General features: G+C 66.3%; 51 protein-coding genes and 1 pseudogene (2 of these 52 running past the window's edge). 29 read left to right on the forward strand and 23 right to left on the reverse strand.

Annotated features, from left to right (window positions below):
* From FA90_RS22405 to FA90_RS22440, 8 genes are all read left to right on the forward strand, one after another.
* Window positions 1-1764 carry the 3' portion of an ATP-binding protein gene (locus FA90_RS22405; protein ID WP_036172689.1) on the forward strand. Its footprint begins 564 nt before the window's first position, so the window shows 1764 of its 2328 coding nt (coding positions 565-2328); its start codon lies beyond the left edge, outside the window; the stop codon is at window positions 1762-1764.
* A 54-nt stretch (window positions 1765-1818) separates the two neighbouring features.
* A complete protein-coding gene (locus FA90_RS22410; protein ID WP_036172691.1) occupies window positions 1819-2586 on the forward strand; it encodes a response regulator in 768 nt (255 codons plus the stop codon).
* Window positions 2587-2609: 23 nt separating this feature from the next.
* Window positions 2610-2981 (forward strand): hypothetical protein, encoded by a 372-nt coding sequence (locus FA90_RS22415; RefSeq protein ID WP_051972247.1) that lies wholly within the window; start codon window positions 2610-2612, stop codon window positions 2979-2981.
* A gap of 141 nt (window positions 2982-3122) precedes the next feature.
* Window positions 3123-3380, forward strand: coding sequence for a DUF3567 domain-containing protein (locus tag FA90_RS22420; protein ID WP_036172695.1), 258 nt, complete (start codon window positions 3123-3125; stop codon window positions 3378-3380).
* 113 nt (window positions 3381-3493) lie between these two features.
* Window positions 3494-4261, forward strand: coding sequence for a class II glutamine amidotransferase (locus FA90_RS22425; RefSeq protein ID WP_036172697.1), 768 nt, complete (start codon window positions 3494-3496; stop codon window positions 4259-4261).
* A 109-nt stretch (window positions 4262-4370) separates the two neighbouring features.
* Complete coding sequence (locus FA90_RS22430) at window positions 4371-5693, forward strand: EAL and HDOD domain-containing protein (RefSeq protein ID WP_036172699.1); 1323 nt, start codon at window positions 4371-4373, stop codon at window positions 5691-5693.
* A 165-nt stretch (window positions 5694-5858) separates the two neighbouring features.
* Window positions 5859-6599, forward strand: a complete 741-nt coding sequence (locus FA90_RS27035) for an ABC transporter ATP-binding protein (RefSeq protein WP_081933990.1) — start codon at window positions 5859-5861, stop codon at window positions 6597-6599.
* Window positions 6548-7678, forward strand: coding sequence for an ABC transporter permease (locus FA90_RS22440; RefSeq protein ID WP_051972010.1), 1131 nt, complete (start codon window positions 6548-6550; stop codon window positions 7676-7678). Before FA90_RS27035 ends, FA90_RS22440 begins: the two co-directional genes overlap by 52 nt.
* Before the next feature lie 6 nt (window positions 7679-7684).
* On the opposite strand, the gene FA90_RS22445 is transcribed toward FA90_RS22440, so the two are convergent.
* Window positions 7685-8110 (reverse strand): DUF2141 domain-containing protein, encoded by a 426-nt coding sequence (locus tag FA90_RS22445; RefSeq protein WP_036172701.1) that lies wholly within the window; start codon window positions 8108-8110, stop codon window positions 7685-7687.
* 57 nt (window positions 8111-8167) lie between these two features.
* Between FA90_RS22445 and FA90_RS27750 the strand changes: the two are divergent.
* Window positions 8168-8557: pseudogene (locus tag FA90_RS27750) on the forward strand (sterol desaturase family protein); the annotation flags it as partial.
* A 40-nt stretch (window positions 8558-8597) separates the two neighbouring features.
* On the opposite strand, the gene crtB reads toward FA90_RS27750, so the two are convergent.
* The 6 genes from crtB to metH all read right to left on the reverse strand — a co-directional run bounded on the left by crtB (window position 8598) and on the right by metH (window position 18581).
* On the reverse strand, window positions 8598-9581 hold the full coding sequence (gene crtB / locus FA90_RS22455) for a 15-cis-phytoene synthase CrtB (protein ID WP_051972011.1): 984 nt from the start codon (window positions 9579-9581) through the stop codon (window positions 8598-8600).
* Window positions 9578-11080: a phytoene desaturase gene (locus FA90_RS22460; protein WP_036172705.1), complete on the reverse strand. Its 1503-nt coding sequence runs from the start codon at window positions 11078-11080 to the stop codon at window positions 9578-9580. Before FA90_RS22460 ends, crtB begins: the two co-directional genes overlap by 4 nt.
* The gene (crtY, locus tag FA90_RS22465; protein WP_036172707.1) at window positions 11077-12267 is read right to left on the reverse strand and encodes a lycopene beta-cyclase CrtY; all 1191 of its coding nucleotides are present in this window, start codon (window positions 12265-12267) and stop codon (window positions 11077-11079) included. Before crtY ends, FA90_RS22460 begins: the two co-directional genes overlap by 4 nt.
* Entirely contained in the window at window positions 12264-13592 is a 1329-nt protein-coding gene (locus FA90_RS22470) for a glycosyltransferase (protein ID WP_036172708.1), read from the reverse strand. The genes crtY and FA90_RS22470 overlap by 4 nt, the downstream gene beginning before the upstream one ends.
* A 16-nt stretch (window positions 13593-13608) precedes the next feature.
* Window positions 13609-14652, reverse strand: a complete 1044-nt coding sequence (locus FA90_RS22475) for a polyprenyl synthetase family protein (protein ID WP_081933991.1) — start codon at window positions 14650-14652, stop codon at window positions 13609-13611.
* Between the two features lie 164 nt (window positions 14653-14816).
* Complete coding sequence (metH, locus tag FA90_RS22480; protein WP_051972012.1) at window positions 14817-18581, reverse strand: methionine synthase; 3765 nt, start codon at window positions 18579-18581, stop codon at window positions 14817-14819.
* A 323-nt stretch (window positions 18582-18904) separates the two neighbouring features.
* On the opposite strand from metH, the gene FA90_RS22485 reads away from it, so the two are divergent.
* Window positions 18905-19138, forward strand: a complete 234-nt coding sequence (locus tag FA90_RS22485; RefSeq protein ID WP_036172710.1) for a BrnA antitoxin family protein — start codon at window positions 18905-18907, stop codon at window positions 19136-19138.
* Between the two features lie 209 nt (window positions 19139-19347).
* Here FA90_RS22485 and fmt read toward each other — a convergent pair whose 3' ends face one another.
* Both fmt and def read right to left on the reverse strand, forming a co-directional pair.
* Window positions 19348-20295 carry a methionyl-tRNA formyltransferase gene (gene fmt / locus FA90_RS22490; RefSeq protein WP_036176756.1) on the reverse strand — a complete coding sequence of 316 codons (948 nt, stop codon included), beginning with the start codon at window positions 20293-20295 and terminating at the stop codon, window positions 19348-19350.
* A gap of 8 nt (window positions 20296-20303) precedes the next feature.
* On the reverse strand, window positions 20304-20837 hold the full coding sequence (def, locus tag FA90_RS22495) for a peptide deformylase (RefSeq protein ID WP_036172712.1): 534 nt from the start codon (window positions 20835-20837) through the stop codon (window positions 20304-20306).
* 257 nt (window positions 20838-21094) lie between these two features.
* Here def and FA90_RS22500 point away from each other — a divergent pair, with 257 nt between their 5' ends.
* The 4 genes from FA90_RS22500 (at window position 21095) to FA90_RS22515 (ending at window position 26957) form a co-directional block, all read left to right on the forward strand.
* On the forward strand, window positions 21095-22234 hold the full coding sequence (locus tag FA90_RS22500; RefSeq protein WP_036172714.1) for a LysM peptidoglycan-binding domain-containing protein: 1140 nt from the start codon (window positions 21095-21097) through the stop codon (window positions 22232-22234).
* Window positions 22235-22241: 7 nt separating this feature from the next.
* Window positions 22242-23432, forward strand: coding sequence for a DNA-processing protein DprA (gene dprA / locus FA90_RS22505; RefSeq protein ID WP_373994622.1), 1191 nt, complete (start codon window positions 22242-22244; stop codon window positions 23430-23432).
* 95 nt (window positions 23433-23527) lie between these two features.
* A complete protein-coding gene (locus tag FA90_RS22510) occupies window positions 23528-23992 on the forward strand; it encodes a DUF494 family protein (protein WP_036176762.1) in 465 nt (154 codons plus the stop codon).
* A gap of 295 nt (window positions 23993-24287) precedes the next feature.
* A complete protein-coding gene (locus tag FA90_RS22515) occupies window positions 24288-26957 on the forward strand; it encodes a DNA topoisomerase III (RefSeq protein WP_036172716.1) in 2670 nt (889 codons plus the stop codon).
* A 281-nt stretch (window positions 26958-27238) separates the two neighbouring features.
* Here the strand turns inward: FA90_RS22515 and FA90_RS22520 are convergent, their stop codons facing one another.
* From FA90_RS22520 to FA90_RS22530, 3 genes are read right to left on the reverse strand one after another with little or no spacing between them, the layout of a single operon-like run.
* Window positions 27239-27445 (reverse strand): addiction module protein, encoded by a 207-nt coding sequence (locus FA90_RS22520; protein ID WP_036172718.1) that lies wholly within the window; start codon window positions 27443-27445, stop codon window positions 27239-27241.
* Between the two features lie 45 nt (window positions 27446-27490).
* Complete coding sequence (locus FA90_RS22525; RefSeq protein ID WP_081933993.1) at window positions 27491-31072, reverse strand: M1 family aminopeptidase; 3582 nt, start codon at window positions 31070-31072, stop codon at window positions 27491-27493.
* A 3-nt stretch (window positions 31073-31075) separates the two neighbouring features.
* Window positions 31076-31969 (reverse strand): ABC transporter ATP-binding protein, encoded by an 894-nt coding sequence (locus tag FA90_RS22530; protein ID WP_036172721.1) that lies wholly within the window; start codon window positions 31967-31969, stop codon window positions 31076-31078.
* Between the two features lie 245 nt (window positions 31970-32214).
* On the opposite strand from FA90_RS22530, the gene FA90_RS22535 reads away from it, so the two are divergent.
* Together FA90_RS22535 and coq7 are read left to right on the forward strand one after the other, a co-directional pair.
* Window positions 32215-32667, forward strand: a complete 453-nt coding sequence (locus FA90_RS22535) for a hypothetical protein (RefSeq protein ID WP_051972013.1) — start codon at window positions 32215-32217, stop codon at window positions 32665-32667.
* A gap of 34 nt (window positions 32668-32701) precedes the next feature.
* Window positions 32702-33349 carry a 2-polyprenyl-3-methyl-6-methoxy-1,4-benzoquinone monooxygenase gene (coq7, locus tag FA90_RS22540; RefSeq protein WP_036172722.1) on the forward strand — a complete coding sequence of 216 codons (648 nt, stop codon included), beginning with the start codon at window positions 32702-32704 and terminating at the stop codon, window positions 33347-33349.
* Here coq7 and FA90_RS25275 read toward each other — a convergent pair.
* From FA90_RS25275 to FA90_RS22570, 6 genes are all read right to left on the reverse strand, one after another.
* On the reverse strand, window positions 33340-35169 hold the full coding sequence (locus tag FA90_RS25275) for a PAS domain S-box protein (RefSeq protein WP_051972014.1): 1830 nt from the start codon (window positions 35167-35169) through the stop codon (window positions 33340-33342). The two genes, coq7 and FA90_RS25275, sit on opposite strands and share 10 nt — an antisense overlap.
* Window positions 35148-35546, reverse strand: a complete 399-nt coding sequence (locus tag FA90_RS22550) for a hypothetical protein (protein ID WP_036172725.1) — start codon at window positions 35544-35546, stop codon at window positions 35148-35150. Before FA90_RS22550 ends, FA90_RS25275 begins: the two co-directional genes overlap by 22 nt.
* Before the next feature lie 127 nt (window positions 35547-35673).
* Complete coding sequence (locus FA90_RS22555; RefSeq protein WP_036172727.1) at window positions 35674-36096, reverse strand: OsmC family protein; 423 nt, start codon at window positions 36094-36096, stop codon at window positions 35674-35676.
* A gap of 33 nt (window positions 36097-36129) precedes the next feature.
* On the reverse strand, window positions 36130-37329 hold the full coding sequence (locus tag FA90_RS22560; RefSeq protein ID WP_036172730.1) for an ABC transporter permease: 1200 nt from the start codon (window positions 37327-37329) through the stop codon (window positions 36130-36132).
* On the reverse strand, window positions 37326-38060 hold the full coding sequence (locus tag FA90_RS22565; protein WP_036172732.1) for an ATP-binding cassette domain-containing protein: 735 nt from the start codon (window positions 38058-38060) through the stop codon (window positions 37326-37328). The genes FA90_RS22560 and FA90_RS22565 overlap by 4 nt, the downstream gene beginning before the upstream one ends.
* 22 nt (window positions 38061-38082) lie before the next feature.
* Entirely contained in the window at window positions 38083-39534 is a 1452-nt protein-coding gene (locus FA90_RS22570) for an alpha/beta fold hydrolase (protein WP_036172734.1), read from the reverse strand.
* A 302-nt stretch (window positions 39535-39836) separates the two neighbouring features.
* On the opposite strand from FA90_RS22570, the gene rplM reads away from it, so the two are divergent.
* Both rplM and rpsI read left to right on the forward strand, forming a co-directional pair.
* The gene (rplM, locus tag FA90_RS22575) at window positions 39837-40265 is read left to right on the forward strand and encodes a 50S ribosomal protein L13 (RefSeq protein WP_036172736.1); all 429 of its coding nucleotides are present in this window, start codon (window positions 39837-39839) and stop codon (window positions 40263-40265) included.
* A gap of 9 nt (window positions 40266-40274) precedes the next feature.
* Complete coding sequence (gene rpsI / locus FA90_RS22580; RefSeq protein ID WP_036172738.1) at window positions 40275-40667, forward strand: 30S ribosomal protein S9; 393 nt, start codon at window positions 40275-40277, stop codon at window positions 40665-40667.
* Between the two features lie 87 nt (window positions 40668-40754).
* Here rpsI and FA90_RS22585 read toward each other — a convergent pair whose 3' ends face one another.
* Window positions 40755-41774, reverse strand: coding sequence for an SDR family oxidoreductase (locus FA90_RS22585; RefSeq protein WP_036172740.1), 1020 nt, complete (start codon window positions 41772-41774; stop codon window positions 40755-40757).
* Between the two features lie 152 nt (window positions 41775-41926).
* Here FA90_RS22585 and argC point away from each other — a divergent pair, with 152 nt between their 5' ends.
* The 6 genes from argC (at window position 41927) to FA90_RS22615 (ending at window position 48718) form a co-directional block, all read left to right on the forward strand.
* Window positions 41927-42964 carry an N-acetyl-gamma-glutamyl-phosphate reductase gene (gene argC / locus FA90_RS22590; protein WP_036172742.1) on the forward strand — a complete coding sequence of 346 codons (1038 nt, stop codon included), beginning with the start codon at window positions 41927-41929 and terminating at the stop codon, window positions 42962-42964.
* 115 nt (window positions 42965-43079) lie between these two features.
* Window positions 43080-43493 (forward strand): polymer-forming cytoskeletal protein, encoded by a 414-nt coding sequence (locus FA90_RS22595; RefSeq protein WP_036172744.1) that lies wholly within the window; start codon window positions 43080-43082, stop codon window positions 43491-43493.
* A 55-nt stretch (window positions 43494-43548) separates the two neighbouring features.
* Window positions 43549-43929 carry an iron-sulfur cluster insertion protein ErpA gene (erpA, locus tag FA90_RS22600; protein ID WP_036172746.1) on the forward strand — a complete coding sequence of 127 codons (381 nt, stop codon included), beginning with the start codon at window positions 43549-43551 and terminating at the stop codon, window positions 43927-43929.
* Window positions 43930-44374: 445 nt separating this feature from the next.
* On the forward strand, window positions 44375-45748 hold the full coding sequence (locus FA90_RS22605) for a glycosyl hydrolase family 8 (RefSeq protein WP_197065341.1): 1374 nt from the start codon (window positions 44375-44377) through the stop codon (window positions 45746-45748).
* Between the two features lie 25 nt (window positions 45749-45773).
* On the forward strand, window positions 45774-48044 hold the full coding sequence (locus tag FA90_RS22610; protein WP_036172748.1) for a glycoside hydrolase family 3 C-terminal domain-containing protein: 2271 nt from the start codon (window positions 45774-45776) through the stop codon (window positions 48042-48044).
* Window positions 48020-48718, forward strand: a complete 699-nt coding sequence (locus FA90_RS22615; protein ID WP_036172750.1) for a M15 family metallopeptidase — start codon at window positions 48020-48022, stop codon at window positions 48716-48718. Before FA90_RS22610 ends, FA90_RS22615 begins: the two co-directional genes overlap by 25 nt.
* 107 nt (window positions 48719-48825) lie before the next feature.
* Here FA90_RS22615 and FA90_RS22620 read toward each other — a convergent pair whose 3' ends face one another.
* The 4 genes from FA90_RS22620 to FA90_RS22635 all read right to left on the reverse strand — a co-directional run bounded on the left by FA90_RS22620 (window position 48826) and on the right by FA90_RS22635 (window position 53102).
* On the reverse strand, window positions 48826-49587 hold the full coding sequence (locus FA90_RS22620; RefSeq protein ID WP_036172753.1) for an SDR family NAD(P)-dependent oxidoreductase: 762 nt from the start codon (window positions 49585-49587) through the stop codon (window positions 48826-48828).
* Between the two features lie 187 nt (window positions 49588-49774).
* Entirely contained in the window at window positions 49775-50293 is a 519-nt protein-coding gene (locus FA90_RS22625; protein WP_051972016.1) for a hypothetical protein, read from the reverse strand.
* Window positions 50294-50431: 138 nt separating this feature from the next.
* Window positions 50432-51538 carry an anhydro-N-acetylmuramic acid kinase gene (locus FA90_RS22630; RefSeq protein WP_036172755.1) on the reverse strand — a complete coding sequence of 369 codons (1107 nt, stop codon included), beginning with the start codon at window positions 51536-51538 and terminating at the stop codon, window positions 50432-50434.
* A gap of 208 nt (window positions 51539-51746) precedes the next feature.
* Complete coding sequence (locus tag FA90_RS22635; protein ID WP_036172757.1) at window positions 51747-53102, reverse strand: peptidoglycan DD-metalloendopeptidase family protein; 1356 nt, start codon at window positions 53100-53102, stop codon at window positions 51747-51749.
* 168 nt (window positions 53103-53270) lie between these two features.
* Here FA90_RS22635 and tyrS point away from each other — a divergent pair, with 168 nt between their 5' ends.
* The 5 genes from tyrS to dusB all read left to right on the forward strand — a co-directional run.
* A complete protein-coding gene (gene tyrS, locus FA90_RS22640) occupies window positions 53271-54545 on the forward strand; it encodes a tyrosine--tRNA ligase (protein ID WP_081933995.1) in 1275 nt (424 codons plus the stop codon).
* Complete coding sequence (gene dtd, locus FA90_RS22645) at window positions 54542-55000, forward strand: D-aminoacyl-tRNA deacylase (protein WP_036172759.1); 459 nt, start codon at window positions 54542-54544, stop codon at window positions 54998-55000. The genes tyrS and dtd overlap by 4 nt, the downstream gene beginning before the upstream one ends.
* Before the next feature lie 61 nt (window positions 55001-55061).
* Window positions 55062-55736, forward strand: coding sequence for a YbhB/YbcL family Raf kinase inhibitor-like protein (locus FA90_RS22650; RefSeq protein WP_036172761.1), 675 nt, complete (start codon window positions 55062-55064; stop codon window positions 55734-55736).
* 7 nt (window positions 55737-55743) lie between these two features.
* Window positions 55744-56391, forward strand: coding sequence for a histidine phosphatase family protein (locus FA90_RS22655; RefSeq protein WP_036172763.1), 648 nt, complete (start codon window positions 55744-55746; stop codon window positions 56389-56391).
* 177 nt (window positions 56392-56568) lie between these two features.
* Window positions 56569-56956 carry the beginning of a tRNA dihydrouridine synthase DusB gene (dusB, locus tag FA90_RS22660; protein WP_081933996.1) on the forward strand. Its footprint extends 638 nt past the window's final position, so the window shows 388 of its 1026 coding nt (coding positions 1-388); it begins with the start codon at window positions 56569-56571; the stop codon falls past the right edge of the window.

Genomic DNA, 56956 nt, shown 5'->3' on the forward strand with positions numbered 1-56956 from the left:
CGCCACGTCAACCTGGCGCCCGACCAGCCGACCGCGCAGATGCTGCGCCAGGCCGCCATGCCGGGCGGCTATGCGCGCGCCGAGGGCGGGGTCGAACGCGACTTCCGCGATGCCGTCCCGGACCAGCCGAACGCGCTCGACGCCGCCACCGGCCTGCGCCTGCGCGTGGTGGTGGCGGTGCCCGAGCCGCCGGGCGCGCAAGCGCGCTACCTGCAGCTGGTGCAGGCGGTGCCGATCAACTTGGCCACCAACGCGGAAGTGCTGCGCACCGCCTACAACGAATACCAGCAGCGCTTCGTCGCCCGTACCGGCCTGCGCAAGATGTACATCGAGACGCTGACGCTGACCCTGCTGCTGGCGATCTTTTCTGCCATCGGCGCCGCCTTCCTGATCGCCGGCAACCTGGCCCAGCCGCTGCTGGTGCTGGCCGAGGGCACGCGCGCGGTGGCCGAAGGCGACCTGTCGCCGCGCCCGATCGTCGAGACCGACGACGAACTCGGTACGCTCACCCAGTCGTTCAACGCCATGACCGGCCAGCTGTTCGAGGCGCGCTCCGCCGTCGAGCGCAACCGGTCCGCGCTGGAAAGCGCCAAGGCCCACCTCGAATCGGTGCTGGCCAACATGTCGGCCGGCGTGATCGTGATGGACGCCGACGGCGTGGTGGTCAACTCGAACGACGCCGTGCACCGCATCCTGCAGGTCGACGTGGCCTCGCTGGCCGGCCGCCCGCTCGACGAGATCGAAGGCCTGGAGCCGTTCGCCAACGCGGTCACGCGCGCGTTTTCGACGCAGAGCGCGGTCCAGAGCGCGGCCCAGACGCAGTCGGCCAACGCGCGCGGGCGCGTGCGCAGCCCGCTGCGCGCGCACTGGCAGCAGCAGATCGAGATCCCGCGCCGTCCGGGCACCAGCGACGACCACGACATCGCCGTGCTGGCGCGCGGCTCGCGCCTGCCGGTCGGGGCGGGCAGCGGCTTCATCGTGGTGTTCGACGACATCTCCGACGTGATCTCGGCGCAGCGCTCGGTGGCCTGGGGCGAGGTCGCGCGCCGCCTGGCGCACGAGATCAAGAATCCGCTCACGCCGATTCAACTGTCGGCCGAGCGCATGCAGATGAAGCTCGAGGACCGCCTCGACCCGCAGGGCGCCGCGCTGCTGCGCAAGGGCACCGACACCATCGTCAGCCAGGTCGACGCGATGAAGCGCATGGTCGACGACTTCCGCGACTACGCCAAGGCGCCGCCGGCGGTGCTGGTGCCGCTCGACCTGAATGCGCTGATCGAGGAAATCCTGAACCTGTACCTGGCCGAGGACGACTCGGACGTGATCCGCCCGGCGCTGGCGTCAAGCCTGCCGCGGGTGATGGGCGACGCCACCCAGCTGCGCCAGGTGATCCACAACCTGCTGCAGAACGCCCAGGACGCATTGGCCGACCGCGGCCAGGATCCCGAGGCCGACCCGCCGCGCATCGAGGTGGTGACCGAGACCATCCACTACGGCCGCGCGGACGGCGAAGCCGGCACTGCGGTGCGCCTGGCGATCGTCGACAACGGCCCCGGATTTGCGCCCAAGATCCTGTCGCGCGCGTTCGAACCGTACGTCACCTCCAAGGCGCGTGGCACCGGACTGGGCCTGCCGATGGTCAAGAAGATCATTGACGAACACGGCGGCCGGATCGACGTCGCCAACCGCGCGGACGGATCTGGCGCTTCGGTATCCATTTTGCTGTTAAAGTTAGCTCCGGAGGCGAACTTGGCCGAAGCGTAAATCGCGCATAGAATCGTGGCTGTAGAGAGAGTCAGATCAGGAAGGCATAAGAAGATGGCGAACATACTCGTAGTTGACGATGAAATGGGCATCCGTGAGCTGCTCTCGGAAATCCTCGGCGACGAGGGACATGCAGTGCAACTGGCGGAAAACGCCCAGCAGGCGCGCCAGGCGCGCCAACAGGGCGCGCCCGACCTGGTATTGCTGGACATCTGGATGCCCGATACCGATGGCGTGACCCTGCTCAAGGAGTGGCAGCGCGATGGCTTGCTGACCATGCCGGTCATCATGATGTCCGGCCACGCGACCATCGACACGGCGGTCGAGGCGACCCGCATCGGCGCACTGAATTTCCTCGAGAAGCCGATCGCGCTGCAAAAGCTGCTGAAGGCGGTGCAGCAAGGCCTGGCGCGCGGGCAGGAAGCCGCGCGCGCGCCCGTGATGGCGCCGCGCACCAGCATCGCCGCGTCCCCGGTGGCTGCGCCGGCACCGGAACCGAGCGTCCAGTCGCAGCAGCTGTATGCACCGCAGCAGCAGGGCGGCAACCTTGGCGGCAGCCTGGGCGGCGGCGCGATCGGCATGGCGCGCCCGATCAGCAACGGCGAGGCGCACGCGCACGGCTACACGCTGTCGTTCGACCTGCCGCTGCGCGAAGCGCGCGACGCCTTCGAGCGCATGTATTTCGAGCACCACCTGGGCCGCGAAGGCGGCTCGATGACGCGCGTGGCCGAGAAAACCGGCCTGGAGCGCACCCACCTGTACCGCAAGCTCAAGCAGCTGGGCGTCGAGCCGGGCAAGCTGGGCAAGAAAAGCGCGCAGTGACCACGCCGGCTGCCGGCACACCCGTGACCACGACCCTGGTCACGGGCGCGCTCGCCCAGGCGCGCGAGGCGGCGATCGCCGCCGCCCTGGCCGACCCTGCGGCCGATCCGCATCGACTCCCTTCCACCGCGATCATCCTCGAAGGCCTGGCGCCCGGCAGCTCGCCGCTCGACGCCTTCCACGACCGGCTCCAGCCGGCACGCATCGCGCCCGGTTGCCTGTGCTGCACCGGCAATCTGGTTTTGCGTGTAACATTGAATCGCCTGCTGCGCCAACGCCCTGAACGATTGTTCATCGGCGTTGCCCGCGGCGAGCATCTTGATCAGTTGCGATCGTGGCTGCAGTCCGAGCCATACGATCAGCTGCTTAGGCTGACCGACGATATCCAGGCTTGAGACCGAACCCGTCTACTTGAAATCGTTTCAATCAGCCCCATTTCATCAATGAAGTGGAATACAAGCGTTATCGAAGTCTCTGTCAGCTGCCCACCGCCGGGCAGCCAACTTCGCACCATCTGATCGAGTGAAGGAGTCATCATGAACATGATCTATAACAGCGAACAGTACAGCGTCGTCGAATTCGGCGTCGATCACAACCTCGAAGCCCTGCGTTTCGGCGGTTACGAGATCGTCGACAAATCCGGCCGGCGTGAAGCGTTCATCGGCGGCAAACTGGCGCAATCGTTCCGGCGCGACGTCAACAACCTCATCGCAAGCGAGCCGACCATGGAGGAGATCGACGATTTCCTGGGCTCCTACGATACCTTGATGAGCCAACCGGTCGTCCTGCACTGACCAGACACTGTCCGGGCCTGCCGCATCGGCCGGCCCGGCCGCCGCAGCATCCTTGCCGCATCACCCGCATCACCATCCCCTGTATTTGCAAGCGCGCATGGTAAGCTTGGCCCATGTGTCAACTCCTCGCGATGAACTGCAATGTCCCGACTGACATTGTGTTCAGTTTCACCGGCTTCGCCCATCGTGGCGGCCGCACCGATACCCACCACGACGGCTGGGGCATCGCCTTTTTCGAAGGCGCCGGCGTGCGTCACTTCGTCGATCACCAGGCCGCGGTCGCCTCGCCGATCGCCGAACTGATCAAGCGCTATCCGATCAAGTCCCTGAACGTCATCGCCCACATCCGCAAGGCCACGCAAGGCCAGGTGGCGCTGGAGAACTGCCATCCCTTCGTGCGCGAGATGTGGGGCCGCTACTGGGTGTTCGCCCACAACGGCGACTTGAAAGACTTCGCTCCGGTCCTCGACGGCCCGTTCCGCCCGGTCGGCACCACCGACAGCGAACGCGCCTTCTGCTTCCTGCTGCAGCAGCTGCGCGAGCGCTTCGGCGATGCCATGCCCGAGCGCAGCGCGCTGCGCAACGCGATCGCCGACCTGGTCGCCGTGATCGCGCGCCACGGCACCTTCAACATGATGCTGTCCGACGGCGCCGCCTTGTACGCGCATTGCTCGACCAAGCTGTGCTATGTGGTGCGCCGTCATCCCTTCGAGACCGCGCGCCTGGCCGACGAAGACCTGTCGGTCGACTTTGCGCAGGTCACGACGCCCCGGGATCGCGTCGCCATCATCGTCACCGCGCCGCTGACCACCAACGAGCAATGGACCGAGTTCGCAACCGGCGAACTGAAGGTGTTCGTCGACGGCATGCCACAAACGTGAAATTTTGTGAACATGCCGACATCATTTTCCTAAGAAAATAATTCCCCACAGTCACTGAAAGCGCGGAATGGGGTAAAGTAGGGGCGTTGAATCCGCAAGCGAGCCTACGATGACCGATACCGCCAGCCCCGACCCCACGAATTTACCGCTGCGCGTGCGTGACTTCTACCTGGGTCGTCAGCCCGTGCTCGACCGCAACCAGGCGCTGTACGGCTATGAACTGCTGTTCCGCGACGCGGGTAGCGGCGCCGAGGGCGGCGCGAGCGCGTCCGGCGCCAGCCAGGCCGGCATCGCCGACAAGCCCGGCGCCGGCCTGAGCGCCACCGCGGCCGTGATCGCGCACACGGCGCAGCTCGGTCTCGCGCGCGCGATCGGCGACGCCGCCTGCTTCCTCAACGTCGACGCCGACGTCCTCGGCAGCGACATCTTCGCCTTCCTGCCGCGCGAACGCACCGTGCTCGAGATCGTCCCGAGCGTGCGCCCCAACGACGCCGTGCTGGCGCGCCTGGCCGAACTGGCCGGCCATGGTTTCCGCTTCGCGCTGGACGGCGTGAGCGACGACGGCGCGCGCCTGCAGCGCCTGCTGCCGCTGGCGACCTTCGTCAAGCTGGACATGCGCGTCATCCCGACCGACACCTTGTCGAACCTGGTCACGCGCCTGCAGGGCATGGGCAAGAAGCTGGTGGCCGAAAAGGTCGAGACCCGTCCGGTCTACGAGAATGCCCTCGACCTCGGCTTCGATTACTTCCAGGGCTATTATTTCGCGCGTCCCTCGATGCTGGGCGGGCGCAAGCTGTCGCCCTCGCAGCTGGCCGTGCTGGACCTGCTGAACCTGGTGTGCTCGGACGTCGACAACGCCGACATCGAACGCGCCATCAAGCGCGACGTCACGCTGGCGCTGAACCTGCTGCGCCTGGTGAACACGCCGGCGGTCGGCGCGCGCCAGCGCATCGAGTCGATCGGCCAGGCGCTGCTGGTGCTGGGCCGCCGCCAGCTGCAGCGCTGGCTGCAGATCATGCTGTACGCCGAACCGGCCACGCGCGGCCACAACCAGACTCCGCTGCTGATGCTGGCGACCACGCGCGCGCGCCTGATGGAGCTGCTGGCCCAGCGCCTGCGCCCCGGCCAGCGCACCATCGCCGAGATCGGCTTCACGGTCGGCATCATGTCGCTGATGGACGTCCTGTTCGGCATCCCGATGGCCGACATCGTCGAGCAGATCCCGGTCAGCGACGAGATCCGCAGCGCGCTGGTCGGCCGCGACGGTTTCTTCGGCGAGTTGCTCAAGCTGGCCGAATGCCTCGAACAGATCGACGGCAACGAGTACGTGCTGCCGGCCCTGAAGCAGCTGGCGATTTCGGGCGACGACATGGTGGAGCTCGAAATGTCGGCTTTCCAATGGTCCGACAGCGTCGTCCGATACGCCATCTAAAGGGGGGCGATTGACCTGCTGCGCGTTGCATTTCCGTTCTGCGATGCTCGCCGTACCGTAAGTACGGCTGCGCTTCTCGAACGGAACTGCCGCCGCTCGCGACGGTCACTCACACCCCGAGACGTTCCGGGTTGCTCGATCCTTAGCCTGTTCGATGGAGAAGCGATGTCGTCGGTATTGCTGAGTGTGGAAAATCTCGTCAAATCCTACGGCGCGCGGCGGGCCGTGGACGGGGTGTCGTTCAGGGTGCTGGGCGGGCAGACGGTTGGGCTGCTGGGGCCGAACGGGGCCGGCAAGTCGACCATCGTGGCCATGCTGTGCGGGCTGCTGCGGCCGGACGGCGGGCGCGTCACGCTCGCGGGCGAGCCGATCGCGGTCGGGACCTCGCACGTCAAGCGCCGCATCGGTCTGGTGCCGCAGGAGCTGGCGCTGTACGAAGATCTGTCCGCGCGCGAGAACCTGCGCCTGTTCGGCGCGCTGTACGGCCTGAAGGGCGCGCCGCTGACTGGGCGCATCGACCACGTACTGGGCCTGGTGAACCTGACGGACAGGGCGCGCGACAAGCCCGCCACCTTCTCGGGCGGGATGAAGCGGCGCCTGAACATCGCGGCCGCGCTGCTGCACGATCCCGAACTGCTGATCCTGGACGAGCCCACCGTCGGCGTCGATCCGCAGAGCCGCAACGCCATCTTCGACACGCTCGAAGCGCTGCAGGCCCAGGGCAGGGCGCTGATCTACACCAGCCACTACATGGAAGAAGTCGAGCGCCTGGCCGACCACATCGTGATCGTCGACCATGGCAAGGTGCTGGCCGACGACAGCCCGGCGGCAAAGCCAGCGGCATCGACGTCGCCGTGGTGCAGCAGGACACCAGCACGGTCGGCGCGAGGATCGCCGCCGGTTTGAAAGCCGACCCCAACCTGCACGTGACGCAGATGGACCTGGCCCAGGCCGAAGCCGCCGTGCGCAAGGGCAGCCAGGCGGTGGCGATCGTGCTGCCGGCCGGTTTCGGCGAGGCGGCCGGCACCGCGCTGTTCGCGCGCACCGACAAGCCGGTGATCCGCATGATGTACGACCCGTCGCAGCCGGCGGTGCTGTCGATGGTGAAGGGCATGCTGACCCAGCAGGTGATGCAGGTCGTGAGCGCCGAGATGTTCGGCGGCGACATGGGCAAGAGGCTGACCGAGCGCAGCCTGCAGCAGCTCCGCCAGGCGGCGCAGGCCGATCCCCGGAACGCGGCGTTGCGCGACATCCTGACGGCGGTGCAGAAGTTCGAGACGCTGCCCGGGAAGACCGGCGCCGACGGCCAGAGCGGCGCGGCGGGCGGCCTGCAGCTGCCGTTCACGACCAGCGACCAGGGCTTGAGCAGCGCGCCGGTCGCCGAAGGCTACAATCCGTATGCGCACGCCTTCTCGGGCATGGCGGTGCAGTTCATCCTGTTCATGGCGGTGAACATGGGCATCGCGATCCTGGCCCAGCACCGCACTGGCGTCTGGGACCGCCTGCTGGCCGCGCCAGTCAGCTTGAGCCAGGTGGTGCTGGCGCGCGCCGCCTCGGCCGTCATCATCGCGTTCTGCCTGCTGTGCGTGATCTTCGTGGTGGCGACGCTGGCCTTCGGCGTGCACGTCAGCAGCATCCCGGGGTTCATCGGCGTGGCGTTCGGTTTCGGCGTGCTCACGGCCGGCTTCGGCCTGTTGATCGCGGCCTACGGCAAGACGCCGGAGGCAGCGCGCGGCATCGCCATGTTCGTCACGCTGATCATGGTGATGCTGGGCGGCGCCTGGGTGCCGACCTTCCTGTTCCCGGCCTGGGTCCAGCAATTGACGCTGGTGGTGCCGACGCGCTGGGCGCTCACCGGCCTGGACGCCGTCACCTGGCGCGGCCTCGGCGCGCTGGCGGCGGCGCCGTCGATGGCCGCGCTGCTGGTATTCGGCCTGGCCTGCATGGCGCTCGCGGTATGGCGCTTCGGACGCGAGCGCCGCTAAAAACGGTTACTTGATCTTCACGTTCGCCACGGTCGGGTCGGCCTTGACCTCGATCGCGGCGTCCTCGAATGAAGGCGCGCCGAAGTGGCCGCGCGCGTCGCGGCTGAAGCCGTAATCCTCGAGCGGGATGCCGAACAAGGTCTGGTCCAGCTTGCCGTTCTCGTTCTTGTCCTGGAACACCAGGACCGCCCAGGTCCCGGCCGGGACGCCGGCAATCCTGATCACGTTGTCGCCGGCCTGGGCGGGAGCGGTGGCGTGGTACACGCATTCCTTGAGGTAGTGCTCGCGGTCGCACACGGCGACGCTGACCTTGCCCTTGCCGGCGGCGACCCCGGTCACGTGCACTTCGACGGTGGCGGCGCTGGCCGATCCCGCAGCCACGGCGGCGACGGTGGCAAAGGCGGCGAGGGTGATACGGCTGGTCGTGAACATGGATCTCCTTTGGTTGTATGGTAGGCTGTGGCATCTTTCTCTGGCCCGCCTGAATCTATGCTGTTCAATGCGCTGATCGTGTTGCTGACCGTCGCTGCGATGGAACTGTTCTCCATCGTCGCGCACAAGTACGTCATGCACGGCTTCGGCTGGGGCTGGCACCAGTCGCACCACGAGCCGCGCACCGGCTGGTTCGAAAAGAACGACCTGTTCGCCATCGTGTTCGCCGGTGTCGCCATCGGCCTGATCTACGCCGGTTCGCGCGGCCATCATCCGCTCGAATGGATCGGCGCCGGCATGACCGCCTACGGCATGCTGTACTTCGTCGCCCACGACGGCCTGGTGCACCAGCGCTGGCCGTTCCGCTACGTGCCGAAAAGCGGCTACCTCAAGCGCCTCTACCAGGCGCACCGCATGCATCACGCGGTGGCCGGCAAGGACGGCGCGGTCTCGTTCGGTTTCCTGTACGCGCCGCCGGTCGCCACGCTCAAGCGCCAGCTGCAGGCGCTGCATGGCGGGGCGGCGTCGAAGGCGACGATGCGCCCGGACGCTGCCACAAGCCAGCCGGACGCGCCGGCGCCTTCCGCCAGCGACGCGCCAGCGCGCTGATCCCGCCGCGCGCCAGCAGGCGCAGCTTGGCGGCCTTCGAGGTGCCGACCCGCTCGTCCCAGGCGCGCGCGCCGCGCTTTTTCACTTCGATCCCGATCTGCCGGTACACGTTGCGCGCGGTGGCGATCGCCCACGCCGAGCGCAGCGGCAGCGCCGCGATGCCGGCGCCGGCCGAGGCGTAGTAGGGCTCGGCGTGATCGACCAGGCGCGCCGCCAGCCTGGCCAGCGCCGGGCGGTGGCGCGGCTGTGCGATCTCGTCGGCCGGGATGCCGGCTTCGCGCAGCCACTGCGCCGGCAGGTAGCAGCGCCCGGCCCCGGCATCCTCGACGATGTCGCGCGCGATGTTGGTCAGCTGGAACGCCAGGCCGAGGTCGCAGGCATGGTCGAGCGTCGCCTCGTCGTGCACGCCCATGATCGAGGCCATCATCAGGCCGACCACGCCGGCCACGTGGTAGCAGTAGCGCAGCAGGTCGTCGATGGTCTCGTAGTGCGCCTCGTCGACGTCCATGCCGAAGCCGGCCAGGTGGTCGAAGGCGAAGCGCGGATCGATCCTGTGGCGCAGCGCGACTTCCTGGAAGGCGGCAAAGGCCGGATCCGGCATCGCCTCGCCGGCATACGCGCGCCGGGTGAGCTCGTACAGCATCGCCAGCTGGGCGGCGGCGTCGTCGACCTGACGCGTATTGAAGCCGAGTTCCTGGCCGTCGACCACGTCGTCGCAGTGGCGGCACCAGGCGTACAGCATCAGCACGCTGCGGCGCACGCCGGGGTCGAACAGGCGCGCGGCGGCGGCGAAGCTTTTCGAGCCGACTTCGATGGTCTGGGTGGCGTGCGCCAGCAGCGCGGGGTCGGCGCGCGTGTTCATGCGCTCAGCGCCATGTGCAGGTCCTCGATCATCAGGCCGGCGGTGGCCTTGGCCGAGCCGATCACGCCCGGCACGCCGGCGCCCGGGTGCGTGCCGGCGCCGACCAGGTACAGGTTGGGCAGCACGGCGTCGCGGTTGTGCGGGCGGAACCAGGCGCTTTGCGTCAGGATCGGCTCGAGCGAGAAGGCCGAACCGAGGTGGGCGTTGAGCTGGTCGCGGAAGTCGTGCGGCGTGAAGATGCGGCTGGTGACCAGCTGGCTGCGCAGGCCCGGCATGTAGCGCTGCTCGAGGTAATCGAAGATGCGGTCGCGGTAGCGCGGGCCTTCGACGTCCCAGTCGATCGGCGCATTGCCCAGGTGCGGCACCGGGGCCAGCACGTAATGGCTGCCGCAGCCCGGCGGCGCCAGCGACGGATCGGTCACGCAGGGCGCGTGCAGGTACAGCGAGAAGTCATCGGCCAGCGCCTTGCCGCCGAAGATCTCGTCGATCAGCTCGCGGTAGCGCGGCCCGAAGCAGACGGTGTGGTGGCGCAGCTGCTCGTGGTGCTTGTCCAGGCCGAAGTACAGCACGAACAGCGAATTACTGAAGCGTTTCTTGCCGAGCGACTTGGCTTCGGCCACGCCGCGCGGATGCTCGCCGAGCAGCGAGGCATAGGTGTGCATCACGTCGGCGTTCGAGGCCACGGCATCGGCAGCGAACACGCGGCCATCTTCGACGCGCACGCCCGACACGCGCCCGTTCGCGGCCTCGATCCTGGCCACCGGCGCGTTCAGCTCGATGCGCCCGCCGATGTCTTCGAACAGCTTGACCATGCCGCGCACCAGCGCGCCGGTGCCGCCTTTCGGGAACCACACGCCCCATTTGCGCTCGAGCGCGTGGATCAGCGTGTAGATGGAAGATGTGGCGAACGGATTGCCGCCCACCAGCAGCGAGTGAAACGAGAAGGCCTGGCGCAGGTGCTCGTCCTGGATGAAGCGCGAGACCAGCTTGTAGACGCTCTGCCAGGCCTGCAGGCGCGCCAGCTGCGGCCCGGCCGCCACCATGTCGCGGAACGACAGGAAGGGCACCGCGCCCAGCTTCAGGTAGCCTTCCTCGAACACGGCTTTCGAGTAGGCCAGGAAGCGTTTGTAGCCTTCGACGTCGGCCGGGTTGCGGGCGTGGATCTGGCGGTCCAGCGCATCCTGGTCGTTGGCGTAGTCGAAGTGGCTGCCGTCTTCCCAGCACAGGCGGTAGAACGGCGTCACCGGCAGCATCTCGACGTAGTCGCTCATTCGCTTGCCGGCGGCGCTGAACAGCTCCTCGAGCGCGGACGGGTCGGTGATCACGGTCGGGCCGGCGTCGAAGACGAAGCCCTGGTCTTCGTAGACGTAGGCGCGGCCGCCCGGCTTGTCGCGCTTTTCCAGCAGCGTGGTCTGGATGCCGCTGGCCTGCAGCCGGATGGCGAGCGCCAGGCCGCCGAACCCGGCGCCGACGACGATGGCGGTTTTCGATGCGTTCATGTGATGGTCCCGGTGGTTCTGATTTGTTGTGGATGGGTCCTGCGTGCGGCGTCGAGCGCCTCCAGCACGGGCACCGGCGGTTTGCCGGACAGGATGCGCGCCTTGTCGCCGAGGTGCAGGCGGGCCGCGTAGAAGTGCGATATCAGCGGCGCCGGCAAGCGGTAGAAACGCTGCATCACTTGCCAGCGCCGTTCGGGCCGGCCGGCCAGGAACAGCATGCGGTTCAGCAGCCGGAAGAAGCCCTGGTCCCGCCATGCCTTGAGCGCCTCGGCGCGGATGGCCGCGAACAGCGCGGGCGCATCGAACGAGGGCACGGGCAAGGCGGCGATGCGTTCGGCCAGGCGCACCGCATGCGGCAGCGAGTAGCCGGTGGTGAAGTGGAACAGGCCGGCGCGCAGGCCGGCGCAGGGCTGGCCGTGCTGGCCGTCCCAGAAGCGCTGCGCGTCGCCCGCCAGCACGATCGGCAGCGAGCCGTGCTCCTCGCGCAGCACCTCGGCGATCTGCCAGCCCTGCGCCTGCGCATACGCGGCGATGTGCGCGCGCAGGCGGTTCGGTTCCCAGCCGCTGTCGTCGACGTAGTGGGTGTCCTCGATCAGCAGGCGGTCCGGGCCGAACGGCAGCACGTAGACGAAGCGGTAGCCGTCGCGCTGGGCGACGCTGGCGTCCATGATGATCGGCGCCTCCAGGCCATGCGGCGCGGCGAGGCGCACGTCCTGGCCGAGGAAGGTCTGGTAGCCGAGCGCCAGGTGCGGGTTCGCCGCCGGGCCGCGGCCGTCGATGACGGCGCGTGCGCGCAGCACCGCGCCGTCCGCCAGCTCGGCCGCGGTGGGAGTCACGCGCGTCACGCGCGCGCGCAGGCGCAGCACGCCCTCAAGCGCGGGCGCGAGCACGCGCGCGAAGTCCTCGGACAGGATGCTGGCGTAGCCGCTTTCGAGCGTGCGCGTGTAGGCCGGGAAGCGCACCTGGTAGCGCGGCCAGCGTTGCGAAACCAGCGGCGCGATCCAGGCACGCTGACGCGCGTCGAGGTCGCCGTCATGGAAGGACCAGGTGTGGTTGCCGCCCAGCGTGTCTTCCTGTTCGAGCACCAGGATGCGCAGCTCCGGCCGCTCCTGGCGCAGGCGCCAGGCGATCAGGCCGTTCGCCAGGCCGCCGCCGGCCAGGATCAGGTCGTAGTCCGGATGGTTCATGCCGTCTGCGCGTGGGAGGGGGCATGCGGGTCGGCATGGGAAGCCGCCGTGCGCAGCCCGAGCGCATCCTCGACGATGTCGGCCGCGCGCGCGGTCCCGCCCGCGCGCGCGACGGCCTCGGCCAGCGGCGCCAGGCGCTGCTTGAAACGGCCGTCATCGAGCAGCGTGCGCAGGTGGCGCGCCAGCGTGCCCGCGCCCGAAAAACGCGCCGATGCCTGCAGCCCGATGCCGGCATGCCGCACGCGCGCCGCGCCGCCCGGATGGTCGAACGCGATCGGCAGCGCCAGCATCGGCGTGTTGGCGGCGATGGCGTCCATGATCGTGTTCCAGCCGGCGTGCGAGATCACGGCGTCGGCGCGCTCGAGCGCGGCCAGCTGCGGCGCGAACTCGACCACCCAGTCGGCGCCGGCCCGCTGCAAGGACTTCGCCTGGGCTTCGTCCAGGCCGCCGCAGTGGGCGACCAGCAGCTGCACGTCGACCTGGCGCGCCGCGCGCACGATGCGCTTGAACAGGTCGAGCCGCCCGCCCTGCATGGTGCCGAGCGAAGCGAACACGAACGGCCGGTCGGGATCGATAGCGGGCAAGGGCGTGACCTTGGCCACGGTCGCCCCGTTGGCGCGCGACAAAGGCCGCAGCGGCCCGACGTGATGGAAATGCGTTGGCAGTTCCTTGCGCGGAAACTCGAACTCGGCCACGGTCTGGCTCACCTGCGCCAGCGGCGACAGGCACTCGTGCAGCATGCCGCGCGCCGGCAAGCCCAGGCGCCTGGCCTGCGCCTCGATCGCGCGCCGGTGCGGTCCCATCATCCAGTCGTAGACGCGCGTGCTGCCTTCGACCATCTTGAGCGAGCGTTCGTCGGTGCCGTAGCCGAAGGGCATGACCGGCAGCGGGATGCCGGGCTCGCGGTTGACCGGCAGCGCGCACGCCACCGAGACGAAAGGCAGGCCCATCGCCTCGGCCACCAGGCCGCCGGCCGCTTCCATCTGGTCGGCCAGCAGCGCGTCGATGCCGAGCTGCTCGATGGCAGCCGGCAAGGTCTCGCACAGCATCGTGGTCGAATCGGCCATGTCCTGGATCACCCGGCGCAGGCCGAGCGGGCTGCCGGGATTGGCCGCCAGCTTCAGGGATGCCGCCAGCGAGCCGGGCGGATGGGTGGCGGCGCCGACCGCGTGAAAGCCCAGGCGCGCATCGCGCACGTAGCTTGCCGCGTCGGGCCGATGCAGGAAGGTGACGCGGTGGCCGCGCTCGGCCAGCGCGCCGGCCAGTGCGGACAGCGTCGTGTAGTGGCTGAGGAAGGCGGGGGCGACGACGCCGAAATGCGCCATGTGGGGTCCGGTGCCCTTAATTGGGCAGCAGGCCGGGGTCGCGCGCGTAGGCGCGTTCGGCCACGGTCACCTGTACCTGAGCCGGCGCCGGCCGGCCGATGCTGCCGAACAGCTTCTTGACCAGGAGACGCGTGCCCTGGCGCTTGCCCAGCGCCCGCTCGAGCTGGCGGTCGGCCTCGGCCAGGTGCGCGGTCAGGCGGCGCCGCGCTTCCTCGACGCCGAGCGTGGCGATCATCGTCGACTTGCCGATGTCCTTGCCGACGTCCTTGCCGGTGACCGAGCTGTCGTGGCCGAAGCCGTCCTGGAAGTCGTCGCGGATCTGGAAGGCCTGGCCGGCGGCGAAGGCGAAAGCGCGCAGCGCGCCGGCGACTTCGTCGTTGGCCTGGGCGATGATGGCCGCCATGTCGACCGACACGCCCAGCAGCACGCCGGTCTTGAGTTCGTTGGTGGCGGCGATTTCCTCGGGCGAGCGGGCGCCGCCGCGCAGGTCGAGGAACTGGCCCTTGACCAGGCCTTGGGTGCCGATGGTCTCGGACAGGCGCGTGACCAGGCGTGCGCGCACGCTCGGGGCAATGTCCTGGCTCGAGGACAGGATACCGAAGGCGCGCGAGAGCAGGGCGATGGCGGCCAGGATCGCGACGTCCTCGCCGAACTGCACGTGGATGGTCGGCTTGCCGCGGCGCAGCATGGCGTTGTCCATGCAGGGCATGTCGTCCAGGATCAGGGAGGCGGCATGCACCATCTCGACCGCGCAGGCGACGTCGACCAGCGCCGGCGACACGCAGCCGAGGTCGCGCGCCACCAGCATCAGCAGCAGCGGACGCAGGCGCTTGCCGGCGCTGAGGGTGCCAGCGCGCATGGCGGCGGTGAGCAGGTCGGCTTCGGCATTGCTGCCGTCCAGCCAGTGGGCGATGCGCTCTTCGAGCAACGCGCGCAACGCGTCGGGGTCCTCGTTGGCAGCTTCCATGCGGCGCTGGACGGCAAAACCGTCGAGGCCTTCGAAGCCGGCGAATCCATCGATGCCGGCCGGCTTGTCCATACGCCGTGTCTGTGTCGCCATACGTACCCCTTTATTTCCAGCCGGATCAATCAAATTGACGAATTTCAGGCAATCATACCGGAAACAATCTTACCGATTCGTTAACGGACCAACCGTGCGCAGGATTGGCTCCGGGGCGGTGCGGGTCGATTGTGGGTCATTTTCCACAACGACCTGAGACTATCTTACAAGTTCGGCGCCAGGTAACGCTCCAGCTCAACTTTATCGATGCCGCGGCGGACGGCCATGTCGTCCACCTGGTCCTGGCCGATCTTGCCCACCACAAAATACTTCGATTGCGGATGCGCGAAATAGAAGCCCGATACCGCCGCGCCCGGGTACATCGCGAACGATTCGGTCAGCTGCATCCCGATTTCCTCGGCCTGGAGCGTCTTGAACAGCTCGGCCTTGACCGTGTGCTCCGGGCAAGCCGGGTAGCCCGGGGCAGGGCGGATGCCGGCGTACTCTTCCTTGATCAACTGCGCGTTGCCGAGGTCCTCGCCCTGGGCGTAGCCCCAGAGGTCGGTCCGCACGCGCTCGTGCATGTATTCCGCGAAGGCTTCGGCCAGGCGGTCGGCCAGGGCCTTGACCATGATCGCCGAGTAATCGTCGCCCGCATCCTCGAAGCGCTTCTCGATCTTTTCGGCGCCCAGGCCGGCGGTGACGGCGAACATGCCGATGTAGTCGGGCACGCCGGAATCCTTGGGCGCGATGAAGTCCGACAGACACTGGTTCGGGCGCTGCACGCCGTCGACGACCGGGCGCACGTTTTGCTGGCGCAGGCCGTACCAGGTGAAGGCGACTTCGCTTCTCGATTCGTCCGTGTACACCTCGATGTCGTCGTCGTTGACGCTGTTGGCCGGCATCAGGGCGATGGCGCCGTTGGCCTGCAGCCAGCGGCCGTCGACGATCTTCTTGAGCATCGCCTGGCCTTCCTCGAACACCTTGGCCGCGGCTTCGCCGACCACCTCGTCGGTGAGGATGGCCGGGTAGGGGCCGGCCAGGTCCCAGGTCTGGAAGAACGGAGCCCAGTCGATGTAGCGCGCCAGCAGCGCCAGGTCGACGTTCTTGAAGACGCGGCGGCCGATGAACTTCGGTTTGACCGGCGCGAATTCCAGCCTGGCCTTGTTCGCGCGCGCCTGCGCGAGCGTGACCATCGGCTGCGCCTTTTTATTCGCATGCTGCTCGCGGATGCGCTCGTAGTCCTGGGCCAGCTCGGCAACGAACACGTCGCGCTGCTCGGCGGTGACCAGCGACTGGCCAACCGACACCGAACGCGACGCGTCAGGCACGTACACCACCGGGCCTTCGTAATGCGGCGCGATCTTGACGGCGGTGTGGGCGCGGCTGGTGGTGGCGCCGCCGATCAGCAGCGGCGTGCCGCGCTCGCGGAACCACGGGTCGCGCTGCATCTCGCGCGCGACGTAGGCCATTTCTTCGAGCGACGGCGTGATCAGGCCGGACAGGCCGATGATGTCGGCGTTCTCTTCCTTGGCCTTGGCCAGGATCTCGGCCGCCGGGACCATCACGCCCATGTTGACGATCTCGAAGTTATTACATTGCAGGACCACCGAGACGATGTTCTTGCCGATGTCGTGCACGTCGCCTTTCACGGTCGCGATCACCATCTTGCCCTTCGGCTTGGCGACAATGCCGGTGCGCGCCTCTTCCTCGGCCTTTTCGGCTTCGATGAAGGGGATAAGGTGGGCCACCGCCTGCTTCATCACGCGCGCCGACTTGACCACCTGCGGCAGGAACATCTTGCCCTGGCCGAACAGGTCGCCGACCACGTTCATGCCATCCATCAGCGGGCCTTCGATCACCTGGATCGGACGGCCGCCCTCGCGCTCGATCTGCTGGCGCGCTTCTTCCGTATCCTCGACGATCCACTGGGTGATGCCGTGCACCAGCGCGTGCGACAGGCGCTTGCCGACCGGGGCGTCGCGCCACTCGAGGTTCTGCTCCTGCTTGGCGCCGCCGGCCTTCAGCGTGCCGGCGAATTCGATCATGCGCTCGGTCGCGTCCGCGCGGCGGTTCAGCACCACGTCCTCGACGCGCTCGCGCAGCTCGGGCGCGAGGTCGTCGTACACGCCGACCATGCCGGCGTTGACGATCCCCATGGTCATGCCGGCCTTGATCGCGTGGTACAGGAACACGGTGTGGATCGCTTCGCGCGCCGGGTCGTTGCCGCGGAACGAGAACGACACGTTCGAGACGCCGCCCGACACCTTCGCATGCGGCAGGTTCTCGCGGATCCAGCGCGTGGCGTTGATGAAGTCGACCGCGTAGTTGTCGTGCTCTTCGATGCCGGTGGCGATCGCGAAGATGTTCGGATCGAAGATGATGTCTTCCGGCGGGAAGCCGACCTTCTGCACCAGAGTGTCGTAGGCGCGCCTGCAGATCTCGATCTTGCGCTCGAAGGTGTCGGCCTGGCCCTTCTCGTCGAACGCCATGACGATCACGGCGGCGCCGTAGCGGCGGCACAGCTTGGCCTGGCGCAGGAATTCCTCTTCGCCTTCCTTCATCGAGATCGAGTTGACAATGGCCTTGCCCTGCACGCACTTCAGGCCGGCCTCGATCACGCTCCATTTGGAGGAGTCGATCATGATCGGCACGCGCGAGATGTCCGGCTCGGACGCGATCAGGTTCAGGAAGCGCGTCATGGCCGCCTGCGAATCGAGCATCGCCTCGTCCATGTTGATGTCGATGACCTGGGCGCCGTTCTCGACCTGCTGGCGCGCCACCGACAGCGCCTCGTCGAACTGCTCGTTGAGGATCATGCGCGCAAAGGCTTTCGAGCCGGTGACGTTGGTGCGTTCGCCGACGTTGACGAACAGCGAGGTCTCGTCGACGGTGAACGGCTCCAGGCCCGACAGGCGCAGCGCGGTCGGGATCTCGGGCACGACGCGCGGGGTGGCCTGGGCCATGCGCTCGGCGATCGCCTGGATGTGCTCGGGCGTGGTGCCGCAGCAGCCGCCGGCCACGTTGATGAAGCCGGCTTCGGCGAATTCCTTCAACAGCGCCGAGGTGTCGGCCGGCAGCTCGTCGAAGCCGGTGTCGCTCATCGGGTTGGGCAGGCCGGCGTTCGGGTAGATGCAGACATAGGTATCGGCGATCTGCGACAGCTCTTGCGCGTACGGGCGCATCAGGGCGGCGCCGAGCGCGCAGTTCAGGCCGATGGTGATCGGTTTCGCATGGCGCACCGAATTCCAGAAGGCCGGCACGGTCTGGCCCGACAGGATACGGCCGGAAGCGTCGGTGACGGTGCCCGAGATCATCAGCGGCAGGCGCGGCGTTTCCGGATGCTCGTCGAAGTACTGGTCGATCGCGAACAGCGCGGCCTTGCAGTTGAGCGTGTCGAAGATGGTCTCGACCAGCAGCAGGTCGACGCCGCCGTCGATCAGGCCGCGCAGCTGCTCATGATAAGAAGCGACCAGCTGGTCGAAGGTGACGTTGCGCGCCGCCGGGTCGTTCACGTCCGGCGAGATCGAGGCGGTCTTGGGCGTCGGGCCGAGCGCGCCGGCGGCGAAGCGCGGCTTGTCCGGGGTCGAATATTTCGCGCAGGCGGCGCGCGCCAGTCTGGCGGCTTCGACGTTCATCTCGTACACCAGGTGCGCCATGTGATAGTCGTCCTGGGCGACGCCCGTGGCGCCGAAGGTGTTGGTTTCGATCAGGTCGGCGCCGGCCGCCAGGTAGCGCTCGTGGATTTCCTGGATGATCCGTGGCTGGGTCAGGTTCAGCAATTCGTTATTGCCTTTGACAAACAGCTCGCGCGCTCCGGAATCGGCAGGAGCGGCAAAACCGGCAAAACGCTCGCCGCGGTAGGCCTGCTCGTCCAGCTTGTATTGCTGGATGATCGTGCCCATCGCGCCATCGAGGATCATGATGCGGCGTGCGAGGATTTCGCGCAGCTGGGCGTCGACGGGGGAAATAGCGTGGGCGGTGGTCATCGTATGGTTTCCTGGATGGGCCTGGCTGGCGGCGTTGAATGTAAATGCACAGAGGCGGGTCTTCGATTATAACGGTATCGGATGGGTTTGTTCCCGGCCATGCCGGTTCGACCTTCGCATACTGTTCTGTAAAGACGTTTGTAACGTACTGTATCAAACGTAAGATTGTTACAGTGCGATACAAAACGCGCGGTTTCAGCAATTTCCCGGATACATACAGGCATGACAATTAACACATGGAACCGACAAGAGCGCGGTGCCTAGTCCAAATCAAACGGTTTGCGCGGACCCGTTGCTCCGCCACCTTTATGGGAAGAATTGAAATGAACAAAGAATACATGCCTGAGTGGGACCAGCCTGCCGTCCGTACCGAAGAAACCCCTGCGGTCAAGCACAACGCTGCGACCGGCGTCAAACAAATCGTCACCATCCGCCTGGACGTCGACATGCTGGAATGGTTCAAGTCCGCAGGTCCGGGCTACCAGACCCGCATCAACCAGGTGCTGCGCGAATACATGGAAGCCAACCGCGTGCGTGCTCAAGTCGAGCAGCACTGATCCGGCGCCGGCGTTTGGCGGGGCCCGGCGCCCCGCGGTAAACGGTTGATATTACCGATTTACCGAGTCCCGTGATGCGGGACCCATGCAGCGCCGAATCGGAGATCGAATGAAAACGGGGAGGTGAGCGTCGTGCTCATCTCCCCGAATCGTTTTGGGCGTCGTGAAACTGCCGCATGATGCCCGGTCGGCTCAGTACCGGTTCAGTATCAGCTCAGCGACAGGCCGTCGAACGAAAACCCTTTGAGGAATTCCGCTGCCGGCAAACGCTTGCCGCCCGGCTTTTGCAGCTCGGTCAGACGCAGCGCGCCCTCGCCGCAGGCCACGACGATGCCGTTCGCATCCGCCGCCAGTACCGTACCCGGCGCGCCGCTGCCGCCGGCCGGCTGCGCATTCCAGATCTTGATCGTGCTGGCGCCGGCTTGCGCCTGCGCACCCGGAAAGGGGTTGAAGGCGCGCACCTTGCGCGCGAGCATATCGGCAGGCAGCGCAAAATCCAGCTTCGCTTCGTCCTTGCTGATCTTGGCGGCGTAGGTCACGCCTGTCTCGGGCTGGGGTTCGGCCTGCAGGTCGCCGGCCTCCATCTTGCGCAGCGCTTCGACGATCATGCGCCCGCCCAGCGCGGCCAGCTTGTCGTGCAGGCTGCCGGTAGTGTCGGTGTCCGTGATGGCGATGCGCTCCATCAGCAGCATCGGGCCGGTGTCCAGGCCTTCTTCCATTTCCATGATGGTCACGCCGGTCTCGCTGTCGCCGGCTTCGATCGCGCGGTGGATTGGCGCGGCGCCGCGCCAGCGCGGCAGGATCGAACCGTGGATATTGATGCAAGGCTTGATGTCGAGCGTGCTGCGCGGCAGGATCAGGCCGTAAGCGGCGACCACCATCACGTCGTAATCGGTGCTCACCAGGCGCTCATGGGCGGCGCTGGCCTCGAGCGCGCGCTGCGGATCCTTGGCGTCCATGCGCAGCGACAGCGGCTGCAGCACCTCGATGCCATGCGCCAGCGCAACCTGCTTGACGGCGGACGCCTGCAACTGCATGCCGCGCCCGGCGGGGCGGTCCGGCTGGGTCAGCACGAGCGGCACCTCGAACCCGGCCTCGATCAGCGCGCGCAGGGCCACCGCGGCAAATTCCGGCGTGCCGGCAAAAACGACTTTCATGTCGACGCTCACGCGCGGCCGACTTTCGGGCCGGACTCGCGCATCGCGCGTTCTTCTTTTTGCAGCTTGGTCTTGATGCGGTTGCGCTTGAGCGGCGACAGGTATTCGACGAATACCTTGCCCATCAGGTGATCCATCTCATGCTGGATGCACACTGCCAGCAAGCCATCGGCGTCGACTTCGAACGGCTTGTTGAACTGGTCGACCGCCTTGACCTTGATGCGCGCCGGACGCTCGACGCCGTCGTACACGCCCGGCACCGACAGGCAGCCTTCGTCGTACACTTGCTTTTCCGGGCTGGCCCAGACGATTTCCGGGTTGATGAAAACCATCAGCTGGTCGTGGGTTTCGCTGACGTCGATCACGACCAAACGCTCATGGACGTCGATCTGGGTTGCCGCCAGGCCCACACCGGGGGCGTCGTACATGGTCTCGGCCATGTCCGCCACCAGTTTTTCGAGGCGTTCGCCGAATTCGGTGACCGGCTTGGCGACCTTGTGCAGGCGGGGATCGGGATAGCGGAGGATGTTCAATAAGGCCATGGCTGTGATGTGGTTCGTTCGAAAGCGATAATACGTATATCGGGTGCAAGCGGGCCGCGTTCAAGCGCGGCGCGCAGAAATGCAACACACCGCCCCCTGGTCGGAGAGCGGTTTGTCTTGCTAGTTCAAGGATTTCTCGGCAGAATTAATTCAATTCGGCAACCCTGCTGGTCCCATTTTGTTCCGCCGCGCGGTCAGGACCGTCTGCCGTCTTCGCGCCGTGGCTCACCAGGTGGGCGCATTTTACGGACTCTTTAATGAAAAATTTTAGCACAGGCGCTGCCCGCCCGCTCCTGGCCCCCGCCCTTGCCTCGGCCGCGCTGGCGGTTGCGCTGGCTTCGAGCGCGGGCCTGGCCGGCGCCGCCCCGGCCTCCACCGACCCCGCATGCCGCTTCCGCGCGAATGCGCCCGACCAGCACAAAGTGGTCAAGGGCGACACGCTGTGGGACATCTCGGGCGCATTCCTCGAGCATCCGTGGTGCTGGCCGCAGGTATGGGGCATGAACCGCGACGAGATCCGCAACCCGCACTGGATCTACCCGGGCCAGATCATCTATTTCGACCGCCGGCATGGCCGCTTGACCCTGGTCAAGCCCGGCACCGACGCCAACGCCGGCCAGCTCCCGCTGACCCGCCTGTCGCCGCAGCTGCGCACCGGCGACCTGGGACCGGACAATGCGGTGCCGGCGATTCCGGCCGGCGTCATCGAACCCTACCTGACCCAGCCGCTGGTGGTCGAGGACGATACCTTGAGCCGCGCCGCGCGCATCGTCGCGGCCCAGGACGACCGCCTGAACCTGGGCGAGGGCGACCGCATCTACGTGCGCGGCGACCTGCGCGGCGCCACCAGCTTCCAGATCTTCCGGCCGAGCGGCGAGCTGCGCGACCCGGACACCGGCGCCGTGGTGGCGCACGAAGCCGCCTACGTCGGCACCGCGCGCCTGGTGCAGGAAGCCAGGCCGGGCGTCGACGTGCACAGCTTCGCGATCACGCATTCGGTCAAGGAAATCACCGTCGGCGACCGTCTGCTGCCGGCGCCGCCTGTGCCGGTGCGCAACTACATGCCGCATGCACCGATTCAGCCGATCGGCGCGCGCGTGATGTCGATCGCGTCGGAATCGAACTATGCAGCGCAGAGCCAGGTCGTGACTGTCAATCGGGGCGCGATTGACGGACTCGATGTCGGCGCCGTGTTGGATCTTTATCATGTCGGGCAGACCGTGACCGATCCCGAGAGCCGTGGTTTCCTCGGGCTCGGCAAGGAAAAGTTACGCTTGCCGGACGAGCAGTATGGCGAACTGTTCATTTTCCGGGTTTTCGGGCACGTCTCGTACGGCCTGGTCATGCAAGTCACGGCGCCGGTCCAGGTCGGCGACGTCGCGAAATCACCGGAGTAATCCCACCGTGCAGGACACGGACCCCATCCTCGATGCATCACCGTCCGCGGTTGCGTCCGTCGTCCTGCCGCCAGAAACGCTGGCCGCCTGGCTGCGCCTCGAGCGCACGCCCGGGATCGGACCACGCAGCGCGCATGTGCTGCTGAGCGCCTTCGGCAGTCCGGAGGCGATCTTCAAGGCCGGCTACACGGCGCTGGCGGCGCACGTCAGCGCCACGCAGGCGCGCGCGCTGTGCCTGCCGATGTCGGCGGACACCCAGCGCATCCTCGACGCCACGGTGGATTGGCTGCAGCAACCCGGCCACGGCGTGCTGGCGCCGGGTGCGCCCGGCTATCCCGAGCTGCTCGCCAACATCCCCGATCCGCCGCTGCTGCTCTATATAAAAGGGCGTGTGCAATTGCTGGCGCGCCCCAGCCTGGCCATCGTCGGCAGCCGCAACGCCAGCACCCAGGGCAAGGCCAATGCCGAAGCGTTCGCGCAGGCGCTGTCCGGCGCCGGCGTGTGCATCGTGTCCGGGCTGGCGCTCGGCATCGACGCCGCCGCGCACGAGGGCGCGCTGAAGGGGGCGGGCGGCACGATCGCCGTGATCGGCACCGGTCCCGACCTGGTCTACCCGAGCCGCAACGCCCGGCTGTTCGAGCGCATCGCCGATGAAGGCTGCATCGTCAGCGAATACCCGGTCGGTACGCCACCGTTGCCGGGCAATTTCCCCAAGCGCAACCGGCTCATCAGCGGCCTGGCGGCCGGGGTGCTGGTGGTCGAGGCGGCGGCGCAGTCGGGTTCCCTGATCACGGCGCGCCAGGCGGCCGAGCAGGGCCGCGACGTGTTCGCGATTCCGGGGTCGATCCACGCATCGCTGGCCAAGGGGTGCCACCTGCTGATCCGCGAAGGCGCCAAGCTGGTCGACACGGCGGCCGACGTGCTGGAAGCGCTGGCGGCGTCGCCGCTGGGCGGCTGGCATGCTGCGCCGCAAGCGCGCAGCGGACAAGCACAAGCCACACCCGATGCGCATACGCAGGACGACGAGCTGCTGCACGCACTCGGCCACGATCCGATCGAGCCCGACAGCCTGCTGGCGTTGGTGAAAGGCGGCGCCGCGGCGCTCAGCAGCCGCCTGCTGATGCTGGAGCTGGCGGGCCTGGTCGAGCGCTTGCCGGGCGGGCGCGTACAGCGTGTCGTGCGGCCCATGGTGAAGTGAATAAGGCCGATAAACAACGTCGATGTTTCTTCAAAGCAATCATGGCCGTGCTGCTCTTGTGCCGCAACGAGCTTAGCTGCTACAGTAGCGCCACCATGTTCGACATCCTAGTCTACCTCTACGAGACGTATTATCGTCCCGATGCCTGCCCCGAGCCGGCTGCCCTGGCGCGCAAGCTGTCCGCCGTCGGTTTCGACGATGTCGAAATTACCGAAGCGCTGGATTGGCTGAATGGCTTGACCGAAATGGCCAGTGCGGTCGATCCCGCCCTGGAATCCAGCGGTACCCGTTTTTATATCGCCCAGGAAGTCGACGTGCTCGGCAGCGCCGCAGTCGGCTTCATCCAGTTCCTCGAACTGGCCGGCCTGCTGTCCGCATCGCAACGCGAAATCGTCATCGAGCGCGCGCTGGCGCTGGACGAATCCCCGGTCACGCTCGGCAAACTGAAGATCATCGTCCTGATGCTCCTGTGGAGCCAGGGCAAGGAACCGGATGCGCTGATGTTCGACGACCTGTTCGGGTCGGACGACGAGGACGCCGAACCGCGTCTGCTGCACTGAGCCGGTTTTACCATCGTCAATACATGGAAACGGGGCTTCGGCCTCGTTTTTTCTTGCAGTAAAGCAATATAAAGCGTATTTTCCGGTTGGGAAGGACCGCTTGCATGGAGTGATCGCAGTGGCACAGCCCACTTGCGGATTGCGCGGCAACCCGCTTATCATTGGCCGCACCTTACCAATTGTTACCTATAAGCTATCAACGGGATGGAAGCGATCGCCGATGCGACGCCTGCCCCGAACGGCCGCCTCATGTATGATGCGCGGGCCGAGCCCTTCGAACACGTACGAGAACCCTATGACCAAAGCCCTCATCATTGCCGAGAAACCCTCCGTGGCGAACGATATCGCCAAGGCGCTCGGCGGCTTTACCAAGCACGATGAGTATTTCGAATCCGACGATTACGTCCTGTCGTCCGCCGTCGGCCACCTGCTCGAAATCGCGGTGCCGGAGGAATACGACGTCAAACGCGGCAAATGGAGCTTCACGCACCTGCCGATGATTCCGCCGTACTTCGCGCTGAATCCGATCGCCAAGACGGAATCGCGCCTCAAAGTGCTGAACAAGCTGATCAAGCGCAAAGACGTCACCGCCCTGATCAACGCATGCGACGCGGGCCGCGAAGGCGAACTGATCTTCCGCCTGATCGCCCAGAACGCCAAGGCCAAGCAACCGGTGAAGCGCCTGTGGCTGCAGTCGATGACGCCGAACGCGATCCGTGACGGCTTCGCCCACCTGCGCAGCGACCAGGAAATGCTGCCGCTGGCCGACGCCGCACGTTGCCGTTCCGAAGCCGACTGGCTGATCGGCATCAACGGCACGCGTGCGATGACCGCCTTCAACTCGAAAGAGGGCGGATTCTTCCTGACCACCGTCGGCCGCGTGCAGACGCCGACCCTGTCGATCGTGGTCGAGCGCGAAGAAAAGATCCGCAAGTTCGTCGCGCGCGACTACTGGGAAGTGCGCGCCGAATTCAAGTGCGCGGCCGGCGTCTACGAAGGCCGCTGGCTCGACACCAAATTCAAGAAGGACGAGAACGATCCGGAAAAGCGTCCCGAGCGCCTGTGGAGCAAGGCGGCCGCCGAAGACATCGTCGCGGCTTGCCAGGACAAGCAGGGCAAGGTGAGCGAGGAATCGAAGCCGACCACCTCGATGGCGCCGGCACTGTTCGACCTGACCTCGCTGCAGCGCGAAGCCAACGGCCGCTTCGGCTTCTCGGCCAAGAACACGCTCGGCCTGGCGCAGGCGCTGTACGAAAAACACAAGGTGCTGACCTACCCGCGTACCGATTCGCGCGCGCTGCCCGAGGACTACCTGGGCACGGTCAAGTCGACGCTGGAAGTGCTGAAAGGCAACAACAACTACCTGCCGTTCGCCAAGCAGATCCTGGACAAGGGCTGGGTCAAGCCGAACAAGCGCATTTTCGACAACAGCAAGATCTCGGACCACTTCGCGATCATCCCGACCGGCGTGGCCCCCAAAAACCTGTCCGAGCCGGAACAGAAGCTGTACGACCTGGTCACGCGCCGCTTCATGGCCGTGTTCTTCCCGGCCGCCGAGTTCCTGGTCACGACCCGCTTCACCGAAGTGGCCGGCCACCAGTTTAAGACCGAGGGCAAGGTGATGACCAACCCCGGCTGGATGGCGGTGTACGGCAAGGACGCGAGCGACGACAAGGACGGCGCCAACCTGGTGCCGGTCGAGACGGGCGAAACGGTGCTGGCGCAAAAGGTCACGGCCAATGGCCTGGTCACCAAGCCGCCCGCACGCTACAACGAAGCGACGCTGCTGTCGGCGATGGAAGGCGCGGGCAAGCTGGTCGATTCCGACGAGCTGCGCGACGCCATGGCCGGCAAGGGCCTGGGCACGCCGGCGACGCGCGCGGCCATCATCGAAGGTTTGCTGACCGAGAAATACCTGCTGCGCGAGGGACGTGAAATCATCCCGACCGCCAAGGCGTTCCAGCTGATGACACTGCTGCGCGGCCTGGGCGTGAACGAACTGACCGCGCCCGAACTGACCGGCGAGTGGGAATACAAGCTGTCGCAGATGGAGCGCGGCCAGATCACGCGTGACGAGTTCATGCGCGAGATCGCCGAGATGACCGAGATCATCGTCAAGCGCGCGAAGGAATACAACAACGACACGATTCCGGGCGAGTACGCGACCCTGGCCACGCCGTGCCCGAACTGCGCCGGCGTGGTCAAGGAAAACTACCGCCGCTTCGCCTGCACCAAGTGCGAGTTTTCGATGACCAAGGTCCCGGGCGGGCGCCAGTTCGAGATCGAGGAAGTCGAGGAACTGCTGCACAACCGCACCATCGGTCCGCTGCAGGGCTTCCGCTCGAAGATGGGCCGTCCGTTCGCCGCGATCCTGCGCATCGTGCGCGACGAGGACATCCACAACTACAAGCTGGAGTTCGACTTCGGCCAGGACCAGGCCGAAGGCGAGGGAGGCGAGGGTGTCGACTTCACCGGCCAGACCCCGCTCGGCCCCTGCCCGAAGTGCAACGGCAACGTCTACGAGATGGGCCTGGCCTACGTGTGCGAGCACCAGGTCGCCAAACCCAAGACCTGCGATTTCCGCAGCGGTCGCATCATCCTGCAACAGGAAATCCTGCCGGACCAGATGGCCAAGCTGCTCAACGAAGGCAAGACCGACCTGCTGCCGGGCTTCGTTTCGCAGCGCACGCGCCGCCCGTTCAAGGCCTTCCTGGTGCGCGGCAAGGATGGCAAGATCAGCTTCGAGTTCGAGCCGCGCGCCGCCAAGCCGGGCGCAAAGACCAAGGCGGCAGCGAGCGATGAAGGCGGCGAGGGCGGCGACACCGCGGTTGCGACGCGGCCGGCAGCCAAGGCTGCAGCCAAGACCGCGGCCAAGAAAGCCCCTGCCAAGACCGCGGCCAAGAAGACCGCGGTGCGCAAGCCGGCAGCCAAGCCGATCGCCGCCAAGAAGGCAACGGCCAGCTGATCCGTTTTATCCGCATCCTTCGGGCTGCATCGGCGAAAACCGCGGGCGACCGCGGTTTTTTATTTGACGACCTCAATTCCCGGCAACACCGGCAGCGCGTGCGCAGGTCGCCGAAGCGCGCACTGCCCGGCGCGGGCCGGTGGCCGCCGGCGAGGAATGGGAAACCTTCTGACGGCGCGTACCGTCGAGTGGACGTAAAAAAACCGCGCTTCGCGCGGTTTTTTAATTGGGCGGCCTGTGCATGGACAGGCGCAGGCGGGTGAAACGGGCAGGCGTGAAACTTACTCGCGCCAGTCTTCCTGCAGCGCGCGGATCGCGGCTTCGCCATTGCGGATGGCCTTCACGCGGCGCACGATCTCCTGTCGCCACATCTCGTCGGCGTCCTGCTCGGACGCGTCGCTGTCGGTCGTCAGCAGACGCAGCAGCTTGTGCTTGTCGGAAGCGGACAGCTGCTGGATTTCGGCAGCCAGTTCGGCGACGGTGAGCATGAAGAACTCCTAGCGAAACATTATGACCGGATAATAACTTGGTCTTCAGGGAAAGTCGACAGGCATCATATTATCTGTCGGTTTCCTGTCAATCAACTTGTTATCCGGGTCAATCCCCGCACGAGCGGGTCGTCCGTCAGCCACCAGCGTGACGCTCTGATCGCGCCCGTCCACCCGCCGGCGCTCGCGCGCGAGCGGGTTGCCGTCCGCGTCGTCGACACCGAATTCGATGTAATCCTTGAGCGGGGCTTCCTTTTCCTCGCCGTGCTCGCCGGAGCGCACCTTGCCTGCGCTGGCGCGGATCGTCACCTCGTACTTGCCGTCCGGGCGCCGCCGCGCCGTCGCGCTCTCGACGTGGTTGTCGTACAGGACGATCGATTCGAACAGGTCGTCGATCAGGTAAGCCTTGTCGGGCGGCGTGACGCTGCGCAGGCGCTCGACCAGGCTCGAGACGGTCGGATACGGCGGTCCGCGGAAGGCGTGGTCCTTCAGCAGGCCGCGCAGCACGCCATCGACCGTGTCTTCGCCCAGCAGGTCCTGCAGCAGGAACATTGCCAGGCTGCCCTTGCGGTAGTGGATGTAGTCCTGGTTTTCGTTCTGGGCCAGCGGCAGCTCGCGCCTGGACGCGGTGGCGCGGCCCATCAGGTACTGCTCGAGGTCATAGCGCAGGAAGCGGCGCATCCTGGCCGGGCCGAAGCTCTGCTTCATCGTCATCAGGGCCGTGTACTCGGCCAGGCTTTCCGACAGCACGGTCGCGCCGCGCACGTCGGCGCCGATCAGCTGGTGCGCCCACCACTGGTGCCCGACTTCGTGCGCGGTGACGTAATACGGGTAGTCGATGTCGGTGCGCGACTCCGGATCGACCTTGGCGATGAAGCCGGCGCTTTCCGAGAACGCGACCACGCCCGGCGCCGCCTGCGCATACGCCGCATAGCGCGGGAACTCGGCGATGCGCAGCTCGCGCTGCGGGTAGGGGCTGAAATGGCTGGAGCCGTATTCGAGCGCCGCCTTGGCGCCGCGGATCATGCGGTCGACGTTGAACTCGTGGCCCGGCTGGTAGTACACGTCGATGGTGACGTCCTGCCAGCGGTCGTGCCGGACTTCATAGCGCGCGGACTGAAAGGTATAGAAATTCAGGATCGGCTTTTCCATGCGGAAGTGGAAGAAGCGGCGCCCGCGGCGCATCCATTCCTGCTCGAGGGTGCCGGGTGCGACCACGGTCTGGTCGAGCGAGGTCGAGACCACGGCGTCGAAGCCGATCCAGTCGGCGTCGTTGCCGAGGTAGTTGTTGGCTTGCGCGCCCAGGTCGTCGCGCGCGGCCATCGGCGCGCGCGGCGCCAGGCCGTGGCGGCGGCGCTCGCGGTCGTCCAGCAGCTCGTTCGACGGCTGGTAGCCGATGCGCGGCAGGATCGCGTTGCTGAAAAACGTGCCGTTGCCGGCCACCGCGGTGTCGCGGCCCAGGCCGAGCACGCCGCCGGGGGCGTCGACCAGGTCGAATTCGAGCGCCATGGCGGCGCCCGGGGCGAGCGGCGTGGCCAGCTGGTAGCTGTAGAAGCCGTGTTCGGTGTCGGCGCTCAAGAGCTTGACGGCCTGGGCGAAATGCGGCTGGAACGCCGGGCCCGGCTGTTGATACAGGATCAGGTCGCGGATCGGCTGGCCGCCGCGGTTTTCCAGGCGGTAGGCGCCGTGCACCTTGAGCGTGCGCGTCTGGGGCAGGATGTCGACTTGCAGCCTGACGTCGGCCAGGCGTGGCTGCCGCACTTTGGCGAAGCGGCGGTAGCGCAGCTCGTACTCGGCGCGCACGGCGTCGCGGCGCCATCCGGTCTGGTAGCTGCCCAGGTAGTCGAGGTTGTACCACAGCAGCGCGCCGCTGGCGGCGAACACCAGCGCGCCGGCGCCGAGCGCGCCCAGCACGTTCGGGCTCAGGCGCTGGCGCGCCAGCTGCAGGCGTTCACGCCAGGTGGCATGGGCGCCGCGCGGCCACAGCAGCAGCGCCAGCGTGAACAGCACGGCCGCCGCGCCGCCCCAGTACACCAGCAGCGCGCGTTCGAGCGGCAGCGCATGGCCGAAACCGTTCATCGCCGAGTAGGTGATGCGCGGGAACGACGCATACACCAGCATCGGATGGTCCAGGCCGGCGCCAGACAGGAAGAAGCCGGCCGCGACGAACAGCGCCAGCACGAAGTAGGCCATGTACTTGTGGTTGAGGATGGCGTGCACGGCAATCGACAGCACCGCCAGCAGCACGTAGCGCGGCAGCAGCACGCCGAACAGGCTGAACAGGTACAGGCCGGGCTGCAGCGCCAGGTAGCCGTGCGCCAGCTGGATCAGCATGCCGGTGACCAGCGCCACCGCCAGCAGCAGCGCCTGCATGCCGGCCAGGGCGATGGTCTTGGACGCCAGCGGCAGCCAGCTCGGCACCGGCAGCGCGTCCATCATCTGCGCGACGCGCGCGTCGCGCTCACGCCATACCATCTCGCCGGCATAAAAGACGGTGGCGGCCAGCACGAACAGCGCGAACACGTCGCTGATCAGCTCGATCACCATGTAAGTCACCGGATAGGTCCTGGTGCCGAACACTTCGCCCATGTCGAGCGCGCTGACCGCCAGCGCCAGCACGCCGGCCAGCGCGATCACGACGAAATACACGTTCTTGACCGATTCGCGCAGGTTCAGCCAGCTCGACCTGGCCAGCAGCAGCGCCAGGCTGCGCGCGGCAAAGTCGGGCGCGATGTGCGGGATGCCGTCCACAGCAGGGCTTTGCGGCGCGGGCGCGGCCTCGACCTGCGCCTGGCCGCGCCGTCCCGCCGGGGTCGACACGAAGCTGAAGCGCCAGGTGCCCAGCAGCAGCACGACCAGCGAAAACAGCGACCAGATCGCACGGTTGGCCAGGTACACGCCGGACAGCGGGATGAAGTCGTGGTTGCGCTCGGCGATGCTCCAGTAATCGGTCATGCGGATCAGCGCCGTGGTGCCGAACGGGTCGATCAGCGCGGCCAGCGTCTTGTAGTCGAGGTCGCGCGCGAGCGAGGGCGCGACCGTGTAGCCGATCAGCATGACCACGCTGGCCACGTACACCGGCAGCATGCGCCGCGTCAGCGCGGCCAGGATGAAGAACAGCGCGCCGAAGATGAACAGGTTGGGCAGCAGCGTCAGCAGATAAGGCTGCAGGTAGGCGCCCAGCGCGTAGGCGCCGACGCGCTCCGGGTCGACCCCCGGCATCAGGCTCCCCAACAGCTGGCCCAGCACCATCGACGTGAACACCACCGCCAGCGTGGCCAGCGCACCGAGGAAGCGCCCGAACACGTAGGCGGTCTTGGGAATCGGCGCGCTGAAGAAGAAGTGGTGGGTTTCGTACTCGAAGTCCTGCTGTACCGAGCGGCCCATCAGCGCCGCCGCGACCACCACGCCGAGGCTGCCCAGCACCGCCGCCGAGATGGCGACCTGGCGCGGCGCGTTGATCAGCACGCGCGCGCCGAAGGTGACGCTGAATTCGCGGAAGGCGCCGCCGGCCGCCGCCGCCCACAGCGCGGCCAGCGCCAGGAAGCCGAAGAAGTAGACCCAGGTCGACAGCAGCTTGAGGCGCTGCCGGGCTTCGAACGAGGCGATGGCGAACAGGGCGCGCATGAATCAGCAGTTCCCGGCCTGGGCGTTGTGGCGGCCGGCGATGGTGGCGAAGTAGACGTCGTCGAGAGTCGGGTGGATCGGTTCGAAATCGTCGCCCGGATAACGGTCGGCATACACGTGGATCAGCGGGCGGCCGTTGAGCAGGCGGGTCGAGATGACGGTGTGCTTGCGCTGGAATTGCGGCAGCTCGGGCTTGCTGATGAAGCGCGACCAGATCTTGCCTTCGATGCCTTCGATCAGGCGCGGCGGCTCGCCGCACAGCAGCACGTGGCCCTTGTTGATGATCGCCATGTTGGCGCACAGGTCGGCCACGTCGGACACGATGTGGGTCGACAGGATCACGGTTTTATCCTCGCCGATGTCCGACAGCAGGTTGTGGAAGCGCACCCGTTCCTGCGGGTCCAGGCCCGCGGTCGGCTCGTCGACGATGATCAGCTGCGGGTCGCCCAGCAGCGCCTGGGCGATGCCGAAGCGCTGGCGCATCCCGCCCGAGAACGTGCCGAGGCGCTGGTTGCGCACCTCGAACAAATTGGTCTGCTGGAGCAGGGCGTCGACGACTTCGCGCCGCTGGTGGCGGTTGGACAGCCCTTTCAGTTGCGCGAAATGGTCGAGCAGCTCGTAGGCCGTGACTTTTGGATAGACGCCGAAATCCTGCGGCAGGTAGCCGAGCAGGCGCCGTACCTCGTCCTTGTCGTCGAGGACGTCGATGTCGTCCAGGAAGATCGAGCCGGCGTCGCATTCCTGCAGCGTGGCCAGGATCCGCATCAGGGTCGACTTGCCGGCGCCGTTCGGCCCGAGCAGGCCGAACATCCCCGGCGGGATGCTCAGCGAGACCCTGTCCAAGGCGACCACGCCGTTGGCGTAGGTCTTGGACAGATTGCGGATTTCCAGTTCCATGAATAGTTCGCTCCGTTGTGACAGTGCGTGAGAATTGTTCGCACTTCATGACAGTTGCATTGTATTAAAAACTGACGAGTCCTGGCGGTCCGTGCGATAGTCCGCAGCTTTACCGGGCCAGAATGCGAAAAAGCGCGACCAGAGCGGACGCCTGCCCCCGGCCGGCGCCACAGGATAGTCGAGCACGGTGGGTGTGCCTGCCTTGCCGAGATTGACGATCGCGCTCCGTACGGCATAATGGCTCCATGGATACGATCAATACAGGGATCTCCACCGCGATCCAGGACAAGATCCTGGCGGTGACGCGCCAGGGTCGCACGCGCGAGGAAGCGACCGACTGGTTCAGGGTCGCCGTCGGCCTGTATTACCTGGCCGGCCTGATGACGCGCGAGACCATCGACTTCAAGCGGCTCGACCGCGAGTACAACCGCTTCGTCTACCAGAGCATCGGCAGCGGCCACACGATCACCAGCATCCTGCAGTTCATGAGCGGCAAAAAAGTGCTGCCCGTGCTGGAGTCGGAACGCTTCCTGGGCATCTTCGCCGCGCATTGCAGCGAGGTGCCGCCCGATTCGATCCCCTTCCTGGTCGAACTCAACCTGGGCGTGGCGAAGGACATTTCCAAGATCGAGGTGGCGGGGCCGGTGCACGACTGGCTGCAGCGCCACAAGCAGGGCGGGCCGGATCAAGGCATATAATCATGACTTCGATGCGATCCTGAATGATTTTTCCATGGCACAGACAAACCGATCCGCTAATCCCCTCGACCACCTGATCGTCGGCTTCGACAAGGCGCTGCGCGTGGTGGGCGGCGTAGCCAAGGCCGCGCGTCCGAATCCCGGCGTGGCGGCGCCGGACTGCGAGATGAACGCCCAGGAGCAGCGCCACAGCGCCGGCCTGATGCGCGTGAATCACGTGGGCGAGGTATGCGCGCAGGCGCTGTACGATTCGCAGGGGCGGCGCGCCTCGACCACCGCGATGCGCACCGAGTTCGAGCGCTCCGGCCGCGAGGAAGAAGACCACCTGGCCTGGACCGCCCAGCGCCTGTCCGAACTGGGCTCGCAGCCCAGCCTGCTCAATCCGCTGTGGTATGCGGGCGCGTACGCGCTCGGCAGCGCCGCCGCGCGCATGGGCGATGCGATCAGCCTGGGTTTCGTGTCCGAGACCGAGCGCCAGGTCGAGGCCCACCTGAACAGCCACCTCGATAAACTGCCGCCGCAAGACGTCAAGTCGCGCGCGATCGTCACCCAGATGCGCGACGACGAAGCCGAGCACGGCGCCAAGGCGCGGGCGCTGGGCGCGGCCGAGCTGCCGGCGCCGGTCAAGCTGGCGATGCGGGCGATGGCCAAGGTGATGACCACCACCGCTTATTACATCTGAGTTCGCACCGCTGCATCGGCCGGCGCCGCCACCAGCGCCAGTATCGCCGCCGCATCGACCGGCTTGACCAGGAAATGATCGAAACCTGCGGCCATGGCCTGCAGGCGGTCCTGTTCCTGGCCGTAGCCCGTCAAGGCAATCAGGGTGGCGCCCGCCGTTTCCGGCTGCGACCGCAGGCGCCGCGCCAGCGCGTTGCCGTCGATCTCGGGCAAGCCGATGTCGAGCACGCAGACATCCGGCCGCTCGCCGCGCGCCCAGTCGAGCGCACGCACCGAGCTGTTTTGCACCGTGACGTCGTGCCCGGCCACCTCGAGGACCATCGCCAGCATCTGGGCGGCATCGTTGTTGTCGTCCACGATGAGGATGCGCCGCGGCAGGCTTGATGCCGCCAGTGCATCCCCGCTGCGCTGCGGCGCGTCGGGCAGCGAGGCGTCGGCGGTGCGCGGCAGGGTGACGACGAACTCGCTGCCCTTGCCGGCGCCCGCGCTTTCGCAGCGCACCGTACCGCCATGCAGCTCCACCAGGCTCCTGACCAGGGCCAGGCCGATGCCCAGCCCGCCCTGGGCGCGGTCGGGGCTGCGCTCGGCCTGGGCAAACAGGTCGAAGATGTGCGCCTGCAGGCTGGGTGCGATGCCGACGCCATTGTCGGCCACGTGCAGGCGGACCTGCTGCGGCGACGTCTGCAGGGTGAGGTGGAGGTTGCCGCCGGCCGGTGTGTACTTGACGGCGTTGTTCAGCAGGTTGGTCAGGATTTGCACCAGGCGCTTCTGGTCGCCCAGCACATGGGCCGGCGCCGGGTCCAGGTCGACGGTGAGGTGATGGCGCTTGGCCTCGATCAGCCGACGCACCTGTTCCAGCGCGTCGGTGATGACCTGCTTGACGTCGAGGTCGGTCTGGTCGAGCGTGACTAGGCCGCGCGTCACGCGCGAGACGTCGAGCAGGTCGTCCACCAGGTCGGTCATGTGGCTGACCTGGCGCGAGATGATCTGGCTGGTGCGCTTGAGCCGTTCGGGCTCGAGCTGCACCGCCTGCATCAGGTCGGCCGCGGCGCGGATCGGCGCCATCGGGTTGCGCAGTTCGTGCGCCAGCATGGCCAAGAACTCGTCCTTCCTGCGGTCGGCCTCGCGCAAGGCTTCTTCGGCGCGCTTGCGTTCGCTGATGTCGACCGAGACCGCCAGCATGCTGTCGACCGGCCCGCCGAGTGCGCTGCGCACCGGACTGACCGTATTGCTGACCCACATGACCGTGCCGTCGGGGCGCACGAAGCGCTTCTCGATCTCGAACGGCGCGCCGGTGGCGGCGGCATGCTCGAACGGCGGGAGGTTGCGCGGCAGGTCGTCCGGATGCGTGTAATCCTGCATGCGCCAGGTCAGCAGCTCTTCGCGCGAGCGCCCGACCATCTGGCAGAAGCGGTCGTTCATGCGCAGCAGCTTGCCGGTCAGGTCGGTTTCGCTGACGCCGGCGCCGGTCTGTGCGAACAGCGATTCGACGTGCGCCTGGCTGTGCTGCAATGCCTGTTCGGTGCGCTTGCGCTCGCTGATGTCGACGAAGGTGCAGACCGCGCCCTGCAGCTGGCCGTCCTGCCACACCGGGCGCACCCGGTATTCGACCGGAAAGCCGCTGCCGTCGAGGCGGAAAAACAGTTCGTCCGGTACGTGCGCGGGCATGCCGGTTTGTGCCGTCTGGTAGATCGGGCAATCGCACACGTCGTAATCGGATCCATCAGGATGGCTGTGATGGATCACGCCATGCAGTTTCTTGCCGATCGCATCTTCCTCGCGCCCGAAGCCGAGCATCTTCAGGAAGGCCGCATTGCACATGACGGTGGCGCCGGTGCGATCGATCGAGTAAAACCTTCTTCGCCGCTGTCGATCAGCAGGCGCAGGTAGTCGTGATTGGCGCGGATGCGCGCTTCGGCGCCGCGCAGTTCCTGGGCCATGCGCGCGTGTTCCAGCGCTTCGCGCCAGCGCCCGGCGGCTGCCGCAAGCAATTGCGCCTCACGCGGCTGCCATGGCCGCGCCTGCCACTGCCCGTGCAGGAACGCCGACGGTGTCGCATCGGGAGGGGCGGCCAGATCCACGCCGAGGTAGCCGGCAAGGCGGGCCGCGACGGTACGCGTGATGGCGTCGGGATCGGTCAGCGGGCGGATCGCGTCGTCCAGTCCGGCCAGGAAACGGTAGCGATCCAGTTCGTCCAATAATGCGGTGGCGTCTTCCCTGTCGGAAAGCGGGTTATCTGAGATCGTGTTGCTGCATGTGTTTACTCATGACGCATGCTAATGCAGATCGATGACAGGGAAGTGCCCGATTGAACCTTGCTATAGATTAAGCCTCGACGATCTCGAACGAGTGCGTGATCTCGGCCATCTTGGCCAGCATGATCGAGGCCGAGCAGTATTTCTCGTGCGACAGATTGACGGCGCGCTCGACCGCGGCCGGCTTCAGGTTGCGCCCGGTGACCGTGAAGTGGAAGTGAATCTTGGTGAACACCTTCGGATCGGTGTCGGCGCGCTCGGATTTGAGGGTGACGTCGCAGCCGCGTACGTCTTCGCGTCCGCGTTTCAGGATCAGGACCACGTCGTAGGCGGTGCAGCCGCCGGTGCCCAGCAACACCATCTCCATCGGGCGCGGCGCCAGGTTGTGGCCGCCGCCTTCGGGCGCGCCGTCCATGCTGACCATGTGGCCGGAGCCGGTTTCGGCCCGGAAGCTCATGCCGGACGGCCCGTTCCAGCTGACTTTGACTTCCATTCTGTTCTCCGAATCTGTTTCAAAAGACTGCCATCATACCGCCAGCACGTAGCGTTCGCTCTTCATGCGCCAGCTGGCAAAGGCGACCGCGATCAGCGCGCCCAGCAGCGAGCAGCCGAAGGTCAGCAGGAACGGCAGCGGCCCGAGGTCGCCGCCCTTGGCGGTTTCGCGCAGCAGGGTCTGGTTGGACAGCATCGGCACGATGTACATCCAGTCGGCGGTCTTGAGGTCGAGCATCGACACGGCGATGCCCGGCACCATCGGCACCAGCATCACGAACGACAGCACGCTCTGCGCTTCCTTGAACGATTTCGCATTCATCGCCACCGCGATCTGCAGGCCGGAGGCCAGCAGCGACAGCGGCACCGAGGCCAGGCAGACCAGGGCCAGGTCGCGCCAGTTGACGCGCCACGACATGCCGATCTCTTCCAGCGGCATCCAGGACAGGATGGCGTGCGCCAGCGCCAGCTCGAGCGTGATGCCGACGATCGCCAGCGAAGCGGCCGCCAGCCACTTGCCGACCACCAGTTCCCAGGTGCGCGCCGGCTGCGCCATCAGCACCTCGAGCGAGCGCCGTTCGCGTTCGCCGGCGGTGGAATCGACCGCCGCCGACAGGCCGCAGATAAAGGCCGGGAAGAACAGGAAGCCGAGGATGCTGCCGATCAGGCCGGCGGAACGCGCGGCGTTGGTGGCGGTGTCGTAGCGCTGCACCTGGATCGGCTGCATGATCGCCGGCGACACCCCGTGCGCGAGCAGGCGCGCGCCGGCGATGTTCGAGCCGTAGGCCTGCAGCACGTCTTCGATCTCGCGGCGCCGGTTGTCCTGCTCGGTGGCCGAGTCGTACCACAGCTCGATGCGCGCCGGGCGCATCGCCCCATAGCTTTCGGTGAAGGTCTTGGGCAGGCGCAGCAGGGCCGCGGTCTTGGGCGAGTGCAGCAGCGCGCCAATCGCGTCCTCGTCCATTTGCGGTATCTCGTGCACGGTGATGTTCTTCTGCTTGAGCTGTGCCATCAGCGTGGGGGCCTGGGCGCCGCCGATCACGGCCAGCGAAATGCCTTCGCGCTCCGGGCGGGTGGCGCGCTCGATCTGCTGGTGCAGGATGTAGCCGAGCAGGACCGGGTACATCAGCGTGAACATCGCCAGCAGGCCGAGCGAGCGCTTGTCGCGCAGGGATTCGCGAATCTCTTTCAAGAACACGACGAAAAATTTTGGCTTGAAACGAGTCGGCTTCATGCGACGATCCCTTCATCGGTGCCGACCAGGCTGACGAACGCGTCTTCCAGGTTGGCGATGCCGGTGCGCTCGCACAACTGCAGCGGCGAGCCCTGGGCCACGGTGTAGCCCTTGGCGATCACGATCACGTCGTCGCACAAGTGGCTGACTTCCTGCATCACGTGGGTCGCCATCACCACGCAGCACCCTTCGGCGCGCAACGCGATCAGGGCGTTGCGCACGGCGCGCGTGCTCATCACGTCCAGGCCGCGGGTGGGTTCGTCCAGCAGCAGGTGGCGCGGGCGGTGCAGCAGCGCGCGCGCGAGCGCGACCTTGATGCGCTGGCCCTGCGAAAACCCCTTGCTGCGGCGCTCGAGGATGTCGTCCATGCCCAGCATCGCGCACACCTCGTCGATGCGCTGGCGCAGCAGCGCCTTGCCCATGCCGTTGAGCTCGCCGAAGTAAGTCAGGTATTCGCGCGTGGACAGGCGCTCGTACAGGCCGAACTGGTCGGTCAGGAAGCCGATGTTGGCGCGCACCGTCATCGGATCCTTTTCCGGATCGACGCCATCGATGGCGATGGTTCCGTGGTCGCGCCTGAGCATGCCGACCAGGGTGCGCAGCAGCGTGGTCTTGCCGGCGCCGTTGGGACCGAGCAGGGCGGTGATGGCGCCGTCGCGGGCGCTGAAGCTGACCCCGCCCAGCGCCTGGATGGGGCCGAATTGTTTGCGAACTTCTTTTGCTTCGATCATGGTATGGCGCTCGGTTGCCGGTTCAGGGTTGCGGCCCGGCGCTGCCGAGCTGGAAGGTGGGCGCGGGGATTTCTTTCAGGCAGGCGCCGTCGAGCTTGTCCTGCGGATGGTCGAGGAAAGTGCGCAGCAGGCGCGGCGCGCAGCCCAGCTGCGACACGCCGTGGCCCACGTTCGGCGCCGCCAGCAGCTGGGCGTGCGCCATGAAGCGCGCGGCGTCCTCGGCGCGGTGCTGCGGCGTGACCGGGTCCTGGCCGCCGGACAGCAGCAGCGCGGGGGCCTCGATGCGCGCCGGCGTGGCATACGGAACGGCCGGCACGTTCATCACCTTGCACAGGGCGGGCAGGCGCGCGGCGAGCACGCTGGTGAGCGGGCTGGCGTCGCTGGCCAGCAGTGCAGGCGTCATGCGCGGCACGTCCTCGGCGCAGATGACGGCCAGGTGCAGCAGGGTGGCGGGCGAGCCTTCGGCGTTGAAGTCGGCCGCCAGGTTGCGCCGCGCGACGAACGGCTGCCAGCGGCCCTGGGCGGCGCTGTGGATCAGGAAGGGCAGGCGGCGTGCGTCGGCGGGAGAGTACAGCATGCCGTGCACGGTGCCGAGCATGCGCGCGCTCGTCATGATCGTCTCGACCTGCTGGGCGGTACGCGGATCGGGCAGCGACAGCTTCATCGGACCGGCCGCCAGTCGGGTCAGCAGGCCGGCGTATTCGGCGCGCAGGTTCGGAAAGGCCTTGCGGCAAGCCATGTCCTGCGAGCAGGCGTCGAACAGGCGGTCGAGCGCGGCCTGGCTGTCGCGTCCGCCGGCCGGGATCACCTGGTCCGGCGCGGCGACCGCGTCCAGCGTCAGCGAGCGCACGCTGGCCGGATACAGGCGCGCATAGGCCTGGCCCAGGCGCGTGCCGTAGGAACCGCCCCAGACGTTGATCTTGCCGTAGCCGAGCGCGCGCCGGACCTGTTCGATGTCGCGCGCCGCATTGGCGGTGGTGTAGTCGGCGAACGGCGTGGGGCTGGCGGCGATGCACTTGCGCACGGCCAGGTCGACCTCGTCGTCGGACAGCTTGGCATCGTCGGTGGTGCCGGCCTCGCATTCGAGCTTGCCGGACAGGCCGGTGCCGCGCTGGTCGATGAAGACGATGTCGCGCGTCGCGCGCACGCGCCGGAACGCGGTCGACAGCAGCGGCACCACGTCGCTGCCGGCTTCGCCCGGTCCGCCGGCCAGCACGAACAGCGGGTCGGGGCGGGCGCCCTGGCGCAGCGCCGGCGCGACGGTGACGTGCAGCGCCAGCGTACCGGCGGCCGGCCTGGCGTAGTCGAGGGCGACCGGCAGCTTGACGCAGCGCAGGGCGTCTTCGACGCCCGGCAAGTGGCAGCTGCGTGTCTGCAGGGCGGACACAGCCGCTGCCGGCGCAGCCATGGCCTCGGCGGGCGCCGACTGGAGGGCCGCTGCCAGCAGCGCGCCCAGGATCAGACTGGATTTCACGAGGTCTCCTCTTCGATGCTGATCATACTAATTTGCTATGGTTTTTGCGGTCAACCAAAAGTTGCAAAAATGCATGACTAACGTCCGCGTCCAGGCCGGCTGTCGGGTTGTTGCTTGCGCCATATCCAGCAGCGGCGCGGGCGCAACGATATCGCCGTGGCTGGCTTGACTGGGCGGCGCTAAATCGGCTATCATCGTTGGCTTTCCATTTGCTCAGGAAAAGACAATAAGGCAGAGTCCGCAACAGCAACAGGGTGCGGAACCACCATTGAGCATTCATTACCTAGATATAGGAAGTCAACATGAAAACTTTTTCCGCTAAGGGCCATGAAGTCCAGCGCGATTGGTACGTGATTGACGCGACGGACAAAGTCCTCGGACGTGTTGCCAGCGAAGTGGCACGCCGACTGCGCGGCAAACACAAGCCGGAATTTACTCCGCACGTCGATACCGGTGACTTTATCGTCGTCGTCAACGCAGGCAAGCTGCGCGTGACCGGCACCAAGGCCACCCAGAAGACCTACTACCGTCACTCGGGCTACCCGGGCGGTATCTACGAAACCAACTTCCTGAAAATGCAACAGCGCTTCCCGGGCCGTGCCCTGGAAAAGGCCGTCAAAGGCATGCTGCCGAAGGGCCCGCTGGGCTACGCCATGATCAAGAAGCTGAAAGTGTACGCGGAAGGCACCCATCCGCACGCTGCCCAGCAACCGCAAGCACTCGAATTCTAAGGAACTGACATGATCGGTAACTACAACTACGGCACCGGCCGTCGCAAGAGTGCAGTGGCCCGTGTGTTCATCAAGACCGGCACCGGCCAGATCACCGTGAACGGCAAACCGGCCGCCGAGTACTTCTCGCGCGAAACCGGCCTGATGGTCATCCGTCAACCGCTGGAACTGACCGGCAACGTCGAGCGTTTCGACATCAAGGTCAACGTGCATGGCGGCGGCGAGTCCGGCCAGGCAGGTGCAGTGCGCCACGGCATCACCCGTGCACTGATCGACTACGACGCAGGCCTGAAGGGCGACCTGGCACGTGCCGGTTTCGTCACCCGTGACGCCCGTGAAGTCGAGCGTAAGAAAGTTGGTCTGCGCAAAGCACGTCGCGCAAAGCAATTCTCGAAGCGTTAATCTGGATTCTGCAGCGCGCTTCATTGCGCTGCTGCTGCCAACGAAAAGCCGCCCGCTGCGAAGCCGGCGGCTTTTTTGTTGCCTGTCTTATTTAGCGCCCTGGCGCCGCGCCAGCATGAACAACCCGGCACCGAGCGCCGCCCAGAACAATTGCTTGCGGTGCGGGTGGTACTCGAACTGCTTCGTATAAAAACTCGACTGCAGCGCTTCGCCGCTCCAGGTGCCGTTGACCGACCCCGGTCCGCGGCTCGGCTCGAACAGGTTGTCATAGCCGTCATCCGGCTTGTCTTCCTTCTGCAGCCGGAACGCCGCCCCGCGCGCGACCATCAGCTTGTCGACCAGGCCCGGGCTGAGTTTATCGAGGAACATGCCGACCGCCGCCTGGGCGCCGACCACGATATTCCGGCGCGGGTGTTGAGCGGCGAACAGCACGGCGTCCGCCACTACCTCCGGTGCATAGATCGGCGGAATCGGCCGTGATTGCGCGCCCAGCTTCGAGCGCGCATTGTGAAAGAAGGGCGTGTCGATGAAGCCCGGCTGGATCAGCGTCAAGCTGATCGGCATCTCTTCATGCATCAGCTCCATGCGCAGGCTGTCGGTGAACCCGGCGATCGCGTGCTTCGAGGCCACGTACGGCGCATGCAGCGGCACCGCGCGGCTTGAGGTGGCCGAACCCATGTTGATGATGGTGCCGCTGCGCTGGCGCCGCATCGGCTCGAGCGCCGCCTTCATGCCGTAGATCTGCCCCATCAGGTCGACCTGGATGATGCGCTCGATCTCCTCGATCGTCATCTGCGACACCGCGGCGTGCTCGTTGATGCCGGCATTGTTGACCCAGGTGTCGATGCGCCCGAAGCGCCCCACGGCCTGCTCGGCCAGGCGCTCGACCTGGCTCCACACGGCGACGTCGGTGATCACTGCCAGCGCCTGGCCGCCGCTGGCCTCGATCTCGCGCGCGACCGCATCGAGCGCCGCGCCGTTGCGCGCCGCCAGCACCACCGAGGCGCCTTGCGCGCCGAAAGCGAGCGCGCAAGCGCGGCCGATGCCGCTGGACGCGCCGGTGATCACGACGACCTGTTCCGCAAGCGGTTTGAATGCATGTTTCATCCAGCTCTCCGATGGTATGGTGCGATGCAGCAGATGCTAGCACCGCCGCGCCCGATGGGGCGCGAGGCTGCAACCGGGCACGGATGCCTGTTAAAATGGCAGACCAATTAGCAGCCTTAGGGCACACGTACCTCTTTTTCGAAGGAAAGAACATGATCAAAGTTGGCATCGTTGGCGGCACCGGTTACACCGGCGTGGAACTGCTGCGTTTGCTGTCCGCTCACCCGGAAGTGCAGCTGACCGCCATCACCTCGCGCAAGGAGGATGGCCTCCCGGTCGCGGACATGTTCCCCTCGCTGCGCGGCCACGTCGACCTGGCCTTCTCGAGCCCGGACAAGGCCGACCTGACCGGCTGCGACGTCGTGTTCTTCGCCACCCCGCACGGCGTGGCGATGGCGCAGGCGCCCGAGCTGTTGAAAGCCGGCGTCAAGGTGATCGACCTGGCCGCCGACTTCCGCCTGAAAGACCAGGCGACGTTCGAGAAGTGGTACAAGATCCCGCACACCGCACCCGAACTGCTGCCGGAAGCCGTGTACGGCCTGCCGGAACTGAACCGCGACGACATCGCCAAGGCGCGCCTGATCGCCAACCCGGGCTGCTATCCGACCACGATGCAGCTGGGTTTCTACCCGCTGCTCAAAGCCGGCATCGTCGACGCCAATAACCTGATCGCCGACGCCAAGTCGGGCGTGTCCGGCGCCGGCCGCAAGGCCGAGATCGGCACGCTGTTCTCGGAAGCCAGCGACAACTTCAAGGCCTACGGCGTGCATGGCCATCGTCACACCCCGGAAACCTCGGCCCAGCTGCAACGCTTCACCGAGCAAAAGGTCGGCTTGATCTTCACGCCGCACCTGGTGCCGATGATCCGAGGCATGCACGCGACGTTGTACGCGCGCCTGACCCAGGACATCAGCAACGAGGCGCTGCAGGCGCTGTTCGAAGACCAGTACCGCGACGCCGAATTCGTCGACGTGATGCCGTTCGGCTCGCACCCGGAAACGCGCTCGACGCGCGGTTCGAACATGCTGCGCATCGCGCTGCATCGCCCGGACAACGGCAACACCGTCGTAATCCTGGTGGTGCAGGACAACCTGGTCAAGGGCGCGTCCGGCCAGGCCGTGCAGTGCATGAACCTGATGTTCGGCCTGCCGGAATCGACCGGTCTCAAGCAGATCGCGCTGCTGCCGTAATCGCGCCGAACGGGTGGTCCTTCACAAGCCTTGATCACAAGATGCAGATCAAGGCTGTAACTGTTGAGCAGGGTAAATTGATCGTTGCTCAAAGCCAAGCTCGAAGGGGACCACCATGTTCGGTCGTAACGCAAAAAGCGAAATCGATAGCCTGATCGGCATATCTGCGCGCATCGAGGGGGACCTGGTCTTCACGGGCGGGCTGCGCATCGATGGCGAAGTGCACGGCAACGTGATCGCCAGCCAGGGAGGCGACAGCGTCCTGATCGTGTCGGAGCATGCGCGCATCGAGGGCGAGGTGCGCTGCGCCAACCTGGTCGTCAACGGTTACATTGCCGGGACCGTGTATTCGACCGATCTGCTTGAATTGCAGCCGAAAGGCCGCATACATGGGGATGTCCATTACCGTCTGCTCGAGATGCACGGCGGCGCCCTGGTCACCGGCAAGCTGACCCACGAGACCGATCCGGTCAAGGCCAGCGAACCGGTGTTTCATTTAGGTGCGGTCGAAGCGGGGGCGTCAGCATGACTTGCGCCAACGGTCTATAATGGACGCAATTCGAAATCCCACCAGGAGTGCTTCCATGACCGCAGTCGCAGAATTGCATCGTCCGCAGGGCGAGCAAGAATCCATCCCGTCGCCCATCAACTTTACCGACAGCGCCGCGCAGAAGGTCGCCCAGCTGATCGAGGAAGAAGGCAATCCCGACCTGAAACTGCGCGTGTTCGTGCAGGGCGGCGGCTGCTCGGGCTTCCAGTACGGCTTCACCTTCGACGAGATCACCAACGACGACGACACCACGATGGAAAAGAACGGTGTCACCCTGCTGATCGACTCGATGAGCTACCAGTACCTGGTCGGCGCAGAGATCGACTACAAGGACGACCTCGAAGGCGCTCAGTTCGTGATCAAGAACCCGAACGCCACCTCCACCTGCGGTTGCGGTTCGTCGTTCTCCGCGTAAGGAACCTCGGCAAACCTGCTGCGCGTTGCACTGTCGGTGGGGGCGCCGAGCCCTGCGATGCTCGCTGTACGCCTCGTACGGCTGCGCTTCTCGGCCAACATTGCTGCCGCTCGCGACGGTTTCTCGACGTCCTTATATGTTTGGAATCCTGTAAAAAGGCCACCTGGCATTTGCCCGGTGGCCTTTTTCTTTGCACGCTCGCCGGCCATTCGATGCGCATGTATTGATCTATAACTAATTTCCTGCAGACCGTAGTACACTGCTTTTGCTGCTCATCAGCAAGCCGGCGGCCGGGAGACGGCCGTCCCACCTCATCCAACACACTACAAAAGCAATGTTGAGGGACACTTTATTCCAACGCGGTGTTACCGCTATCAGCCTGGCGGGCGCGCTCGCCGTGCCAGCAACGGCCCAGACCACCCAGACCGCTGAACCGGCCCGTGCCGTGGCAGTGCCCGCGACTGCCGCGGCAGCAACCACCGACGACGGCGCCGGCGCCTACCGCAGCAAACGCTACCGCAACCTGTTCGCCGAACGCCTCGGCCGCAGCCCGGACGAGGTGCATCGCCGCATCGAACAAACCTTCCAGCAACTGTTCCATGGCGATGGCCAGGAACAGCGCGTCTACTTCGAAACCGGCGCCAACGCCAACGGCACGCTGGCCTACGTCACCGACTGGGCCAACAACGACGCGCGCACCGAAGGCATGAGCTACGGCATGATGATCGCGGTCCAGTTGAACAAGAAGCGCGAGTTCGATGCGCTCTGGAACTGGTCCAAGACGTATATGCTGACCACCGACCCGGCCAACCCGTCGCGCGGCTATTTCGCCTGGTCGATGGGGACCGACGGCAGCGCGCGGGCGGTCGGCGCGGCGCCCGACGGCGAAGAGTATTACGTAATGGCGCTGTACTTCGCGGCACGGCGCTGGGGCAACGGGAGCGGCATCTACAATTACCAGGCGGAAGCCGACAACATCCTGCGCGGCATGCGCCACCATCCGCTGGTCACCGCGACGCCGCCGTTCCGCATCCATCCGGGCGACGCGCCCTTCGTCCAGCCGGACACGCCTTGGCCGAGCCCGAACAACCGCCACGAGCAGGAACGCGCGGCGAAAGAGGGCAAGCCCTGGCCGCCGCACTGGCCCAAGCGTGCGCCGCAGCCGGTCACGGTCGGCCCGATGGTCGACGAGGCCAGCAACATGGTCCGCTTCGTCCCCGAGACCGCGATTCCCGGTTCCGACCCGTCCTACCACCTGCCGGCGTTTTACGAGCTGTGGGCGCGCTGGGCCCCGCCGGAGGAACGCCCGTTCTGGGCGCGCGCGGCCAAGGTCAGCCGCGACTATTTCGCCAAGACCGCCAATGCCAGGACCGGCCTCGGCCCGGACCGCGCCGCATTCGACGGCACGCCCTTGCCGATGTGGGATGGCAGCCCCGGCATCTTTGCCTACGACAGCTGGCGCACGGTCAGCAACTGGTCGGTCGACTACAGCTGGTGGGGCAAGGATGCGCGCGAGCCGGAACTGGCCGAGCGCGTCCAGGCTTTCCTGAACGGGCAAGGGATCGACCGTTTCGTCGACCGCTACACGCTCGACGGCCAGCCGAAGTCGGATCGCCATTCGACCGGCATGCTGGCCGCGGCCGCGGTCGGCGGCCTGGCGGCCAAGCCCGGCCCCGTGCCGGACGCCTTTTTGCGCGCGCTGTGGGACACCCCGACCCCGGCCGGCGAACAGCGCTATTTCGACGGCATGCTGTATTTGATGAGCATGATGCACCTCGGCGGCGAATTCCGCGTGATCGACCGCCGCGACAACGAATAACGAATAACGACACGGAGACACCAGCATGATGAAACGCCTTACCACCGCCGTCCTGGTCGCCTGCGCGACGATCGGCGCCGCCCACGCCCAGGCGCAACAGGCCCAGCAAGCCGGCAGCCAGGCCTGGCTCGACCGCAGCAAATCCGCCGACGAGCGCGCCAAAGCCGCCGTCGCCGCCATGACGCTCGACGAAAAGCTGTTGCTGATCAATGGCTTTACCGGCAAGGAAGACCTGGACAAGGTGTCCGACGACATCGTCTCGAAAGAGATCAAGGACGACGTCGGCGCCCACGCGATCAAGGGTGCAGCGGGCTACATCCCGGGCATCCCGCGCCTGCACATCCCGGCGCAGTGGCAGACCGACGCTTCGATCGGCGTGCGCGTGGTCGGCATGGAACGCACCGCGCTGCCGTCCTCGCTGGCTACCGCCGCCAGCTTCGACCCGGCCGTGACCGAGGCGGGCGGGCGCATGATCGCCAACGAGGCGCGCCTGTCCGGCTTCAACACGCTGCTGGCCGGCGGCGCCAACCTCACGCGCGAGCCGCGCAATGGCCGCAACTTCGAATACGCCGGCGAAGACCCGCTGCTGGCCGCGCGCATGGCCGGTGCGCTGGTGCAGGGCATCCAGTCGCAGCACATGGTCTCGACCATGAAGCACTTCGCCATCAACGACCAGGAAAGCGAGCGCACCACGGTCGACGTGACGATTTCGCCCGAGGCGATGCGCCAGTCCGACCTGCTGGCCTTCGAGCTGCTCGACGAGCAGGCCAAGCCCGGCTCCGTCATGTGCTCGTACAACCTGGTCAACGGCCGCTGGGCCTGCGAAAACGAATACCTGCTGAACAAGATCCTGAAACAGGACTGGGGTTTCAAGGGCTTCGTAATGGCCGACTGGGGCGCGGTGCACTCGACCGCCGACGCCGCCAACTACGGCCTCGATCAGTTCACCGGCTTCCCCTGCTGTAACCATCACGGCCCGTTCTACTCGGCCAAGTACTTCAAGGCGGCGCTGGACAACCAGGACGTCTCGATGAAGCGCCTTGACGACATGGCGACGCGCATCCTGTGGCCGTTCTTTGCCACCGGCACCTTCGACGACCCGGTCAAGGTCGGCAAGATCGACTTCAAGGCGCACGCCGAGGTGTCGCAGCAGGCCGCCGAGGCGTCGCTGACGCTGCTTAAGAACCAGAATAATCTGCTGCCCCTGAGCGGCGTGAAATCGGTGGCGATGATCGGCGGCCACGCCGACAAGGGCGTGCTGGCCGGTGGTGGTTCGTCCGGCCTGACCCCGGTCGGCGGCAATGCAGTGCCGGGCATCGAGCCGACCAAGTGGCCGGGGCCGGTCATGTACATGAAATCGTCGCCGCTGGAAGCCTTGAAAGCCGAGCTGCCGAAGGCCAAAATCGCGTACGCCAGCGGCGAGGACATCGCCGCCGCCGTCGCGCTGGCCAGGCAATCCGAGGTGGCCGTGGTGTTCGTCACCCAATGGCTGGGCGAAGATTTCGACGGCAAGCTCGAGCTGGACGGCAACCAGGACGCGCTCGTGGCCGCGGTGGCGCAAGCCAATCCGAAGACCGTGGTCGTGGTCGAATCCGGCGGCGCCATCCTGATGCCCTGGCTCGACCAGGTGCCGGCGGTGCTGGAAGCCTGGTATCCGGGCCTGCGCGGCGGCGCCGCGATCGCGCGCATCCTGGCCGGCAAGGTGAACCCGTCCGGCCACCTGCCGATCAGCTTCCCGGCCTCGAACGAGCAGCTGGCGCATGCCGAGATCCCGGGTTTCGTCCCGAATGCCGGCAAGCCGAACGGCAAGTCCGTCCACATCACCTACGACGAAGGCGCGGCGATCGGCTATAAATGGTATGACGCCAAGGGTTACAAACCGCTGTTTGCCTTCGGCCATGGCCTGAGCTACACCAGCTTCGCGGTGGCCGAGCCGAAAGCGGCCGTGACGAACGGCGCCCTGAGCGTCGGCGCGACCTTGCGCAACACCGGCAAGCTGGCCGGCAAGGGCTTGCTGCAGGTGTATGTGGCGCCCGTCGATGCGAAAGCCGCAGGCTGGGAAGCGCCAAAGCGCCTGGTCGCCTTCCACAAGCACGATTTGAAGGCGGGCGGCGCCGGCGCGTTCACGCAGCCGGTCGATCCGCGCCTGCTGGCGACCTACGAGGCCGCCGACAACAGCTGGCACGTCAAGGCCGGCGCCTATCGCGTGCTGTTCGGCCAGGCGGCGGACGATTTGCCGCTGTCGGTCGAGGTCACGCTGCCGGAGATGACGTGGAGCGCAGTGCACAAGCAGTAAGTTTTGACGCCAATGAACTGACCGGACGCGCGCGCACGCACGTCCGGCAGTTCTCGACGCCGCGTTTCGCCGCCCGGCCCGAGGTGGCGGATGCCTTCCTCGCGCTGCGGGCGCAAGCGCTGCTTGACGGCATCGACCTGCTGCCGATCGCATCCTGGCGGCCGTTCGAGGCCCAACTGCGGATCTGGAACCGCAAGTTCGCCGGCGAGGCGCTGCTGCGCGACATCGATGGCCAGCCGCTGGAGCATGCCGCGCTGTCGCCGCGAGAGATCGTCTGGGCGATCCTCGGCTGGTCCGGCCTGCCGGGCGCGACCCGGCGCCATTGGGGCACCGACATCGACGTCTGGGACCGCAATGCGCTGCCGCCCGGCCAGCGCACCCAGTTGCTGCCGCACGAGGTGGCGCCGGGCGGGGTGTACGAGCGGCTGCACGCCTGGCTCGACCTGCATATCGAGGCGTACGGCTTTTTCCGGCCCTACCGCAGCTACCGCGGCGGCATGTTTCCCGAGCCGTGGCACCTGAGCTTTGCCTCTTCCGCCCGGGCGGCGCTCGGCGCGTTCGACATCGACATGCTGCGTGAGGCCATCCGGCAAGCCGACGGCATGCTCGGCCGCGACCTGGTGCTCGAGATGCTGCCCGAGATCGTGGCGCGGCACGTGCGCAACGTCGATTAAGCGCCTGACAAACGCCCCCAGGCTGCGTTGCATCGTCTCGACGTACTAGCTGTACTTTCTTCGACGATGTGCGTTGCACTCAGGGTTTTGTCGGGCGCTGTAAGCCATTACATCGGCGGCTGGCCGTTCGAAGCGCGCAAACCGGCGTCGACCGGCAGGTTGACGCCGCTGATCAGGCGCGCATCGTCGCTGGCCAAGAAGGCCATTGCCGCGGCGATCCCTTCCGGATCTTCGGGCGCGCCGAGCGGCATGCGTTCCTTGAACTTCTCGACCAGCTCGGCGTCTTTCAGCATGTCCTCGGTCATGCCGGTTTTCGTGAAGCTCGGATTGACCGCGTTCACGCGCACGCCATCCTTGCCGGCATCGAGCGCCATCGCGCGCACCATGTTGCTGACCGCCCCCTTCGAGGTGTTGTAGGCGAAGGTATTCCAGTCGCCGCCCAGGCCGGAAACGGACGAGGTCATGACGATCGAACCGCGCGTCTTGACGAGTTCGGGCATCGCCGCCTTGGCCATGTGGAAGTAGCCGGCCACGTTGACCGCCATCACGTGCTCGAAGTCTTCTTCGCTGGTTTGCATGATGTCGCCTTCGGTGGCGACGCCGGCATTGTTGATCAGGATATGCAGGGCGCCGAAGCGTTCGACGGCGGCCTTGACGGCGGCGGCGGCGGTTTCCTTCTTGGAAGTGTCGCCGACCTGCACCAGCACGCGGTCCTGTGGCAGTTTGGCGGCGGCTTCCTTCAGGCCGGCTTCCTCGATATCGAGCATCACGACGCGCGCGCCCTCGTCGAGGAAGCGGTGCGCGGCCGCCAGGCCGATACCGGACGCGGCGCCGGTGACGATCACGGTTTTGTCATTGAAACGGTTCATGGTTATTCCTTCGCTGTGGCCGCATTTCGCGTCCTGTAACGGACCGCCAAATGGGCTGGATGGGCTGAATGGGTTGAGCAGATTATGAACAAAACGATATCACAGCGACTCGATCCCCGATTTTCAATGCGGCCAGGCAAAAGAAAGCCCGCATCGCGCGGGCTTGGATCGGATCAGAACGGCAGGCTTATTGGGTGACCGGCGTCGTCGCAGGCGGCAGGGTAGTCGGTGCCGGCGAAGCATCCGGCGCCGGCGACGGCGTGCCGGCCGGAGCAGCGCTTGCGGCTGCCGGGACAGGATTGGCGGCCGGCGCTGCGCTGTCGGCCGGGGCCGGGTTCGGCGCCGGGGCAGGCGCCGCGGCCGCGTCCGCAGTCGCGGAGGCAGCCGGCGTCGGCGGCGTGGTGGTGGCGCTGTCCTGGCTGTCCTTGTCGGCGTCAGCCTTGGCCACGTGCTTGGTTTTGGTCTTGGTGTGCTTGACGCTGGTCTTCACGTCCTTGGCATGCGTCTTGGCCGGCGCGGCTTCGTCATGTGCGGTTTTCGTGTCCGCCGGGGTGGCCTGTGCCGCGACAGGTGCCGGCTTGGTCTCGGTTTTGCTCGCCTTCACGTCGGCATTCTTGACCAGCATGGCTTGCTTGGGTGCAGGCGTCTGGGCGAAGGCTGCGCTAACGAACAGGCCGGCGATCACGGTGGCGATGGTTTTTTTCATGATGAAGGGTCCTTGGCTGGTTATTGGTCAATGTGCACTTATTACGTGTCACTTGTACCGGAAACGCTGAGCCTTCACCGTGTGTTGACAAACTTTACAAACGCTTACGCCGATGACATATACTTACATCCCTGCCAACTACGCCGCCGGATACAAGGCGCCCAGCACCCGCAATCCTGCGGCGCCGGTCACCGCCGGCAGATTGCCCGGCTGCCGTCGCATGAAGCGATAACCCAGCCAGGCAAAAGCGAGCGCTTCGACGCGGTTCGGCGCCACGCCCAGTTCTTGCGTCGATGCGACGGCGATCTTGCCGCCCAGCGCCTCGCGCAGATCGCGCAGCAGCACGCCGTTGTAGGCGCCGCCCCCGCACACGTAGACGGCCTGGGCCGGCTGGCCGGGCGTCGCGTCCGCGATCGCGCGCGCGATCGAGACGGCGGTCAAGCGCGTCAGCGTCGCTTGTACGTCGGCCGACGCCAGGCCGGGATGGTGCGCCAGCTTGGCATCGAGCCATTGTTCGTGGAACAGGTCTCGGCCGGTGCTCTTGGGTGGCGGCTGGTCGAAGTAGGGCTCGTCCAGCAGTGCTGCCAGCAGGGCGTCGTCGACCTGGCCGCTCGCGGCCCACGCGCCATCGGCATCGTAGGCCTTGCCTTGGTGACGTGCGATCCAGAGGTCCATCAAGACATTGCCCGGGCCAGTGTCGAAACCGCTGACCCGGCCGTCGCCGTGCAGCACACTGATGTTGCCGATGCCGCCGATGTTGACCACCACGCGTACCTGGTTCGGCTTGCCGAAGCGGGCCTGGTGAAACGCCGGCACCAGCGGCGCGCCCTGGCCGCCGGCGGCGACGTCGCGCGAACGGAAATCGGCGATCACGTCGATGCCGGTCAGTTCGGCCAGCAAGGCCGGGTTGTTGGTCTGGCGCGTAAAACCGATTTCCGGCCGGTGCCGGATGGTCTGGCCATGCACGGCGACGGCACGGACCGGTCCCGGCGCGGCCTGCACCAGTTCCTGCACGCACTGCGCATAGCAACGCGCCAGCGCGTTCGCGGCCAGCGCCTCGCGCTCGAGTTCGTTGGGGCTGGCGGCTTGCAGCGCCATCAGTTCGGCGCGCAGGTCGGCGGGGAAGGGCGTGAACGCGGCCTGCAGGGTGCGGATGCCGCGCCCGGAGAAATCGGCCAGCACGCCGTCGACGCCGTCCAGGCTGGTGCCGGACATCAAACCGATGTAGAGGGTGGAAGCGGGCATGGTGTGATTGGATCGGTAGGAAAGAAAACGCCCTGCACGGCATGTTGGTCATGCGGCGCAGGGCGTCGGATGCGGCCTCTTTCAGGCGCGTGGCAATTGGACCGTCTGACAAGAGCCCCCATGGCTGCGTCGCATCGTCTCGCCGTACTAACGTACTGTCTTCGCCGATGCGCCTTGCCCTGAGGGCTTTGTTAGACGCTCTTAATAATTAGCGTGCTGCCATCGCGTTGCCAGCCGGCGTCAGCAGCGAAAAACGGTGCGACATTTCGGCGGCGGCCATCTTAAAACGGTTCAATTCGCCGGCATTGAGCGGCTGTTGCTGCAGGTTCTTCAGCGCCATCGGGTCGGTGGCCTGACCGCCGATGCGGAATTCGTAGTGCAGGTGCGGGCCGGTAGCCCAGCCGGTGGCGCCGACATAACCGATCACGTCGCCCTGGCTGATCTTCTGGCCCTTGTGCAGGCTGGCGAAACGGCTCATGTGGCCGTAGGCGGTGCTGTAGTTCGACCAGTGTTTCAGCACGACCAGGTTGCCGTAGCCGTTCTGGACGCCGACGAAGTCGACCACGCCGTCGCCGGCCGCCTTGATCGGGGTGCCCATCGGCGCGGCGAAATCGACGCCCTTGTGCTGTTTCCAGCCGCCGAACACCGGGTGCACGCGCATCGAGAAGCCCGACGAGATGCGGTTGAAGGTGACCGGCGACTTCAGGAAGGCTTTTTTCAGCGACTTGCCGTCCAGGCTGTAGTAGCCGCCCTGGTGGCTGACCGGGTCTTCGTACCAGACCGACTGGTAGGCGACGCCGCGGTTGATGAATTCGCCCGCCAGCACGCGGCCGGTGCGCACCATCTCGCCGTCCTGCCAGAAGGTTTCGTAGACGACGTTGAAGCGGTCACCATGCTTGACCGAGCGGAAGTCGACGTTGGTCGAGAACATCTCGATGATCTGGCTGACGACCGTGTCCGGAATCTGGCTGCCATCGCTGCTGGCGCTGTCGGTGGCGGCGTACAGCGAGGAATTGATTTCGCGCGAACGCATTTCGACGCGGCGCTCGAGCTGGGCCGGGGCTGCATCGACGGCGAACTTGTCGCCCTTGCGGGTCACGGTGATGGTCTTGAGGTTGTCCTTGTCGCCGACGGTGGCGCGCAGCGTCAGCAGCAGGCCGTTTTCGTCGGTCTCGGCTTGCACGCGCTTGCCGGTCTTCAGGGACAGGATCGAACGGGCCATCTTGTCGCCGCGCACGAAGGCCTGCGCTTGCTGGTCGTCGATGCCGAGGCGGGTGAACATGGAACCCAGGGAATCACCAGGGCGGATGCGCTCTTCGTGCAGGAATTGCTGGTCGTTCTGCTGGAGGGCGGCGATCTGGTCCGCCAGGTTCGGCAGCTGCAGGTCTTGCGACACGGACTTGGTCGGCATGTCGGCGGGATCCTGCGCGATCGGGGCGACTGCAGTGGCGCCGAAGGCACACAATGCGAGGGCTGCGGCGCCGCCGGCAACGATGCGGGTCTTGGTACTCGTTTCGGCCAATCCGAACCAGCGCTTGCCGGCGATTTTCTGTAATGGGTTCATGCAATCAGTTAAAATTTACCGCTTGAACGTCCACGACGAAGGTATTTTTCTTGTTCTTTACTTCTTGTTGTCGTTGAAACTTATCGCGCGGCAAGATTGATGGGATCGCGAATTATATCAAAATACTGCTTCCTACAACCGCTTTAGGCGTATTCCTACAAAATTTTTATGACTTCTGCTGAGCTTTCTGGTAATGCCAAAACAATAACAACAGCTTCCGGAGCGACAACTCTTCCCTTGAGCGATGCCGTCCAGGAAGCCCTGGCGATCACCAAGCGTGGCGTCGACGAGCTCCTGATCGAGAACGAATTCGCCCAGAAGCTGGCGCGCTCCGAGCAGAGCGGCAAACCGCTGCGCATCAAGCTGGGCCTGGATCCGACCGCGCCGGACCTGCATCTGGGCCACACCGTGGTCCTGAACAAACTGCGCCAGCTGCAGGACCTGGGCCATCAGGTGATTTTCCTGATCGGCGACTTTACGTCGATGATCGGCGACCCGTCGGGCCGCAACGTCACGCGTCCGCCGCTCACCCGCGAGCAGGTCGAGGCGAATGCGATGACCTACTTCAAGCAGGCGTCGCTCGTGCTCGACGCCGCCCGCACCGAGATCCGCTACAACTCCGAGTGGTGCGATCCGCTGGGCGCGCGCGGCATGATCCAGCTGGCGTCGCGCTACACCGTGGCGCGCATGATGGAGCGCGATGACTTCACCAAACGCTACAAGAGTGGGACTCCGATCTCGGTGCACGAGTTCCTTTATCCTTTGATGCAAGGCTATGATTCCGTGGCTTTGCACTCGGATCTTGAGCTAGGTGGAACAGACCAAAAATTCAATCTGCTGGTCGGCCGCGAGTTGCAAAAAGATTATGGCCAAGAGCCGCAGTGCATCCTGACCATGCCGCTGCTCGAAGGACTGGACGGCGTCGACAAGATGTCGAAGTCGAAGAACAACTACATCGGCATCACCGAGCCGGCCAATACCATGTTCGGCAAGCTGATGAGCATCTCGGACGAGATGATGTGGAAGTACTTCACGCTGCTGTCGTTCCGTTCGATCCAGGAGCTGGCCCGGCTCAAGGCCGAGGTCGAAGGCGGCAAGAACCCGCGCGACGCCAAGGTCGCGCTGGCGCAGGAAATCGTCGCGCGCTTCCATTCGCAGGGGGCGGCCGAGGATGCGCTGGCCGACTTCGTCAACCGTTCCAAGGGCGGCATCCCGGACGACGTGCCGGAAGTGGCGGTGCAGGGCGCGCCGCTCGGCTTGCCGCAGCTGCTGCGCCAGACCGGCTTGTGCGCCTCGTCGTCGGAAGCGATGCGCATGATCGACCAGGGCGGCGTGCGCATCGACGGCGCGGTGGTGTCGGACAAGGCGCAGCAGATCCAGGCCGGCACCTTCGTGCTGCAGGTCGGCAAGCGCAAGTTCGCGCGCGTGACGCTCTCGGCATGATCGGACTGCTGCAACGGGTCGCCCAGGCCAGCGTCACGGTCGACGGCCAGGTGATCGGCGCCATCGGCCGCGGGCTGATGGTGCTGGTGTGCGCCGAAAAAGGCGACACCGAGCGCGAAGCCGAGGCCCTGCTCGCCAAATTGATGGGCTACCGCGTCTTCCCGGACGAGGCCGGCAAGATGAACCGCAGCCTGGCCGACGTCGGCGGCGGCCTGCTGCTGGTGCCGCAATTCACGCTGGCCGCCGACACCCGCTCGGGCACCCGCCCGTCGTTCTCGCCGGCCGCCGCGCCGGACGACGGCCGGCGCCTGTTCGACCATGCCGTGCGCCGGGCGCGCGAGCGCCACGGTAATGTCGAAACCGGCCAGTTCGGCGCCGACATGCAGGTGGCGCTGGTCAACGACGGCCCCGTGACATTCTGGCTGCGCATTGATCCACCCAGGGTTGTGGGCTGAAACCTGAAACCCGCGCAGGCAGCGCGGGTCAATACGAAAGACCGGTCAGGCAGGAGACAACATGAAGATCTGGAGCGATTCCTTTACCGAAGGCAGCATGATCCCGCCCAAGTGCGCGTTTGCCGACGTCGATCCCGACAGCCACGTCAAGCTGTCGAGCAACCGCACGCCGCATATCGGCTGGGACGAGGTGCCGGCCGGCACCCAGTCGCTGGTGCTGCTGTGCCACGACATCGACGTGCCGACCGACGGCGCCAACGTCAACCAGGAAGGGTGCACGGTTGCGGATTCGCTGCCGCGTACCGATTTCTATCACTGGGCGCTGGTCGACATTCCGGTCTGCCTGAAATCCTTCGCCGAGGGCCTGTTCTCGGACATGGTCACGCCCGGCGGCAAGAGCGGCCCGCTGGTCCCGTTCACGATCAAGAACGGCACCGAGCACCAGCTGCGCCATGGCGTCAACGACTATACCGGCTGGTTCGCCAACGATCCCGACATGGTCGGCGAATACTACGGCTACGACGGTCCGTGCCCGCCCTGGAACGACGAGCGCGTGCACACCTACGTGTTCACGCTGTATGCGCTCGACATCCCGCGCCTGCCGCTCGATGGCCGCTTTACCGGCAAGGAAGTGCGCCTGGCAATCACCGGCCACATCCTCGACGAAGCCAGGATCTACGGCGTGTACTCGCTCAACCCGGACGTGCTGCCCGACCTGATCGGCCAGCCTTCCTGAGCGCCCTATGACGACAAGCAACATCATCCTGATCCGCCACGGCGAAACCGCCTGGAACGCCGAACGCCGCCTGCAAGGCCATCTCGACATCCCGCTGAACCCCGAGGGCCAGCGCCAGGCCGCGCTGCTGGCCGCCGCCTTGGCCAACGAGCCGATCGACCTGGTCGTCTCCAGCGACCTGGCGCGCGCACGCCAGACCGCGCAAGCCGTCGCCGATGCGCTCGGCATGGCGGTCCAGGTCGATGCGCAGCTGCGCGAACGCTGCTATGGCGGGTTCGAGGGTTTGCTGTACAGCGAGATCGAAGCGCGTTTTCCGGCCGAGTTCGCCGCCTGGCAGGCGCGTGACGTCGATGCCGAACTGCCGCCGGGCAAGAATACCGGCGAGACCTTCCGCGCCTTTTACGCGCGCGCGACCGGCGCCATCCTGGCCTGGGGCGCGGCCAACCGGGGCAAGACGCTGGCCCTGGTGGCGCATGGCGGCGTGCTCGAGTGCGCCTATCGCATGGCCCGCGGCCTGCTGCTGGAAACGCCGCGCGACTTCAAGGTGTTCAATGCCAGCATCAACCGCTTCACCTGCCAGGATGGACGCTTGCAGCTGCAGAGCTGGGGCGAGGTGGCGCATTTGCGTCCGCTGGTGCTGGACGAGCTGCCCTGAGTTGCCCTGAATTGCCCTGCGCTGACCACGCCCGCACCCCCGCCAAGCGCACTCCGACCCGTTTGGCAACCGCTTTTCTATCGCGTGCGCAACAGATTCACCAACATTCTGCTGATAAATTGAGCAGCGCATCGGGTAAAATAGCAGATTCCCGTACTCTCTCCGTGGTTTTCCGCCGTGCAAATTGGTCCTTATTTACTCCGCAATAACGTCTTCGTCGCCCCGATGGCCGGCGTGACCGACCGTCCGTTCCGCCAGTTGTGCAAGCAGCTCGGCGCCGGCTATGCGGTGTCGGAGATGGCGGCGTCGAATCCGCGCCTGTGGGCCAGCGAAAAGTCGTCGCGCCGCACCGACCACGAAGGCGAGATGGAGCCGAAGGCGGTGCAGATCGCCGGCGCCGATCCGCACGACCTGGCCGAATGCGCCAAGTTCAACGTCGAGCGCGGCGCCCAGATCATCGACATCAACATGGGCTGCCCGGTCAAGAAGGTCTGCAACAACTGGTGCGGTTCGGCCCTGCTGCAGCACGAAGACCTGGTGCAGCGCATCCTGGAAACCGTCGTGA

The organism is Massilia sp. 9096 (assembly GCF_000745265.1).
Classification (GTDB): Bacteria; Pseudomonadota; Gammaproteobacteria; order Burkholderiales; family Burkholderiaceae_D; genus Telluria.

What these genes read in the sequence shown, in the direction of transcription:
- FA90_RS22410 (WP_036172691.1), top strand. Translation starts at nt 1,819, where the DNA reads ATGGCGAACATACTCGTAGTTGACGATGAAATGGGCATCCGTGAGCTG.
- FA90_RS22420 (WP_036172695.1), top strand. Translation starts at nt 3,123, where the DNA reads ATGAACATGATCTATAACAGCGAACAGTACAGCGTCGTCGAATTCGGC.
- FA90_RS22425 (WP_036172697.1), top strand. Translation starts at nt 3,494, where the DNA reads ATGTGTCAACTCCTCGCGATGAACTGCAATGTCCCGACTGACATTGTG.
- FA90_RS22430 (WP_036172699.1), top strand. Translation starts at nt 4,371, where the DNA reads ATGACCGATACCGCCAGCCCCGACCCCACGAATTTACCGCTGCGCGTG.
- FA90_RS27035 (WP_081933990.1), top strand. Translation starts at nt 5,859, where the DNA reads ATGTCGTCGGTATTGCTGAGTGTGGAAAATCTCGTCAAATCCTACGGC.
- FA90_RS22445 (WP_036172701.1), bottom strand. Translation starts at nt 8,110, where the DNA reads ATGTTCACGACCAGCCGTATCACCCTCGCCGCCTTTGCCACCGTCGCC.
- crtB (WP_051972011.1), bottom strand. Translation starts at nt 9,581, where the DNA reads ATGAACACGCGCGCCGACCCCGCGCTGCTGGCGCACGCCACCCAGACC.
- FA90_RS22460 (WP_036172705.1), bottom strand. Translation starts at nt 11,080, where the DNA reads ATGAACGCATCGAAAACCGCCATCGTCGTCGGCGCCGGGTTCGGCGGC.
- crtY (WP_036172707.1), bottom strand. Translation starts at nt 12,267, where the DNA reads ATGAACCATCCGGACTACGACCTGATCCTGGCCGGCGGCGGCCTGGCG.
- FA90_RS22470 (WP_036172708.1), bottom strand. Translation starts at nt 13,592, where the DNA reads ATGGCGCATTTCGGCGTCGTCGCCCCCGCCTTCCTCAGCCACTACACG.
- FA90_RS22475 (WP_081933991.1), bottom strand. Translation starts at nt 14,652, where the DNA reads ATGGCGACACAGACACGGCGTATGGACAAGCCGGCCGGCATCGATGGA.
- metH (WP_051972012.1), bottom strand. Translation starts at nt 18,581, where the DNA reads ATGACCACCGCCCACGCTATTTCCCCCGTCGACGCCCAGCTGCGCGAA.
- FA90_RS22485 (WP_036172710.1), top strand. Translation starts at nt 18,905, where the DNA reads ATGAACAAAGAATACATGCCTGAGTGGGACCAGCCTGCCGTCCGTACC.
- fmt (WP_036176756.1), bottom strand. Translation starts at nt 20,295, where the DNA reads ATGAAAGTCGTTTTTGCCGGCACGCCGGAATTTGCCGCGGTGGCCCTG.
- def (WP_036172712.1), bottom strand. Translation starts at nt 20,837, where the DNA reads ATGGCCTTATTGAACATCCTCCGCTATCCCGATCCCCGCCTGCACAAG.
- FA90_RS22500 (WP_036172714.1), top strand. Translation starts at nt 21,095, where the DNA reads ATGAAAAATTTTAGCACAGGCGCTGCCCGCCCGCTCCTGGCCCCCGCC.
- FA90_RS22510 (WP_036176762.1), top strand. Translation starts at nt 23,528, where the DNA reads ATGTTCGACATCCTAGTCTACCTCTACGAGACGTATTATCGTCCCGAT.
- FA90_RS22515 (WP_036172716.1), top strand. Translation starts at nt 24,288, where the DNA reads ATGACCAAAGCCCTCATCATTGCCGAGAAACCCTCCGTGGCGAACGAT.
- FA90_RS22520 (WP_036172718.1), bottom strand. Translation starts at nt 27,445, where the DNA reads ATGCTCACCGTCGCCGAACTGGCTGCCGAAATCCAGCAGCTGTCCGCT.
- FA90_RS22525 (WP_081933993.1), bottom strand. Translation starts at nt 31,072, where the DNA reads ATGCGCGCCCTGTTCGCCATCGCCTCGTTCGAAGCCCGGCAGCGCCTC.
- FA90_RS22530 (WP_036172721.1), bottom strand. Translation starts at nt 31,969, where the DNA reads ATGGAACTGGAAATCCGCAATCTGTCCAAGACCTACGCCAACGGCGTG.
- FA90_RS22535 (WP_051972013.1), top strand. Translation starts at nt 32,215, where the DNA reads ATGGATACGATCAATACAGGGATCTCCACCGCGATCCAGGACAAGATC.
- coq7 (WP_036172722.1), top strand. Translation starts at nt 32,702, where the DNA reads ATGGCACAGACAAACCGATCCGCTAATCCCCTCGACCACCTGATCGTC.
- FA90_RS25275 (WP_051972014.1), bottom strand. Translation starts at nt 35,169, where the DNA reads ATGTGCAATGCGGCCTTCCTGAAGATGCTCGGCTTCGGGCGCGAGGAA.
- FA90_RS22555 (WP_036172727.1), bottom strand. Translation starts at nt 36,096, where the DNA reads ATGGAAGTCAAAGTCAGCTGGAACGGGCCGTCCGGCATGAGCTTCCGG.
- FA90_RS22560 (WP_036172730.1), bottom strand. Translation starts at nt 37,329, where the DNA reads ATGAAGCCGACTCGTTTCAAGCCAAAATTTTTCGTCGTGTTCTTGAAA.
- FA90_RS22565 (WP_036172732.1), bottom strand. Translation starts at nt 38,060, where the DNA reads ATGATCGAAGCAAAAGAAGTTCGCAAACAATTCGGCCCCATCCAGGCG.
- rplM (WP_036172736.1), top strand. Translation starts at nt 39,837, where the DNA reads ATGAAAACTTTTTCCGCTAAGGGCCATGAAGTCCAGCGCGATTGGTAC.
- rpsI (WP_036172738.1), top strand. Translation starts at nt 40,275, where the DNA reads ATGATCGGTAACTACAACTACGGCACCGGCCGTCGCAAGAGTGCAGTG.
- FA90_RS22585 (WP_036172740.1), bottom strand. Translation starts at nt 41,774, where the DNA reads ATGAAACATGCATTCAAACCGCTTGCGGAACAGGTCGTCGTGATCACC.
- argC (WP_036172742.1), top strand. Translation starts at nt 41,927, where the DNA reads ATGATCAAAGTTGGCATCGTTGGCGGCACCGGTTACACCGGCGTGGAA.
- FA90_RS22595 (WP_036172744.1), top strand. Translation starts at nt 43,080, where the DNA reads ATGTTCGGTCGTAACGCAAAAAGCGAAATCGATAGCCTGATCGGCATA.
- erpA (WP_036172746.1), top strand. Translation starts at nt 43,549, where the DNA reads ATGACCGCAGTCGCAGAATTGCATCGTCCGCAGGGCGAGCAAGAATCC.
- FA90_RS22610 (WP_036172748.1), top strand. Translation starts at nt 45,774, where the DNA reads ATGATGAAACGCCTTACCACCGCCGTCCTGGTCGCCTGCGCGACGATC.
- FA90_RS22620 (WP_036172753.1), bottom strand. Translation starts at nt 49,587, where the DNA reads ATGAACCGTTTCAATGACAAAACCGTGATCGTCACCGGCGCCGCGTCC.
- FA90_RS22625 (WP_051972016.1), bottom strand. Translation starts at nt 50,293, where the DNA reads ATGAAAAAAACCATCGCCACCGTGATCGCCGGCCTGTTCGTTAGCGCA.
- FA90_RS22630 (WP_036172755.1), bottom strand. Translation starts at nt 51,538, where the DNA reads ATGCCCGCTTCCACCCTCTACATCGGTTTGATGTCCGGCACCAGCCTG.
- FA90_RS22635 (WP_036172757.1), bottom strand. Translation starts at nt 53,102, where the DNA reads ATGAACCCATTACAGAAAATCGCCGGCAAGCGCTGGTTCGGATTGGCC.
- tyrS (WP_081933995.1), top strand. Translation starts at nt 53,271, where the DNA reads ATGACTTCTGCTGAGCTTTCTGGTAATGCCAAAACAATAACAACAGCT.
- dtd (WP_036172759.1), top strand. Translation starts at nt 54,542, where the DNA reads ATGATCGGACTGCTGCAACGGGTCGCCCAGGCCAGCGTCACGGTCGAC.
- FA90_RS22650 (WP_036172761.1), top strand. Translation starts at nt 55,062, where the DNA reads ATGAAGATCTGGAGCGATTCCTTTACCGAAGGCAGCATGATCCCGCCC.
- FA90_RS22655 (WP_036172763.1), top strand. Translation starts at nt 55,744, where the DNA reads ATGACGACAAGCAACATCATCCTGATCCGCCACGGCGAAACCGCCTGG.